The sequence below is a fragment of the Caballeronia sp. LZ029 genome (assembly GCF_031451275.1).
GTDB classification, from domain to species: domain Bacteria; phylum Pseudomonadota; class Gammaproteobacteria; order Burkholderiales; family Burkholderiaceae; genus Caballeronia; species Caballeronia jiangsuensis.
Genome location: NZ_JARUXO010000001.1, coordinates 2,450,860 through 2,505,636, shown reverse-complemented (window position 1 = coordinate 2,505,636; position 54,777 = coordinate 2,450,860). Strand labels below are relative to the sequence as shown.

Below are 54,777 nucleotides of genomic sequence, written 5' to 3'. Positions count from 1 at the left end.
CGACGCTATCGACGCCGCCGCGTCCCGCATCGAGTATCAGTTGCTCGGCAGCGGCGAGCGCGAAGTGCAGAGCGAGCGTCTCGGCGAACTCGTGATGAACGAGTTGCGACAGCTCGATACCATCGCCTACGTGCGTTTCGCCTCCGTCTACAAGCGTTTCGAAGACGTCTCCGAATTCGAAGACGTGCTCGATGAATTCCGGCGTGCCGCGCCGAAGAAATCGACTTCGCGCAAGCGCTGATCCTTTCCGCATCGTTTCCCTCCCAAGCCTGAGTTCCTGACCTTCGCTCGCGCAGTGTGCCGGGCATCGGATCGCGTGAACACTCGGCCATTCGGCTAATGGCGGCGCGCATTCCTTCTCGCTAGATTGCGTCTTTCGGCTCGATTCGATCGATGAGGAATGCAGATGTTCAACGCTTCAAATCAAGGTTTCACGCTCGTCGAACTGTGCGTGGTGCTCGCCGTGATGGCGATCCTCGCAATGTTCGCCGCGCCGTCGTTCATCGCCTGGCAGGTGCGCGATCAGGTCGATGCGCGGGCGCGCTCGCTCTTTTCCACGCTTTCGCTTGCGCGTGCCGAATCGGTCAGGCGCGGCGCGCGCATCACGCTATGCCGAATCGACGCGTCGCGTCATTGTCTCGCGGCGGGTCGAAGCTGCGAGGCCGGCTTCACGGACTGGTCGTGCGGATGGGGCGTGTTCGTCGATCGCGACGGTGTTTCGACGCTTCTGCGCATGCAGCCGGCGATGACGTCGGTTGCAATCGCCGCGACATCGACCGAACTGTCTTTCACGCCGCCCGCCGGGCAGGTGATCGGCGGATTTCGCAGCTTCGATTTCGCCCCGCGCGGCGCCGATTCCGCCGCGAATTCCGCGTCGCGCCGATGCATACGGCTCGCGTCAGGCGGCCGGGCGCGCATGACGCCGGGCGGTTGCGGGGCGTCAGCATGAGGCGCGCGCAATGCGGCGACTCGCTGATCGAAGTGATGATCGCGCTGGCGCTCACGGCCGTGACCGCGCTCGGGCTGGTCGCGGTGCAGAGCGCGCTGGCGCGCGGCGAGCGGGCGGCGCTGCTGCGGGAGCGCGCGGCGCTCATCGCGGATTCGGTCGCGGAGGGCGTGCGCAGCGATGCGGATCGCGCGGCGATCGTGCCGCAATGGCAGGCGAGGGCGTCGTCAATGCTGCCGGCCGGCGACGTCGCCGTGTTCGATCGCGCCGACGGCGTGCACATCGCGACGGTGAGCTGGCGCGCCGACGACCGGTCCGATCCGTGTCCCGAGCCGCTCGCCAGGCCGCTCACGTCGTGCATTTCGGTGGCGTTCGCGCGATGACTCCACGCCTCTTCGCATCGCGCGGCCATACGCTGCTGGAGATGACGATCGCGCTCGCGCTCGGCGTGTTGATCGTGAGCGCGTCGCTGGCGCTTTATCGGGCGCAGCGCGTCGCGTTCGAGCGCGCCACTGACGCCGCGCGCATCCACGACGCCGGATCGATCGCGCTCGACATGCTCGGCCAGCAGATCCAGATGGCGGGATTCGCATCGAACCTCGGCCCCAACATCGACGCACCGATCTTCGGTTGCGCGCAAGGCCGCGTCGTCGGCGCGGACGCGACTGCCTCGTGCGAAGCGCTCGCGAGCCATTCGGACGGCGTGCAGATCCGCTATTTCGCCGACGTCGTGTCCTCCTGGGCGTCGAGCGGCGGCGTGCCGACGGATTGCATCGGCCAGACCGTCTCCGATGCTTTCGTCACGAATCGCTTCTATGCGAAGCCCGGCAGTTCCTCCGGCGAACCCGAGCTTTACTGCGAGGGCGGCGGCAGGCAGGCGCAACCCGTCGTCGAAGGAATCGAACGGCTTCGGGTGACGTATTGGCTGACGGGCTCGCCATCGGCGCTGGACGCGTCGGCAGTCGCGCGCGAGCGCTGGCGCGATGCCTACGCCGCCGACATCTGCGTGCTCGTGCGCGGTTTCGCCACGCAGACGAAGCGCAGAACGAATTACGTCGACTGCACCGGCGCGCCCGCTTTCGCCGACGACGGCCGCGCGCGTCAGACGTTCTGGCGGCGCGTCGCGATTCGCAATGCGTCGGCGAGCGCTTTCGGAGACGCGCGATGAAGCGCCGTTCACGTTCAAGCGGCGCCACGCTGCCAATCGTCCTGATTCTCGCCGCGATGATGCTGGTCACCGCGAGCGCATGGCTTCAGGCGTCGCTCGTGGCGACACGCGCGGCCATTGCGACGCGCGAGCGCGTGCAGGCCTTCCATGCAGCGGACAGCGCGCTCATCCGATGCAGCCAGATGCTGGCGCTCGCGTTGCCTGCGACGAGCGCATCGCCGAACGACGAACCATCGCGATGGCGCCTGAAGGCATCGTTCGAAGGACCGTCCGCCGCCGCGATCGCGCCGTTCGCCTCGTGGCCGTACGCGCGTCGCGCGCCGCAGTGCCTGATCGAAGCATGGACGGCCACGTCCTATCTGATCACCGCGCGCGGTTTCGGCGCAATGCCGGATTCCGAAGCCTGGCTACAGCTTCGGATCGAGGTTGCCGACGGCACAAGTACAAGTCACTGGCGGCGCATCGTCGCCCGGCCGTTTTGAAGGATCGACATGAAAGAGAAAGGCTTCAGCCTGCTTGAATTGATGATTGCGCTGGCCGTCGCGGCGATCATCGCGAGTTTCGCCGTTCCCGCGTATCGGACGCATGTGGCGAAGGCGCATCGGGTCGATGCCGCGTCGGCGTTGACGCGGGCCGTTCAGTTCGTCGAAACGGCGCGGCTCGCGCAGACATCGGAGAGTGTGGATGCCATCACGTTGAGCGCAGGACTCGATCAGGCGCCTTTGCATGGCGCGCCGGTGTATCGCGTGGCCGTGCTGCCGGAATCGCCGACGAACGGCGGCTACGCGATCGAAGCCGTGCCCATCGCGGCGGGCCCGATGTACGACGACGGCTGCGGCGCGTTCGTCATCGACGCCACCGGACTACGCTGGAATCACGCGCCCGGCACGACCGATCCGCTCGATGCGGCACAGTCGACGGCGTGCTGGGCGGGAAAGGGCTGATGCCGATGTCAGAACACGGTCGGATCGGCGGTGTCGCTGGGCGTGTCGGGCGCGGCGGCCTTCATCTGCTGATAAATGCGCCAGCCTTCCCATCCGGCGAGCGCGAGGCCGCCCCATTTGAGCACGGGCTTGGCGCTGCGCAGCAGCTTCGTTCGCACCGGCTTGGTGAGCACGAGCGAGGCGACCGAGCCGACGATCGGATACTGCTTGAGCAGCACGCCGATATTGCCCGAGCCGAGCAGCGAACCGAGGATGCCGCCGATACCGCCCGGCGATGCGCGGCGCTTGCCCCACCGGCGCGCGCCGCCGCCCGGCATCAGAAAGCGCAGGAAACTGAAGTGCGTGACCGACGCGCGCAAATCATGCGTGGCCTGCCGCATTTCCATGCGCTCGACATCCGCACGGGCGATCAGCAGTTCCTTGCGCAGCGCCCGCATGTGCGGCGTGCGCAGCTTCTGCATTTTGTCGCGCTTGGGCGCTCTGAAGGTGTCGTCGTTTTGGCTCATGGCTTATGTCGGGCGCGGAGATCAGCGGAACGTGTCGCGGTCTTTGCGGAATTCGGTGAGCGTGTCGTCGAACATGTTCGGCGCATCGCGCAGATTGCTGCGAGCGCGCAGACCGCATGCGATTGCAATCAGCGCATACAGAAGTGTGATGCCGCCGAGCGCCTGCCAGCGATACGTATCCCAGAAGAAAATGGCGATCAGCACCGTCAGCGAGATGAGCGCCATCATCGCGAGCATCATGGCGGCGAGCCCGAGGAAAAGCACGCCGATGAGCCGCTCCTTTTCCTCCTGAAGCTCGATGCCGATGAGTTCAAGGCGCGTCTCGAAGATGGCGAAGGCGGAGCTCAGAATTCGTCGCAGCGGTCCGGGGGACGATTGCTGCGTGGGCCTATCGGTCGTCATGGCTTGAATGCGAGAAGCGCGTTGTTGCCGCTTTTTTTGTGGGTCCGGTCGGCGCGTGAAGCGGCCGGCCGGTGCGAGTGTCGAGCCGCGCGCCCGGGCAAGGCGCTCGCGGTTCGGTCCAGCGGGACCGCGACAAGAAGCGGGTTAGCAATCCGCGGGCCATTGACCCGGCAGGACGGCTTTATTTGCGGTTGATCAGAAGCCCGATCACCATGCCGAGACCCGCCGCAATGCCGATGGACGCCCACGGATGCTCGTGCACGTAATCGTCGGTGGCGCGCGCGGCTTTCTTGCCTCGCTCGATCACGACGACCTGCGCGTCCGCGGCTTTTTCCTTCGCTTGCTTCAGGCGGGTGAGGGCTGTCTCGCGCAATTCGGAAGCGCGTTCACCGGTGGCGGTAGCCGCTTGCTTCAAGAGATCTTCGGCGTCAGCGAGTACAGATTTGATATCCGACATGAATCGCTCCTTGTTGATTTCTGACATAAAAGGCTCCAATCGGTAAGGCTACGGGCATCGTAACCAAAGATGGGATCGCTGACGAGGAGGCGTGCAACCTGTCGCGCGGAATTACGCAGGTTCCGTTCCAGTCGCTCGCGCCTCGACGATGCATGGACATCGTCTGAAATGGATACGATCTGACCCGTAAAAGTTTCAGGCGCGTATCGAAAGTTACAAACGGCGCAAAGACAAAGGGCCGACGCAACCGCGCCGGCCCTTCCCGATTGTGAACTACGCTCGTTCAGAAGAACGCCTGAATGCCCGTCTGTGCGCGGCCGAGAATGAGCGCGTGGATATCGTGCGTGCCTTCGTACGTGTTGACCACTTCGAGATTAACGAGGTGACGCGCGACGCCGAATTCATCGGAGATGCCGTTGCCGCCGAGCATGTCGCGCGCGAGCCGGGCGATATCGAGCGCCTTGCCGCATGAATTACGCTTCATGATCGACGTGATCTCGACAGCCGCCGTGCCTTCGTCCTTCATGCGTCCGAGGCGCAGCACGCCTTGCAGGCCGAGCGTGATTTCCGTCTGCATGTCGGCGAGTTTCTTCTGGATCAACTGGTTCGCCGCGAGCGGCCGGCCGAACTGCTTGCGGTCCAGCGTGTATTGCCGCGCCGTGTGCCAGCACGCTTCGGCCGCGCCGAGCGCGCCCCACGAAATACCGTAACGCGCCGAGTTCAGGCAGGTGAACGGGCCCTTGAGCCCGCGCACGTCCGGGAAGATGTTCTCTTCGGGGACGAACACTTCGTCCATCACGATTTCGCCGGTGATCGACGCGCGCAAGCCGACCTTGCCGTGAATCGCCGGCGCCGACAAACCCTTCCAGCCTTTTTCGAGGATGAAACCGCGAATCTCGTCGCGGCCGTCTTCCTCCAGCTTCGCCCAGACGACGAACACGTCCGCGATCGGGGAGTTCGAAATCCACATCTTCGTGCCGGAGAGCGAAAAGCCGTTCTGCACTTTCTTCGCGCGCGTCGTCATGCTGGCCGGATCGGAACCCGCGTTCGGCTCGGTGAGGCCGAAGCAGCCGATCCATTCGCCGCGCGCGAGTTTCGGCAGATATTTTTCTTTCTGCGCCTCGCTGCCGAAGGTGTTGATCGGCACCATCACCAGCGACGATTGCACCGACATCATCGAGCGATAACCCGAATCCACGCGCTCGACTTCGCGTGCGATCAGGCCGTAGCACACGTAGTTGAGACCCGGACCGCCGTATTGCTCGGGGATCGTCGGTCCGAGCAGACCCAGTTCGCCCATTTCGCGGAAGATCGCCGGATCGGTCTTTTCCTCGCGAAACGCCTGCATCACGCGCGGCTGCAGCTTGTCCTGCGCGTAAGCGCGCGCGGCGTCGCGCACCATGCGTTCGTCTTCGGTCAGTTGCTGATCCAGCAAGAGCGGATCTTCCCAGTTGAATCGGGCGGCGTCGGCCATGTGCTATCTCCTGATTTCATCGAAAAGCGCCGGGAGCGTGTCGGGATCCATGCAGTCTGTCCGTTCCGCCGGCGCGCGAGGCGCTTGACATGAGTTCCGCTAAGCGAAACAATGTTTTGCAAATCCAGTTTGGAGTTTATCACCCGATGCCAGCCGATTCCAACCGAAATTCAGCGTCGATTTCATCGCGCCATCTATCGTCCGAGGAGATCGACGAGCGCAAGTTCGTCGTCGCACTCGCGCGCGGGCTCGATTTGCTGCGCGCGTTCCGTCCGGGCGAGTCGCTGTTGGGCAATCGCGATTTCGTCGATCGCACCGGTTTGCCGAAGGCGACCGTGAACCGTCTCGCCTACACGCTGACGACGCTCGGCTATCTGCGCTTCGATGAGCCCGCGGGCAAATACGCGCTTGACACGGGCGTGCTGTCGCTCGGTTTCACGTTGCTCGCGGGCGCCGACACGTTAGAACTCGCGCGCCCGCACATGCGCGCGCTCGCGAGGGAGATCGGCGCGGCGGTATCGCTCGGCTGCCGCGACGGGCTCGACATGATCTATCTCGAAACCATCCGCAGCGAGACCGCGCTGACGCTCGGGCTTGCGCCCGGCTCGCGCCTGTCGATGCTCACGAGTTCGATGGGCCGCGCGTATCTCGCCGTGCAGGAACCGGCGGCGCGCGAGGCGCTGTTCGACGAACTCGGGAAGAACGAAGGCGAGGAAAAGGTCGATGCCGCCCGCCGCGCAATCGAGGATTTCGCGCGTGACGGCTGCTGCTATTCGTTTCGCGACTGGCACGACGACGTCAACGCCATCGCCGCGCCGTTTCGCGATCTGCGCAACGGACGCTGGCTCGTGCTGTCGAGCAGCGGGCCGGCGTCGTCGATGGACGAGGCTTATTTTCGCGAGACGATCGGCCCGAGGCTGAAGGCGCTGGCCGCGCGTCTCGCCTGAAGCTTCAAAGCACCGTGCGGACGTGCCAAAGCTCCGGAAACAGCACGACATCGAGCATCTTGCGCAAATAAGACGCGCCCGCCGTCCCGCCCGTGCCGCCCTTGAAGCCGATGATGCGCTCCACCGTCGTCACATGCCGGAAGCGCCATTGCCGGAACGCGTCTTCCAGATCGACGAGCTCTTCGGCCATCTCGTACAAGTCCCAGTGATGCGACGGATCGCGATACACCGCGAGCCACGCCGCCTCGACGGACGGATCGTGCGTCGTCGGCTGCGACCAGTCGCGATTCAGGCGCGCCGGATCGATCTCGAAGCCGCGCCGGGCGAGCAGGCGGATCACTTCGTCGTAGAAAGAGGGCGCTTCGAGCGTCTCGCGCACCTGTTCGAGAATCTCCGGGCGATGCTCATGCGGCTTGAGCATCTGCGCATTCTTGTTGCCGAGCATGAACTCGATCTGCCGATACTGATGCGACTGAAACCCCGACGACTGCCCGAGATACGGGCGCATCGCGGTGTATTCGGAGGGCGTCATCGTCGCGAGGACGTTCCACGCCTGCACCAGTTGCTCGAAGATGCGCGACACGCGCGCGAGCATCTTGAACGCGGGCGGCAGTTCGTCGCGATGCACGGCCGCCAGCGCCGCGCGCAATTCGTAGAGCGCGAGCTTCATCCATAACTCGCTCGTCTGATGCTGCACGATGAACAGCATCTCGTTGTGATCCGGCGAGAGCGGATGCTGCGCGTTCAAGATCGAATCGAGCCCGAGATAGTCGCCATAGCTCATCGAATCGGAGAAATCGAGCTTGGCGTCGTGCCAGCCTTTTTCCTGCGTTGCGGCCGGTGCGCCGTGTCCGAAAGGGCAGCCTTGTGTATTGCTCATGTCGACGTTCCTCTCAGGTCACCGATGCGCGCTCGGCGAACTCGGGCGCGCGCCAGCTTTCGGTCGCGAGCACGTCGCGCAGGACTTCGACGGCGTCCCACACATCGACGAAACGCGTGTAGAGCGGCGTGAAGCCGAAGCGCAGAATGCGCGGCTCGCGATAATCGCCGATCACGCCGCGCGCGATCAGCGCCTGCATCACCTCATAGCCGTTCGGATGCTCGAAGCTCGCCTGCGAGCCGCGTTGCGCATGTTCGCGCGGCGTCGCGAGCGAGAGCGGGAATTCGCCGCAGCGTTCCTCGACTAGTCGGATGAACAGATCGCTCAACGCGAGCGATTTGCGGCGCAGCGTCTGCATGTCGGTTTGCAGGAACACGTCGAGCCCGCATTCGACGAGCGACATCGAGACGATCGGCTGCGTGCCGCAGAGAAAGCGGCCGATGCCGTCGTCCGGGCGATACACCGGGTTCATCTCGAACGGCTTCTTGTGCCCCCACCAGCCGGAGAGCGGCTGCGAGAACGCGTTCTGATGGCGTTTCGGCACCCACACGAACGCGGGGGAACCCGGCCCGCCGTTCAGATACTTGTACGTGCAACCCACCGCGTAATCTGCGCCGACGCCGTTCAGATCGACCGGCACCGCGCCCGCCGAATGCGCCAGATCCCAGACGGCGAGCGCGCCCGCGCGATGAATCGTCGCCGTGAGCGCGGCCATGTCGTGCATGTAGCCGGTGCGGTAGTTGACGTGCGTGATCATCGCGATCGCGGTGTTTTCGTCGATCGCGGCGGGCAGTTCCGCGGGATCATCGACGAGGCGCAGTTCGTAACCGCGATCGAGCTGCTCGATCAAACCCTGCGCGATGTACAGATCGGTCGGAAAGTTCGAACGTTCGGAGACGATCACGCGCCGCTTCGGATCGCGCTCGTTCGCGAGCTTGAGCGCGGCCGACAGAATCTTGAAGAGATTCGCGGAGATCGTGTCCGTCACGACGACTTCGTCGTCGCCCGCGCCGATCAGCGGTGCGAGTTTGTTGCCGAGGCGCTTGGGCAGCGCGAACCAGCCCGCCGTGTTCCAGCTTCGGATCAGGCCTTCGCCCCATTCGGCGGCAATCACGTCGGCGGCGCGTGCGGCGGACGCCCTGGGCGGCACGCCGAGCGAATTGCCGTCGAGATAGATCACGCCATCGACCAAGGCGAACTGGTCGCGCAGAGCGGCGAGCGGATCGTCGCGGTCGAGCGCCGCTGCTTCGTCACGATGTTTCATCGAAAAGTCCATATCTTTGAAGATCATCAGGAAAGCGGACGCAGGACGGCCCGAACCGGACTCGCATCGAGCGTCGAGAATTTGAGCGGCAGCGCGATCAGTTCGTAATCGCCGGGCGCGACGGCGTCGAGCACGAGGCCTTCGAGGATCGCCATGCCGTGGGCGCGGATGCGCTTGTGGGCATCCATCGTCTTCGAGTCTTGCGGATCGAGCGAAGGCGTGTCGATGCCGATGAGCTTCACGCCCTTTTCGGCCAGCAAGTCGATGGTCTCCGGCGCGACGGCGGCGAAGGCGCTGTCCCACGCGTCGAGCGGCGCGTTCGCATACGTGCGAAGCAGCACGCGCGGCGGGATGCCGTCGAGATGCGCGGCGACGTGATCGGGCGTGACGAGCGGCGACGCACCGATGCAGTGCAGAACGCGGCACCCGCCGATGTACGTATCCAGCGCGACGGCGCCGATCGGCTTGCCGTGCTCGTCGTAATGAAGCGGCGCGTCGGCGTGCGCGCCGGTGTGCGGCGAGAGCGTGAGTCGCGCGACGTTGACGGGCGAGCCCGCCTCCATGCGCCACACGCGCTCGATGCCAACCGGCGTGTCGCCCGGCCAGACGGGCGTGGCGGTGTCGATCGGCGGCGAGATGTCCAGAAGCGTCATGACGCGCCCTAGCAGAATTTGTGAAGATGCGTCAAATCATAGTCGCGTTATCCCGAAACGTGCTTGCGAAATAACCACCCAAAAGTGTCGCGCTTAGAACATAATTCGATGAAACGGGCTAGGGGACTCAAAAATGACCGGCTTCACGCTCGATGCAACAGATTGCCGAATTCTGGCGGTACTGCAGGAAGATGGACGGATCAGTAACCTGGACCTGGCGGAGCGCATTTCGCTCTCGCCGTCGGCGTGCTTGCGCCGAATGCGGCTGCTGGAAGAGGAAGGGGTGATCGCGAGCTATCGCGCGTGCCTCGACCGCGAGCGGCTCGGCATCGAACTGGAGGCGTTCGTCCACGTCTCGATGCGCAACGACCAGGAAAACTGGCACGAGAAGTTCGCGGCAGCCGTGCGCGAATGGCCGGAAGTGGTCGGCGCGTTCGTCGTCACCGGCGACACGCATTACGTGCTGCGCGTGCTCGCGCACAACCTCAAGCATTACTCCGACTTCATTCTGTCGAAGCTCTACAAGGCGCCCGGCGTGATCGACATCCGCTCGAACATCGTGCTTCAGACGATGAAAGACGACGCGGGCGTGCCGGTCGCGCTGATCGAGCAGCCGGGACGCCCGCACACGCCCTGAGCGTTTATTCCAGCGTTCCCAGCGTGTGGAAGCCGCCCGCGTGGAAGACGAGCGGCGCGGTTTGCGTCGCGTCTTCGCGCACGCCGCATCGCTCCACTTCGCCGACGAAGATCACGTGATCGCCTTCGTCGTAGCGGCTGCGGTTGTGGCATTCGAACCACGCGAGCGCGCCGTCGAGCACCGGCATGCCCGTGTCGCCGGCGGCGTGCGAGACGCCCGCGAAGCGGTCGCCCTTGACCGTGGCGAAACGCCGGCACAGGTCGAGTTGCGACGACGCGAGCACGTTCACCACGTAGTGGCTGTTCGCGCGGAACACCGGCATCGACGCCGATTTCGTCGCGAGGCTCCACAACACGAGCGGCGGATTGAGCGATACCGAGTTGAACGAACTCGCGGTAATGCCGATCAACTGGCCGGACTCGGTGCGCGTCGTGATGACCGTGACGCCGGTCGCAAACTGGCCGAGCGCGGCGCGAAACGCGGTCGGGTCGAAATTAGGGCTTTTGGCGCGTGTCATTTGGCAGATGAGCAGGCAAATGGGCGGTCGAGTGTGTCGTGTGCTGCCGAGCCGGCCGCGCGTCGCGCTTCAGTCGGAAGAACCTTTTCAGAAGTCATGTAAAAGCTGGAGATTTGTCTCGATTCTATCGGAATCGGCAGTCGCCGGCCGCCAAATGACCGTATTCCGGTAGCAAGTTTTCTGCGGCGAGAGGGCTTTCTGCGCCGTGTGGCCAAACCCAGTAAGCTCGACTCATCGTATCCGGAAGGTTGAAGAAACGGCCGGATGCATCCATATGCATGATCCGCGGCAAGGCCGCATGCACTTGATGAGGAGTTGCGCCTTATGACCCAAACTAGCCAACAAGCGAGAGTTGAAACCGCGACGCTCGGCGGCGGATGTTTCTGGTGCACCGAAGCCGTGTTTCTCGCGGTGCAGGGCGTGGAGTCGGTCGAATCGGGCTATGCGGGCGGCAAGGTGGTGAATCCGTCGTATGAGCAGGTCTGCGACGGCGAAACCGGTCACGCGGAAGTCGTGAAGGTCGTGTTCGATCCGTCCGTTATCAGCTACCGCGAAGTGCTCGAAATCTTCTTCGCGACGCACGATCCGACCCAGCTCAACCGGCAGGGCAACGATGTCGGCACGCAGTATCGGTCGGCTGTGTTCACGCATTCGGACGAGCAACGCAAGATCGCGCTCGAAGTCATCGACGAACTGCAGCGCGAGGATGTCTTCGGCGGCAAGATCGTCACGCAAGTCGTGCCGCTCGCCGACGACTACTATCCGGCCGAGGCGTATCACCAGAACTATTTCGCGCAGCATCCGAATCAGGGCTATTGCGCGGCGGTCGTCGGACCGAAAGTCGCGAAGTTTCGCAAGAAGTTCGCGCATCGGCTGAAAGCTTGATGCGCTAGTCGCTCCGCGCGCGCTCGCATTCATCCGCGATGCCGCGCGCGAGCTCGAAGCACGTGAGCGGCGCCGAGCCTTCGGCCTTGTTGTTCGCCGCGATCACCACAGGCTGGCCCGCGATCGCATAGCGGGCCGCCATTTCGGCGAGCGCGTCGCGCGTGTTGCGGTCTTCATCGACGATTCGGTCGAACGGCTCGTACTTCGCCTTCGCCTGTTCGTAGCGAAAGCCGCTGTGCAGACTCCAGCGCACGATGAGCGGTCCCATACTTTCTTCGTCCAGCAACGCGAGCGCCTTCGCCTGACGGCGCACGTCCGGCATGCGCGCATGCACGCCGATGCAATAGCGCACGTTCGCTTCGCGCAGCGCGCGGATGAAGCGCGGCGTGAGCATGACCGCGTCGCGGATTTCGACCGCGTAGCACGACTCGCCTTCGAGCGGCGGCAGCGCTTGCAAAAACGCCGACAGCCGTTCGATGAAGCTCGCCGGATCGACGATCATCGCATCGGGCAGCGGCGAGAACTGGAACACGAGCGCGCCCGCTTTCGCGCCGAGACCGCCGATGCACGGCGTCACGAATTCATCGATGGCGATCTGCGCGTTCAGAAACGCAGGGTTCTCCGCGTCGGGCGTGCCGCGTTCGCCGCGAATGAAGGCATCGGTGACGGAGGCGGGCGCCTTGACGATGAAGCGAAAATGCTCCGGCACCTGCGACGCGTAGCGCGCGTACTCGGCCAGCGACAGCGGCGCATAAAACGAGCGATCGATCGACACGCTTTTCAGGAGCGGATGCACGCCGTAGGCGGTGAGGCCGTCGCGGGAAAGCTTCGTGTTCGAATACTCGTCGCCATAGACGATGCCGCGCCAGCCCGGAAACGACCACGTGGATGTGCCGAGATGGATCGCGTCGGGCAGGCGCTTCGCGATCGATTCGAGTTCGGGCTGCATGGGCGCGGGCAGTACGCCGCGCGGCTTCGCTTGCTTCGGTGCCTTTACAGGCTCAACCGAAGCGACTGCGGGCGCGCCGAAAAGATCGAACTGATCTTCCGGCTCGTCCGTTTCGATGCGTATCGGCTCGTGGTTCAGAGCGCCTTCTCGTAGATATATCGCCGGGACCACGGCAGCGTCGTCGCGCTGCGCCCCGCCTTGCGGCAGATCACCTGATAGATCGACACGTCGTCGTTTTCGAACGCATACGCGCAACCCGCGAGATACACGCGCCAGATGCGGAAGTGCTCATCGTCGACGAGCGTCTTCGCTTTCTCCGCGTGCTCCTCGAACCTGTCGGCCCAGATGTCGAGCGTACGCGCGTAGTGCCGCCGCAGACTTTCGACGTCGAGCGCTTCCAGCCCGCCGCGCTGCATGCTTTCGAGCGCGAGGCTGATGTGCGGCAGCTCGCCGTCCGGGAACACGTATTTGTCGATGAACTCGCCACCGCCGAGCGACGTCTCGCCGCTGTCAGCATCCGACGACGTGATGCCGTGATTCATCGCGATACCGTCATCGACGAGCAGTTCGCGGATTCTCGCGAAGTAGCCCGGCAGGTTCTTGCGCCCGACGTGCTCGAACATGCCGACGCTCGTGATGCGATCGAATTGCCCCGGAATGTCGCGATAATCTTGCAGGCGAATCTCGATCCGGTCTTCGAGTCCCGCCGCCCTGACGCGCTCGGTCGCGAGCCTGAACTGGTTCTCGGAGAGCGTGACGCCCACGCATTTCGCGCCGAACTTCTGCGCCGCGCGGATCACGAGCGCGCCCCAGCCGCAGCCGATATCGAGCAGACGATGCCCCGGCTGAACCTGAATCTTCGTCAGGATGTGATCGATTTTCTTGATCTGCGCGGTGTCGATGTCTTCGTCGCCATTCTCGAAATACGCGCAGGAGTAGACCATGTTCTTGTCGAGCCAGAGCTGATAGAACTCGTTCGACACATCGTAGTGGTACTGAATGGCTTTCTTGTCCGACGTCTTCGAATGATTGAAGTAGCGCCGTACGCGGGCCAGCTTGCTTGCGCTCGTCACCGTGCTTTTCGCGAGCGAATAGCCGATGTTGATGATGTCGGACAGCTTTCCCTCGATGTCGATCTTGCCCTTGACGTAGGCTTCGCCGAGATTGTCGAGACTCGGTTCGAGCAGATAGGGCAGCGCAGTCGCGCTCTTAACATGCAGCGTCACCTGAGGCGCGGCGAACTGGCCGAAATCGTGCTGCTGGCCATCCCACAGCACGAGCCGCGCGGGCAGATTGGCCCGGTCGCGCACTTCCTCAACCCACTGCGTCAGCTTTTTCTCCCAGAACATGCTTGTTTCTCCGCGCTAAAGAAAATCAAGGGAAGGCTCGCGCCTTCATGTTCGTTGCCGTTGCGATCTCGGTTGCTTCCTGTGCCCGCGCTCTTTTACCTTACGGCGCGAGTCTCATGATTCGCCACGGTGCGCCCGCGTCATCACGCGTATAGACGATGCGGTCATGCAGCCGAGACGGACGTCCCTGCCAGAATTCGATGCTGTCGGGCACGAGCCGATAACCGCCCCAGTGCGGCGGGCGCGGCGGCGCGTCGCCATATCTGGCGATCATCTCGCGTTCGCGCGCTTCCAGCGCTTCGCGGCTTTCGAGCGGCTGACTCTGATCCGATGCCCACGCGCCGATGCGCGAGCCGAGCGGACGCGACGTGTAATACGCATCGCTTTCCTGATCGCTCGTCTTTTCGACGCGGCCCTCGATGCGCACCTGGCGTTCGAGCTCGATCCAGTGGAACAGCAGGCTCGCCGCGGGATTGGCGGCGAGTTCGCGGCCCTTGCGGCTATCGTAATTGGTAAAAAAAACGAAGCCACGTTCATCGACGCCCTTGATGAGCACGATGCGGGCAGACGGACGCCCTTGCGAATCGACGGTCGCAAGCGTCATGGCATTCGGTTCGGGCAGCTTCGCATCGAGTGCCTGGGCGAACCACGTCTGGAACTGGCTCACCGGATTCGGATCGACGTCGGTCGCATCGAGCGAGTCGCGCGAATAGTTTTTGCGAAGGTCTGCGAGAGTGGTCATTTTATGCAAGCGCTACAGTCGGGTCAGTATAGCCAAGGTGAAACGATCTTGCCCTGATTACCCATGGACCTGTTGCGTGCCGGCGGTGCGGCGCTTGCAGCTATCACGTCCATGGTTTCGATAAGGCAGAATACGCAATTCGCCCGCATTTTGCATGATCGACCACCCAACTTCGCAGACTCGACAGCCGCCTGTAAGCGTTGATTGACGCCGCACAACGGCGCTGCATTTTTCCGGCTTTTATTTTGCTTTCAACGTACCCGGTTTCATCCACGCACGCCATGAACGCTTCATCCGAAACTGCTGTAACGCCGTCCGCCGAAGACGCCGCCGACCGCGACCGACGCTTCGGCGGCATCGCGCGCCTCTACGGCGCACCCGCGCTCGCCGCGTTCGAAAGGGCGCATGTCGCGGTGATCGGCATCGGCGGCGTCGGCTCGTGGGTGGCCGAGGCGCTCGCGCGCAGTGCTGTCGGCAAGCTGACGCTGATCGATCTCGACAATGTCGCCGAAAGCAACACGAACCGGCAGATTCACGCGCTCGACGGCAATTACGGCAAAGCGAAAGTCACGGCGATGGCCGAGCGCATCAAAATGATCGATCCGGCCTGCGACGTGCGGCAGATCGAGGACTTCGTCGAGCCTGGCAATTTCGATGCGACGCTCGGCGGCGGCTTCGATTACGTGGTCGATGCGATCGACAGCGTGCGCACGAAAACCGCGCTCATCGCGTGGTGCGTGGCGCGCAAGCAGGCGCTCATCACCGTCGGCGGCGCGGGTGGCCAACTGGACCCGACGCGCATTCGCATCGACGATCTCGCGCTCACGATTCAGGACCCGTTGTTGTCGAAAGTGCGTGGCCAGTTGCGCAAGATGCATGGCTTTCCGCGCGGGCCGAAAGCGCGTTTCAAGGTGAGCGCGGTCTATTCCGACGAACCGCTGATCTATCCCGAAGCGCCCGCGTGCGATATCAGCGAAGGCGCCGAGCATCTCGAAACGGGCGCGGGCTACGCCGGGCCGGTCGGCCTCAATTGCGCGGGATTCGGATCGAGCGTGTGCGTGACGGCGAGCTTCGGCTTCGCGGCCGCCGCGTTCGTGCTGCGCGATCTGGCGAAGCGCGCGGCCTGAAACGAAAACGGCCAGCTTCAAAAGCTGGCCGTTTTCAGTTGAAGCACGCGATCAGTTGATCGCCGCGCTCAGCTTGCGCCGCCATTGCGACACGAGATCAGGCTGATTCGCGGCAAGCTCGAACACGGACAGCATCGTCTTGCGGCCGACATCGTCCATGAAGGCGCGATCGCACACGACGATCGCAAGCAGATGCTCCAGCGCGCCCCCGTAATCGCGGCCCGCGATCAGGCGGTTGGCAAGCGCGAAGCGTGCGTCGAGATCGTCGGGGTTCGCGTTGACCGCGTCGATGAGCGCGTCGGCGGGCGGCAGATCCGCTGCCGCATCGGCGGCGTCGAGCTCGGTCTTCAGCGCGTTATAGCGTGCATCGATGCCTTGCGTCGTCTTCGGCGACAGCAGCTTGTCCTCTTCCTTCGCCTCGTCGATGCGGCGCTCCGCGATCAGCCATTCGATCAGGTCGAGACGCGCATCGTCGTAACCGGGATCGAGCGCGAGCGCGGCCTTGATGGTATCGATCGCTTGCTTGCGATTGCCCGCGGCCCATGCGTTCTGCGCGGCGTGGCGCTCGGCGTCGGCGCCATCGGGCACGAGCCGGTCGAGAAACTCGCGCAACTGGCCTTCCGAAAGCACGCCGATGAACTGATCGACCGGGCGGCCGTCCGCGAATGCGACCACGTGCGGAATGCTGCGCACCTGAAAATGCGCGGCCAGCTCCTGGTTCTCATCGACGTTCACCTTGACGAGCTTCCACTTTCCCGCTGCTTCGGCTTCGAGCTTCTCCAGCATCGGTCCGAGCGTCTTGCACGGGCCGCACCAGGGCGCCCAGAAATCGACGAGCACGGGCGCGAGCATCGACGCGTTGATGACGTCGTGCTCGAAGGTGGCGAGGGTCGTATCCATGCGTTTTCTCCTAATGCTTGCGGTCTATCTCAAATATATGGGGACGATCCGCGTGACTCTCAAGCGCGCACGCACGCCTCATGCCTCGGGCGCGCGATTTTCGCGGCGCTGCGGCGGCAGCGGAATGTATTCGGTCTCGCCGGGCACGTGGCCCATGCGCTGCTCGCTCCATGCGATTTTTGCCGCGTCGATCTTCTCGCGCGAACTCGACACGAAATTCCATTCGATGAAGCGCGTGCCGTCGAGCGGCGCGCCGCCGAGCAGCATCGCGACCGCGCCGTTGGTGCTGTGCAGCTTCACGTCCGCGCCCGGCGCGAGCACGGCCATCTGCTGTTCTGGCAGCGCTTCGCCGTCGATCGACAAGTCGCCGCTCACGAGATAGACGCCGCGTTCCTCGTGCTCGGTGTCGAGCGTGATCGCACTGCCGGCCGCGAACTGCGCGGCGACGTAGAGCGTCGGCGAGAACGTGCGCGTGGGCGCCTTCGCGCCGAACGCCGTGCCCGCGATCACGCGCAGCGTGACGCCGTCGCGCTCAATCTGCGGCAGCGCGGAGGCCGCGTGATGCTCGAACGCAGGCTCGATGTCCTCGCTCGCCGCCGGCATCGCGACCCAGGTCTGAATGCCGTGCATCGTCTGGCCGGACGCGCGCTCTTCATCGGGCGTGCGTTCGGAATGCACGATGCCGCGCCCCGCGGTCATCCAGTTCACGTCGCCGGGCACGATCTTCTGCACCGAGCCGACGCTGTCGCGATGCATGATCGCGCCATCGAAGAGATACGTGACCGTCGCCAAACCGATATGCGGATGCGGGCGCACGTCGAGTCCCTTGCCGGGCACGAGCGTTGCGGAACCAATGTGGTCGAAAAAAATGAAGGGTCCGACGGTGCGCGCCGCGAGCGCGGGCAGCACGCGACGCACCATGAGGCCGCCGACGTCGTGTTCGTGAGGCTTGAGCAATGCGCGGAACGGCGATGGCATGGCGGATTCCGATGGAAAGATCGCGCGCCGGAATGGCGCGCGTGTCTTCGTCGATTTTACCGGCCGATTCCGGGCGGCGCAGGCGTGCCGCCGAGGCTCTCGTTTTTTACGTCGCCGCGCTCATCAGTCCGCGTGCGGCTTCACGCAACTTTCGCAACCTCGATAGGAGCTTCGCCATGAACAGGAACAAGCTGTTGATCGCCATTACCGCGGGTCTCGTCGCCGCCACCACGGCGACGGGCGCATTCGCGCAGACGTCGTCGGGCAATTCGTCGGGCGCGATGGGCAACGATGCCGCCGGCGCGGCCACCGATAACTCGGCGGCTCCCATGACGAAAAAGCACAAGATGCACAAGCAATCGGCGCACGCAGCAACCAAGAAGACGCCTGCCGCGGAAACCGGCAACAACTCCGCGACGGATAGCGGCCAGAGCAAGTAAGCGCCGCTTCGGCACGCCGAAGAAAGCGCTCGCGCCGATAGCCGGCGCGGGCGCTTTTTTGCGTCCTTTGTCATGTCGCGCGGCATTCGATGAACCTGCCGCCGCGCGCTCCGCTACACTTTACGACTCGCCAACATGCACATGACACGAGGGGAAGGGCGATGTCGCCAAAGGATTTGCTGATCGCATCGGTGGTCATTGTCGCGTGGGGCGTCAATTTCGTCGTCATCAAACTCGGGTTGCACGGTGTGCCGCCGATGCTGCTCGGCGCATTGCGCTTTGCGTTCGCCGCGGTGCCGGTGTTCTTCGTCAAGCGCCCGCAAATCCCGCTGCGCTGGCTGTTCGCTTACAGCCTCACCATTTCCCTCGGGCAATTCGCGCTGCTCTTCTACGGCATGTATGTGGGGATGCCGGCCGGGCTCGCGTCGCTCGTCTTGCAGGCGCAGGCGTTTTTCACGCTTATCTTCGCGTCGATGTTTCTCGGCGAGCGCATCCGCGCGGCGAATGTCGCCGGACTCGTGATCGCGGCGGCCGGTCTCGCGCTGATCGGCATGCGCGGCGGCCACGCGATGACCCTCGCCGGTTTTCTCTTCACGCTCGCCGCCGCCGCGATGTGGGCGCTCGGCAATGTCGTGACCAAGCGCATGGGCAAGGTCGATCTGCTCTCGCTCGTCGTGTGGGGCAGCCTGATTCCGCCGCTGCCGTTCCTCGCGCTCTCGCTGATTTTCGAAGGCCCGGCGCGCATCGAAGCGAGTCTCGCGTCGATCCCGCTCGTGTCCGTGTTCGCGATTCTCTACCTCGCATTCATCGCAACGATCGTCGGTTACAGCCTGTGGGGGAAGTTGCTCGCGCGCTATCCGGCGGGAAGCGTCGCGCCGTTTTCGCTGCTCGTCCCGGTGATCGGGCTCGCGTCGGCGGCGGTGTTTCTCGGCGAGGGGCTGAGCGCCGCGCAAGTGGTCGGCGCGGCGCTCGTGATGGCGGGACTCGTGGTGAACGTGTTCGGCGCGCGGCTCGTTCAGCGCATCCTGCCGGCGCGCTGAACGAAGCACGGCACGCGTCTTACGTCATGCGGCTCTTCGCGAGCGGCGGATTCGCCGCGAAGTAGCGCTTGATGCCCTTCATGATCGCGTTGGCCATCTTGTCGCGATAGGCGTCGTCGTTGAGGCGCGTTTCCTCGTCCGGATTGCTGATGAACGCGGTCTCGACCAGGATCGACGGAATGTCCGGCGCCTTCAGCACGGCGAAACCCGCCTGTTCGACCGAACCCTTGTGCAACTTGTTGATGCCGCCGATCTCGTTCAGCACGAAGCTGCCGTAGCGCATCGAATCGCGGATCTGCGCGGTCGTCGACATGTCGAAGAGCGCGCGGTTCACGCTCGCGTCCTGCGACTTCACGTTGATGCCGCCGACCTGATCCGACGAGTTCTCCTTGGCCGCCATCCAGCGCGCGGCCGCGCTCGACGCGCCGTGCTCAGACAACGCGAACACCGACGAGCCGCGTGCGTCGGGCGACGTGAACGCATCCGCGTGAATCGACACGAACAGGTCGGCGGACACGCGCTGCGCCTTTTGCACGCGCACGTTGAGCGGCACGAAGAAGTCGGCGTCGCGCGTCATCATCGCGCGCATGTTGGGCTGGGCGTCGATCTTCGCGCGCAGCTTCTTCGCGATGTCGAGCGCGATGTGCTTCTCGTACGTGCCCTGGCCGCCGATCGCGCCGGGGTCCTCGCCGCCGTGACCCGGATCGATCGCCACCGTCAGCAGACGCGTGGTGCCGGACTGCTTCGGCGCGGAGAAGGTGTACTGGTCGTCGTCGTCGTTCTTCTTCGCGATGACGGGCGGCGGCGTCGGCACGCGCTGCGGCTTCACCGAAGGCTTCGGCGCGGGCGCGGCTTCGGCCGGCGCATCGTTCTGCGCGTACTTCTGGAAGAACTCGTCGGTGGAATCGGGCGACGTCGGTTTCTGCGCGGTGGACGGACCGGAGAGCGTTGCGGGCGGCGGCGCCGACGGATTCGGATTCGCGCGGTCGAGCGCCTCCTGCTTGCGCTCGGTCTGGGCGAGCAGTTCCATCAGCGGATCGGGCGCGACGGCCGGATACAGGTCGAACACGAGCCGGTACTTGTAGCTGCCGATAGGCCCAAGATTGAACACCTGCGGCTTCACCGATCCCTTCAGATCGAACACCATGCGCACGACATGCGGCTGATATTGCCCGATGCGCACTGACTGAATCTGCGGATCGTTCGGCGTGATCTTCGAGACGAGGTCTCGCAACGCCTGATCGAGATCGATGCCGGAGAGATCGACGACGAGCCGGTCCGGTCCCTGCAACAACTGGTTCGCGTTCTGGAGCGGCTGGTCCGATTCGATCGTCACGCGGGTGTAATCGCGCGCGGGCCACACGCGCACGCCGAGCACGCTGCTCGCGTGCGCGAGCTTCGGTCCGACGAGCGCGAGCACGAGCGTCGAGGCGCCCGCGCGCAGCACCTGGCGGCGGCGCCAGTTGTGCGGCGCGACGGCGCCCGCTTCGATCGAATGAAATGGCTTGATCAACATCTTTCGAGACATGACTTTCCTGTTTCGCTGAACGCCCGCGCGGTCAGTACGCGGCCTTCTTCTTCGTTCGAATCGCCCGGTGAGCCATGCTCGTCCGGCAGCGATAGCTGGAACACGAGGTCCGGCACGCCGAGCAGGCCGCCCGCTTGTTGCGGCCACTCGACGAGGTACAGCGCGCCCGCATCGAAATATTCGCGGAAGCCGGCATCGGCCCATTCGGCCGGATCGGCGAAGCGATAGAGATCGAAGTGATAAACGTCGAGCGGACCGCTTTCGATGACGAGCGAGTACGGTTCGACGAGCGTGTAGGTCGGGCTCTTCACGCGGCCGGCGTGGCCGAGCGCGCGCAGCGTGGCGCGCACGAGCGTGGTCTTGCCCGCGCCCAGATCTCCGATCAACTGGACCTGGAGACCGTGAAATCGTTCAGAAGACGATTGCGATGCATGAAGGCGCGTGGCATCGATGGCGCGCGCGAAGCGTTCTCCGAAAGCGAGCGTCGCGGCTTCGTCGCGCAGGTCGAAGCGGCGTTCGAGAAGCGCGTGATGAAGGTCTTGCGTCGTTCGTGCGGGGCTTTCGGGCATTGCTCGTAAAATGTCGTGATGAACCGATTGCCGGAACATTCCGTTGAAGTCACGACCGCGTCCAGCGACGCAGCCGCTGAATCCGTATCAGAGTCTCGCGTTTTCGATATCGATGAAAACGCGCTGGCAGAACTCGCGCAACGCATCAGGAACTGGGGGCGCGAGTTGGGGTTCGGTGCGGTCGGTATCAGCGATATCGACCTGACGGATGCCGAGAAAGGCCTCACTGATTGGCTCGAAGCAGGCTATCACGGCGAAATGGATTATATGGCCAAACATGGGATGAAACGCGCAAGACCAGCCGAGCTTGTGGCCGGAACGCGACGTGTCATCACCGTGCGCATGGCCTATCTGCCGGCGCAAACGCTCGCGAAAACGGGCGATGAAAGTGTCGCGACAGCCGACGGTCAGAAGAACGACTGGCGCGCGATCGAATGGACGAGGCTCGCGAAGCCGTCGCAGGCGATGGTTTCCGTCTACGCGCGCGGCCGCGATTATCACAAGGTCATGCGCAATCGACTGCAGCAACTGGCCGAGCGCATCGAGAAGGAAATCGGGCCCTTCGGGCATCGCGCGTTCACGGATTCCGCGCCGGTGCTGGAAGTCGCGCTCGCGCAGAAGGCGGGCACCGGCTGGCGCGGCAAGCACACGCTGCTGCTCGATCGCGATGCCGGATCGCTGTTCTTTCTCGGCGAAATTTTCGTCGATGTGCCCTTGCCCGTCGATCCGCATCCCGAGCGCGAGGGCGCGCATTGCGGGCAGTGCACGCGTTGCATCGGCGCGTGTCCGACGGGCGCGATCGTCGCGCCGTATCGCGTGGATGCACGGCGCTGCATCTCGTATCTGACGATCGAACTGCACGGCAGCATCCCCGAAGACATGCGTCCGCTGATCGGCAATCGCGTCTATGGCTGCGACGATTGCCAGCTCGTCTGTCCGTGGAACAAGTTCGCGCAGGCCGCGCCCGTCGCGGACTTCGACGTGCGGCATGGGCTCGATCGCGCGACGCTCGTCGAACTGTTTGCATGGAGCGCCGGAGATTTCGACACGCGCATGCAGGGCAGCGCGATCCGGCGCATCGGGCATGAGCGCTGGCTGCGCAATATCGCGGTCGCGATGGGCAACGCGTTGCGCGCGTCCGGGCTGGATGCGGGCGAGCGTCAGGCTATCGTCGATGCGCTGCGCGGGCGTGAAGACGACTCGTCCGAACTCGTCCGCGAACACGTTCGCTGGGCGCTGGAGCAATCATGAAGGACATTCCATACGATGCCGTGATCGACGCGCCGTTCGGCAAAGTCGGCATTCGCGCCGATGCGCAGTCGGTGCGCGAGATCGTCTATCTGCCCGATGACGTCGAAAGTATCGAGCCGCAAACGCCGCTCGCCAGGGAAGCCGTCGCGCAGATTCGCCGTTACTTCGACACGCCGTCGATGCGCTTTGATCTGCCGCTCGCGATCCGCGGCACCGATTTTCAGCAGCGCGTGTGGCGAGGTATCAGCGGCATCGCGGCGGGGCATGTCTGGACCTACGGCCAGCTCGCACGCGAGATCGGCAGCGTGCCGCGCGCGGTCGGGCAGGCGTGCGGCTCCAATCCGCTGCCGATCGTGATACCGTGCCACCGGGTAGTGGCATCGGGCGGGATCGGCGGCTTCGCGCATCATCCCGGCGAAGGTTTTTATCGCAACGTGAAGCGCTGGCTTCTGACGCATGAAGGTGTACGGATCGCATGACGAGCGCAACGACTGAAGAACTACAAACGCCGCAATCGAGCGCGAGTCAGGACGCGATCGATCTCTTTTGCGATGCGCTCTGGCTCGAACACGGGCTCGCGAAAAACTCGCTGGAAGCGTACCGGCGCGACCTCAAACTGTTCGCCGAATGGCTCGGCAAGACGCGCGGCGCATCGATCGACGCCGCCGGCGAAGCCGACATGAACGGCTACATGGCGGCGCGTCGCGGCGACAAGGCGACGTCCGCGAACCGGCGTTTGTCGGTCTTTCGCCGTTATTACGCGTGGGCGTTGCGCGAGCACCGCGTATCCTCCGATCCGACGCTCAAGCTGCGCTCGGCCAAGCAGCCTCCGCGCTTTCCTTCGACGCTCAACGAGGCGCAAGTCGAAGCGCTGCTCGGCGCGCCGGACATCGAGACGCCGCTCGGCCTGCGCGATCGCACGATGCTCGAACTGATGTACGCGAGCGGCCTGCGCGTGACCGAGCTCGTGACGCTGAAAACGGTCGAGGTCGGCCTGAACGAAGGCGTCGTGCGCGTGATGGGCAAAGGCTCGAAGGAACGCCTGATCCCGTTCGGCGCGACGGCGCACGACTGGCTCGAACGCTATCTGCGCGAAGCGCGTCCGGTGCTGCTCGGCGCGCGTTCCGCCGACGCGCTCTTCGTCACCTCGCGCGGCGAAGGCATGACGCGTCAGCAGTTCTGGAACATCATCAAGCGTCATGCGCTGAAGGGCGGCGTGCATGCGCCGCTTTCGCCGCACACGCTGCGTCACGCGTTCGCCACGCATCTGCTCAATCACGGAGCGGACTTGCGCGTCGTGCAATTGCTGCTCGGCCACTCGGACATCTCGACGACGCAGATCTACACACACGTCGCGCGCGAACGTCTGCAAAAGCTGCATCGCGAACATCATCCGCGCGGTTGATGCGCTTCGTTCGCGAACGATCGTGCCACGGCGGCGCGTTGCTGCGCACTCGGCCGGATGGCCAATGGTGAGCGGCCCGGCGCGCCGCTACAATGCGTCCATGTCGAAAGCCAAACACGTGTCCGAAACGCCCGCGACGCAGTTCCTGCGCCGTCACAAGGTCGAGTTCGGCGAGCATCCCTACGAATACGTCGAGCGCGGCGGCACGGAGGAATCCGCGCGGCAACTTGGCGTGGACGAGCACGTCGTCGTCAAGACGCTCGTGATGGAGGACGAGCACGCGAAGCCGCTCATCGTCCTCATGCACGGCGACCGCACCGTGTCCACGAAGAATCTCGCGCGACAGACGGGCGCGAAGCGCATCGAGCCGTGCAAGCCCGACGTCGCGAACCGGCATTCCGGATTTCTCGTCGGTGGCACGTCGCCGTTCGGCACGAAGAAAGCGATGCCGGTGTATGTCGAATCGAGCATTCTGGAGCTCGACCGGATCTATCTGAACGGCGGTCGGCGCGGCTATCTCGTGAGCCTGAAGCCGTCCGTGCTGACCGAGTTGCTCGACGCGAAGCCCGTGCAGTGCGCGAGCGTCGATTAGAATGCGTTCCGCTCTCGCCATAACTGAAAAGACACCATGATTTTTCTGATCGTCGCCGTCGTGTCCTATTTGATCGGCTCGATTTCATTCGCCGTCGTCGTGAGTCACGCGATGGGACTGGCCGATCCCCGCTCGTACGGCTCGGGCAACCCCGGCGCGACCAACGTGCTGCGCACCGGCAACAAGAAGGCCGCGATCCTCACGCTGATCGGCGACGCGTTCAAGGGCTGGCTGCCCGTGTGGATCGTCGCGCACTTCGGCGCGAGCTTCGGCTGGGATAGCGCCGGCATCATCACGGCCACGGCGCTCGCGGCCATCGCGGTTTTTCTCGGGCATCTCTACCCGGTTTTCTTCAGGTTTCAGGGCGGCAAGGGCGTCGCGACGGCGGCGGGCGTGCTGCTCGCGATCCACCCGGCGCTCGGCATCGCGACGCTGCTCACCTGGTTGATCATCGCGTTTTTCTTCCGTTATTCGTCGCTGGCGGCGCTGGTCGCGGCGGTGTTCGCGCCGTTTTTTCAGGTGTTCCTGTTCGGGCCGAGCCGCATCTCGCTCGCTGTTCTCGCGATGAGCCTGCTTCTGATCTGGCGGCATCGCGCCAATATTTCGAAGTTGCTGGCGGGGCAGGAAAGCCGCATCGGCGAAAAGAAGAAAGCGGCGCAAGCGCCTGAATAAAGCAAAAAGCCGTTCCGGCGCAAACCGGAACGGCTTTTTTACTTCTTGCGGCAAAGAATCAGTCGCGGAAGTTGTTGAAGTCGAGCGGCGTGTCCGTGACTTCCTTCTTCAGCAGCGCGATGGCGCTTTGCAGGTCGTCGCGTTTCGTGCCTTGCACGCGCACCGCATCGCCCTGAATGCTCGCCTGAACCTTGATCTTGCTGTCCTTCACGATCTTGACGATTTTCTTCGCCAGATCGCCCGACACGCCTTTCTTCACCGTGACGACCTGCTTCAGCTTGTCGCCGCCGATCTTCTCCTGCTTGCCGTAGTCGAGAAAACGCACGTCGACGCTGCGCTTGGCCAGCTTGTTCAGCAGAACGTCCTTCACCTGGCCGAGCTTGAAATCGTCGTCGGCGTAGAGCGTGAGTTCGCGCTCTTTTTGCTCGACGCGTGAATCCGAACCCTTGAAGTCGAAGCGCGTCGAGATTTCCTTGTTCGACTGCTCGATCGCGTTCTTCACTTCGATCATGTTTGCTTCGCTGACGACGTCAAACGATGGCATCTGTCTTTCTCCTTCATTGAGGCGAGCGCGCTCAAGAAGCGCGGCTCGCGCAATCGCTATAATCACGGACCTGTCGTCATTCTACCGACGCGCCTCGCTCATGTCGCTCCAGCTTCTCTCCGATTTCTCTCTGCTCGCTCACAACACGTTCGGCTTCGACGCGCGCGCGCGTCATGCGATGCGCATCGATTCCGTCGATGCGGCCGTCGCGCTCGCCACCGATGCGCGCATCGCGAACATGCCGCAACTCGTGCTCGGCGGCGGCAGCAATATCGTGCTGACACGCGATTTCGACGGCGTCGCGCTGATCGTCGGCATCGCGGGCAAACGCGTGATCGGCGAAGACGACGGCGCGTGGCTCGTCGAAGCCGGCGCGGGCGAAAACTGGCACGATTTCGTTGCCTGGACGCTCGCACAAGGCATGCCGGGCCTCGAAAACCTCGCGCTGATTCCGGGCACGGTCGGCGCGGCGCCGATTCAGAACATCGGCGCATACGGGCTCGAAATGGGCGAGCGCTTCGAGCGGCTCAGCGCGGTCGAACTCGCGACCGGCGAACGCGTGGACTTCGATCGCGCCGCATGTGCGTTCGGTTATCGCGACAGCTTTTTCAAGCGGGCAGGGCGCGGGCGCTTCATGATCACGTCGGTGGTGTTCAGGCTGCCGAAAGCGTGGACGCCGCGCGCCGATTATGCCGATGTCGCGCGCGCGCTCGAAGGCGCCGCGAAACCGGATGCACAGGCCATTTTCGATGCGGTCGTCAGCGTGCGCCGCGCCAAGCTGCCCGACTGGACCGTGCTCGGCAACGCGGGCAGTTTCTTCAAGAATCCGGTCGTGAGCGCGGCGGCATTCGAGACGCTACGACAGCGCGAACCCGGCGTCGTCTCGTATCGCCAGGCGGACGGGCAGATGAAGCTCGCGGCGGGCTGGCTGATCGACCAATGCGGCTGGAAAGGGCGCGGCATCGGCGGTGCGGCGGTCCACGACCGTCAGGCGCTCGTCCTCGTGAATCGCGGCGGCGCGACGGGCGCGCAAGTGCTCGAACTCGCTGAAGCCATCAAACGCGACGTGCTCGCGCGTTTCGATGTCGAACTGGAGATGGAACCGGTCTGCCTCTGATTCCGACGCATAAAAAAACCCGCCGAACGAAAGTCCGGCGGGTTTTTTACGTCGAGAAACGCGCGAATTACGCGCCGCGCTTGCGGCGTGCGTTTTCCGCGATGCGCATACGCAGCGCGTTCAGCTTGATGAAACCGCCGGCGTCGGCCTGGTCGTAGGCGCCGCCGTCGTCGTCGAAGGTCGCGATGTTCTTGTCGAACAGCGTTTCCTTCGAATCGCGCGCGACGACCGACACGCTGCCCTTGTAGAGCTTCACACGCGTCCAGCCGTTGACCTTCTCCTGCGTGTGGTCGATCAGCACCTGCAGCGCGCGGCGCTCCGGGCTCCACCAGTAGCCGTTGTAGATCAGCGATGCGTAACGCGGCATCAGATCGTCCTTCAGATGCGCCACTTCGCGATCGAGCGTGATCGACTCGATGCCGCGGTGCGCCTTCAGCATGATCGTGCCGCCCGGCGTTTCGTAGCAGCCGCGCGACTTCATGCCGACATAGCGGTTCTCGACCAGATCCAGACGGCCGATGCCGTGCTTGCCGCCGAGACGATTCAGCTCGGTGAGCATCTCGGCCGGCGACAGGCGCTTGCCGTTCAGCGCGACCGGATCGCCCTTCTCGAATTCGATATCGACATATTCCGGCTGATCCGGCGCCTCTTCCGGCGACACGGTCCAGCGCCACATATCGGCTTCGGCCTCGGCCTTCGGGTCTTCCAGATGGCGGCCTTCGAACGAGATGTGCAGCAGGTTCGCGTCCATCGAGTAGGGCGCGCCGCCTTGCTTGTGCTTCATTTCGATCGGAATACCCGCCTTCTCGGCGTACGCGAGCAGCTTTTCGCGCGAGAGCAGGTCCCATTCGCGCCACGGCGCGATCACCTTGATGCCGGGTTCGAGCGAGTAGTAGCCGAGCTCGAAGCGGACCTGGTCGTTGCCCTTGCCGGTCGCGCCGTGCGAGACGGCTTGCGCGCCGGTCGCGCGGGCAATTTCGATCTGGCGCTTCGCGATCAGCGGACGCGCGATCGATGTGCCGAGCAGATACTCGCCTTCGTAGATGGTGTTCGCGCGGAACATCGGGAACACGAAATCGCGGACGAACTCTTCACGCAGGTCTTCGATGAAGATGTTGTCCTGCTTGATGCCGAGCTGGAGCGCCTTCTTGCGCGCGGGCTCCAGTTCCTCGCCCTGGCCGATGTCGGCCGTGAAGGTCACGACTTCGGCGTCGTAGTTGTCCTGCAACCATTTCAGGATGACGGAGGTGTCGAGACCGCCCGAATAGGCGAGCACGACTTTCTTGATATCGCTCATGGTGAACTCGTGTGCTGAAAAGCCAGGTGCGGCGGTTGTGCGCCGCTTCGCGTCCGTCAGGCGCGCGACGGGCATGAAGTGCGCGGAAAAAACGCTATTTTGACATCAAAAAGCCGCGCTTCCGCAAATTCGGGATGCGCGGCTCATCGGCAGCGCCGATTTGCCCGGGATTCGCTCAGTGATTGAGCTTGCCGAGCAGGAGATACTCCATCAGCGCCTTCTGGACGTGCAGACGGTTCTCCGCCTCGTCCCAGACCACGCTCTGCGGGCCGTCGATGACTTCCGCGCTCACTTCCTCGCCGCGATGCGCGGGCAGGCAGTGCATGAAGAGCGCGTCGGGATTGGCGCGCGCCATCATCTCCGCGTCGACGCAATAGTCGGCGAACGCCTTCATGCGCGCCTCGTTTTCGGCTTCGTAGCCCATGCTGGTCCAGACGTCCGTCGTGACGAGGTCGGCGCCCGCGCACGCTTCGTTCGGATCGTCGAACTCTTCGAAGAACGGCTTGCTTTCCTCGGAGACCAGCGCGGGGTCGAGCTTGTAGCCGAGCGGTGTCGAGAGGCGCAGCCTGAAGCCGAGGATGTGCGCGGCCTCGATCCACGTGTAGAGCATGTTGTTCGCGTCGCCGACCCACGCGACGGTCTTGCCGAGAATCGGACCGCGATGCTCGTAGAACGTGAAGATGTCCGCGAGCACCTGACACGGGTGATATTCGTTGGTCAGCCCGTTGATGACGGGCACCCGCGAGCTTTCGGCGAAGCGCTGGATGATGTCCTGGCCGAACGTGCGGATCATGATGATGTCCACCATGCGCGAGATGACCTGCGCCGAATCTTCGATCGGCTCGCCGCGGCCGAGCTGCGTGTCGCGCGTGTTCATGAAGACCGCGTGGCCGCCGAGCTGGAAGATGCCCGCTTCGAACGAGAGACGCGTGCGCGTGGAGCTCTTCTCGAAGATCATCGCGAGCGTGCGATCGTGCAGCGGATGATAGGTCTCGTAGTTCTTGAACTTGCGCTTCAGGATGCGCGCGCGTTCGAGCAGATACTCGTAGTCGTCGAGCGAAAAATCCTTGAACTGAAGATAGTGGCGAATTTTTTTGGCGGTCATGAAACGCAGGCGGCGGCTTCGAACCGGCCGCTTCGCCATGAGGCGTCAGGGCCGGACGGCGCCGCCGTCGTGAGTGGTATCGCATTTGAGCATAAAGGATTTTGCGATGTTTGACGAGGCTGGCCAAAAGGACGATGCCGAGCGCGCAGGCCCCGCCCACGGCCTCGTAATACCCCTGATGGACGCGCCCGATGTCTGTGTGCGCTGCGGAAAAGAGGTCGCTGCGGTATAATTGCGCTCGCTCGTTTTTCAACAGTTCTGCAACATTCAGCACCGTTTCACGCGCATTTGCGGCGAAGGGTTCGCAAGAATCCGGTCGGCGTGGCTTCGTGCGTTTCGATTTCGCGGTGGATTGCGCAGTGCTGTCGAGTCCGCCATTCCTGCCGCGGGCGCGGACGGTTCTCACAGAATCGATCTCCTGCGCCGGCCCATGCGGTTCCCTGCGTCAGGCATGTGCGTCCCGGTGCGCGTCACCGGCCGTCAAAAGGTATTTCTACATGGCTGAAACATCTCCGACCGAATACTTCATACAAGGCATCACCAGGAACGGGAGGAAGTTTCGGCCGAGCGATTGGTCCGAGCGCCTGTGCGGTGTGATGTCGGGCTTCGGCCCCAAGGCGAAAGGGCCCAACGCCCGTCTGCAATACTCCATCTACGTGCGTCCGACGATGATCGACGACATCAAGGTCGTGATCGTCGATTCACGCCTGCGCGACATCGAGCCGATGGCTTTCGACTTCGTGCTGAACTTCGCGAAGGACAACGATCTGCTCGTGACCGAAGCGTGCGAATTGCCGCCGCATCACGGCACGCAGACTCAGCAGCACCAGCCCTGATGCATCGACAGTAAGCGACAGCAAGCGACAGAATTTGCAGACGCAAAAAAGCCCGCCGAAGCGGGCTTTTTCGTTACTGCGCAGCGGAAACAGGAAGCTGCTTCGGCGAACGCCTGAGTCAACGAAAACTCACGATGACCGAAAAGCGCCCGCCAGAAGCGAGCCGGAATTACTGGGCAGCGGGGGCCTGCAGGCCCTTGATTGCTGCAGCCAGGCGGCTCTTGTGACGAGCAGCCTTGTTCTTGTGGACGATCTTCTTGTCCGCGATGATGTCCAGCGTCTTGGCCGACGACTGGAACACTTCGGCGGCCTTGGCCTGATCGCCGGCTTCGATAGCCTTGCGAACTGCCTTGATGGCCGTGCGGAACTTCGAGCGCAGCGCCGAGTTGTGCGAGTTTGCCTTGGCGGCCTGACGGGCGCGCTTGCGAGCTTGAGCGGAATTTGCCATGACGGTTTCCTTGTCCTGTTTCTGCTGTTACTTGTCCGGAGCGCGCGGCCGGCGAAGGCCTTGAAAAACCCTTACACGGGCACTCGATCGCGCTGCCTTTGATCTGAAATCCCGGGAACGATTGCCCGAGAACCTCTAAAACATCGCCGGCCGGAGCCGGAAAAGACGCGAAGCTGCATGATCCACCGACGATTCGATAGAATTTTGGAGCTTCGAAACCGGAAATTATAGCAAGGGAATATGAGACGTGACAAGCGTCGCGTGGATCGCGCCGCTGCCGGGCGATTTGATGCAATTGTTCCGCAGCAAACGGAGTATCGTGGGAGCGTAGCACGAGGCCCTTATAATAAGAGCCCCATGAATCTATTCCGAGCCCTCCTGACGGTCAGCGGCTTCACGCTGCTGTCGCGCGTGACCGGCCTGATCCGCGAAACGCTGATCGCCCGAGCCTTCGGCGCCAGTCTCTATACCGACGCGTTCTATGTCGCGTTCCGCATTCCCAATCTGCTGCGGCGTCTCTCCGCGGAAGGCGCGTTCGCGCAGGCGTTCGTCCCGATCCTCGCCGAGTTCAAGAACAGCAAGGGCCACGATCCGACCAAGGCGCTCGTCGACGCGATGTCGACCGTGCTCACGTGGTTCCTCGTCGTGCTGTCGATAGCCGGCATGGCGGGCGCGAGCTGGGTCGTCTACGCGGTGGCGTCGGGGCTCAAGCACGAAGGCATCGGATACACGCTTGCGGTCGAGATGACGCGCATCATGTTTCCGTACATCGTCCTCATTTCGATGACGACGCTCGCCTCCGGCGTGCTCAACACGTACAAGCAGTTTTCGCTGCCCGCGTTCGCCCCCGTGTTGCTGAACGTCGCGTTTATTTTCGCGGCGGTGTTCGTCGCGCCGCATCTGAAGGTGCCGGTCTATGCGCTCGCTTATGCGGTCATCGTCGGCGGCGTGCTGCAATTGCTCGTGCAGATCCCCGGCCTGAAGAAAATCGACATGACGCCGCGCGTCGGGCTGAACTTCCGGCGCGCGCTCGCGCATCCGGGGGTCAAGCGGGTGTTGCTGAAGATGGTCCCGGCCATGTTCGCGGTGTCGGTGGGGCAGTTGAGCCTCATCATCAACACGAATATCGCGTCGAACATCGGAGCGGGCGCCGTGTCGTGGATCAACTACGCCGACCGTCTGATGGAATTCCCCACCGCGCTGCTGGGCGCGGCGCTGGGCACGATCCTGCTGCCGAGCCTCTCCAAAGCGCACGTCGACGCCAATCACGACGAATACTCCGCGCTGCTCGACTGGGGCTTGCGTATCACGTTCCTGCTGGCCGCGCCCAGCGCGATCGCGCTCTTCTTCTTCGCCGAGCCGCTTACCGCGACGCTCTTTCACTACGGCAAGTTCGACAGCCATTCGGTCGTGATGGTCGGCCGCGCGCTGGCGGCGTACGGAATCGGGCTGATCGGGCTCATCCTCATCAAGATTCTCGCGCCGGGTTTCTACGCGAAGCAGGACATCAAGACGCCGGTGAAGATCGCGGTCTTCGTGCTGATCATGACGCAGGTCAGCAACTACATCTTCGTGCCGATTTTTTCCCATGCAGGTCTGACGCTTTCGATCGGCCTCGGCGCGCTCGCCAATGCGCTCCTGTTGTTCGCGGGTCTGCGCCGCCGCAAGATCTACCAGCCTTCGCCGGGCTGGCTGCGCTTTTTCGTGCAACTGATCGGTGCGTGCCTGATTCTTGCGGGCACGATGCATTGGGTGGCGATCAATTTCGACTGGATCGGCATGCGCGCGACGCCGTTCATGCGCATCGCGCTCCTCGGTGCGAGCCTCGTCGTGTTCGCCGCGCTATATTTCGGTATTCTGTCCGCAATGGGCTTCAAGTACGCCTATTTCAAGAGACGCACGCTTTGATGACGACAACGCGTATCCTCGACTACTTCTCTTCGCTGATGGCGGACGACGAGAGCCTTCCGCTCACGGAAGCGGCTTTGTCGCTCGCGCAGGATGCGTACCCCGATCTCGACATGCAGGCCACGCTCGCGGAGATCGACGAACTCGTCGTGCGCGCCCGTCGCCGTATGCCCGACGACGCGAGCGTGGAGCACAAGGTCGATGCGCTCAATCGATACTTCTTCCGCGAGCTGGGTTTCTCCAGCAACCTCAACGATTACTACGATCCCGACAACAGCCATCTGAACGTGGTGCTGCGCCGGCGTCGCGGCATTCCGATTTCGCTCGCGGTGATCTATCTGGAAATGGCCGAGCAACTCGGCTTGCCGGTGCGCGGCGTGTCGTTTCCGGGGCATTTCCTGCTGCGCGTCGCCACACCGGGTCAGGATCTCATGCTCGATCCGACTACCGGTCAAACGCTTTCCGAAGCGCAGATGGTCGAGATGCTGGAGCCGTATGTGCAGCGCGTGGGCGAATCGATCGGCAGCGCGCTGCGCGTGCTGTTGCAGCCCGCGACGCGCCGCGAGATCGTCGCGCGCATGCTGCGGAATTTGAAGGGCACTTACTTGCAGACGGAACGCTGGCAGCGGCTGCTCGCGGTTCAGCAGCGGCTCGTAATCGCGCTGCCGAACAGCATCGAGGAAGTGCGCGATCGCGGTTTCGCTTACGCGCGTCTGGATTATCTGCGACCGGCGCTCGAAGATTTGCAGCGTTACATCGAGATACGCCCGGATGCCGAGGACGCGACGGTCGTCGAGACCGAATTGCACGAACTGCGACAGCGCACGCAGCACAACGGCGACTGAACGAAAACGGCGGACTTCGGGAGAAGCCCGCCGTTTTCACATCCAAAGCGTCATTTCGGCTGCATGCGGATCGCGCCGTCGAGACGGATCACTTCGCCGTTGAGCATCGGGTTATCGAAGATCTGCTTGACGAGCATCGCGTATTCGTCCGGCTTGCCGAGGCGCGACGGGAACGGCACCATCGCGCCGAGCGCGTCCTGCACTTCCTTCGGCATGCCGAGCAGCATCGGCGTTTCGAACAGGCCCGGTGCGATCGTCATCACGCGGATACCGCTCTTGCTCAGATCGCGCGCGATCGGCAGCGTCATGCCCGCGACGCCGCTCTTCGACGCCGCATAGGCCGCCTGGCCGATCTGCCCGTCATACGCCGCCACCGATGCCGTATTCACGATCACGCCGCGCTCGCCCGCATCGTTGGCTTCGTTCTTCGACATCACGCTGGCCGCGAGCCGGATCATGTTGAAGGTGCCGATGAGGTTCACCGAAATCACTTTCGAGAACAGATCGAGCGCGTGCGGACCGTCGCGACCGACCGTCTTCGCCGCCGGCGCGATGCCCGCGCAGTTCACGAGGCCGCGCAACGTGCCGAGACTCGTCGCGGTTTCGACGGCGCGCTGACCGTCGCTTTCCTGGCTCACGTCGCATTTGACGAAGGCGCCGGACAGCTCGTTCGCGAGCGCCTCGCCTGCCGCTTCGTTCATGTCGGCGAGCACGACCTTGCCGCCTTGCGCCGTAATGAGCCGCGCCGTCGCCGCGCCGAGTCCCGACGCGCCACCGGTAATCAGAAAGACATTGCCTTGCATCTCCATGCTGCTTCTCCGTTATGTGATTCGTGCGTGCGTGCGAGGGCAGGGGTATGTGCCGCTCGCGCCGATGTAGTCCTTTTGGGAAACGCGTCGATTGTAGCGAAGCCCGTGATCGCAAAATCGCACATCGATCATGCGGATTTGAAGGCGTAAAAAAACCCGCTCGTCGAGAGCGGGTTTTCTTCGGGCGCGATGCGTGGCGCGCTTTACTTCAGCGCGTCGAACACGCGCGTGCGGATTTCATCGACGGTGCCGGTGCCCGCGATCTTGCGATACGCCGGCGCTTTCAAACCGTTCGGCGCGTCGCCGCTCTTCGCCCAGTCGTTGTAATACGCGATCAGCGGCTTGGTCTGCGCGACATACACGTCGAGACGCTTCTTCACGGTCTCTTCCTTGTCGTCGTCGCGCTGGATCAGCGGCTCGCCGGTGACATCGTCGGTCATGTCGACCTTCGGCGGATTGAACTTGACGTGATACGTGCGGCCCGATGCGGCATGCACGCGGCGGCCGCTCATGCGAGTGATGATTTCGTCGAAGGGAACATCGATCTCGAGCACGTAGTCGATCGCGACGCCCGCGTCTTTCATGGCTTCGGCTTGCGGCAGCGTGCGCGGGAAGCCGTCGAAGAGATAGCCGTTCTGGCAGTCGTCCGCCTGCAGACGTTCCTTCACGAGATTGATGATGAGCGAATCCGGCACCAGCTCGCCCGCGTCCATGTAGCGCTTCGCCTCGACGCCGAGCGGCGAGCCTGCCTTGACGGCTGCGCGCAGCATGTCGCCGGTCGAAATCTGCGGAATGCCGAATTTCTCCTTGATGAAGTTTGCCTGGGTGCCCTTGCCCGCACCGGGTGCGCCCAACAGGATCAAACGCATGGTGATCTCTCCGAATCGTCTATAAACCGCTTCAAGCCGCGAGGCTGATTTGACATCCGGTGGCTTGGCTCGTGCGGCGTCGACGACAGGGCGCGCGGCCGAAAGGAGACGGCGGGCACCTGCGGACAGCGGCGCAACGTTGAGCGTGGCGCTGACCGGAAGGCTCGCGCAATCGCTTGATTATGCCACGGCTCCTTACGATCGCGACCGTAATAACGCGGATAGAAACCGCCAAAAACCCCCGCCAATCGGGCGTCGGCGGGGTTTACACGGGTTGTGCGGCAGCGCTCAGTCGGCTGTGGGGAAAAGCGCCTGAACGCGCTCGAGATCGGCGGGCGTATCGACACCCGGCGGCGGCGAGTCCTGCGTCACGCGCACCGCGATGCGCTCGCCGTGCCACAGCGCGCGCAGTTGCTCCAGTGCTTCGGCTGCTTCGATCGGCGCTTGCGCGAGCGTCGGAAAGTCGCGGAGAAACTTCGCGCGATAGGCATAGAGCCCGATGTGGCGCAGCACGTTCTCCGGCACGGAAGGCAGTTTTCCGAGCGCGGCGACGTCCGGCCAGTGCGGCTGCCAGAGATCGCGCGTCCACGGAATCGGCGCGCGCGAGAAGTAGAGCGCGACGCTCTTCGCATCGAGCACGACCTTCACGACGTTCGGATTGAAGACGTCGGCGGGATCGTGAATCGGATGCGCGGCCGTGGCGATCGCGCATTCGGGACGCGCGGCGAGGTGCGCGGCGACATCGCGCACGAGTTGCGGATCGATGAGCGGCTCGTCGCCCTGCACGTTGACGACGATCGCGTCGTCGTCCCAGTTCAGGCGCGTCGCCACTTCGGCGAGACGGTCCGTGCCGGTGGGATGATCCGAGCGCGTCATCATCACTTCGATGCCGTGATCGCGCACGGCCTCGACCACGCGGTCGGAATCGGTCGCGACGAGCACCTGGCTCGCGCCGGATTCGCGCGCGCGCTCGGCGACGCGCACGACCATCGGCTTGCCGCCGATATCGGCGAGCGGCTTGTTCGGCAGGCGCGTGGACGCGAGACGCGCCGGAATGACCGCGATGAACGGAACGGACATGTCAGCGCGCTCAGGCGTCGCCGTTCGGCTTGATCGGCTCGACGGGCGTGCCTTCGACCGTCTGCCGCGCTTCGTCGACGAGCATCACGGGAATGCCGTCGCGGATCGGATAGGCGAGCTTGTCGGCGCTGCAGACGAGTTCCTGCGCCGCGCGATCGTAACTGAGCGGGCCTTTGCAGATCGGGCAAACGAGGATTTCAAGCAGACGTGCGTCCACGGAGTTTCTCCACAACAAGAGCGATGAGGCGCGGTCTGAGCACGGCTTGCACCGGAACGACCCAGATGCGTGCGTCGCGCCAGGCCCCAAATTTTACTGCATCCTTTTCGGTGATCAGGATCGCATCGGCTTCGACGCCCGCGAACGGATTCTCGCGATACGAATAGTGATCGGGGAACGCGCGCGTCGCAGGCGTGATGCCCGCCGCGCGCAGCGTCGCGAAGAAGCGCTCCGGCGAGCCGATGCCCGCCGCCGCGACCACTTTCTCGCCCGCGAACTGATCGAGCGGACGGCGCTGATGCGGATCGTCGAGCAGCCACGCGTCGCCGGATTCGAGTTCGAGCGCGAACGTGTCCGGCCACGGCGGCAGCGTGCGCTCGTACGGACTGTTGATGAGCGTCGCGTCCCGGCGGCGCGACATCGGCTCGCGCAACGGGCCCGCGGGCAGCAGAAAGCCGTTGCCGCCGAGGCGGGCATCGAACACGACGAGTTCGAACGCGCGCGCGAGGCGGTAGTGCTGCAGGCCGTCGTCGGAGACGAGGACATCGACGTTCGGATGCGCTTCGATCAGCGCCTTCGCGGCGGCGACGCGATCCGGGCAGACGAACACCGGCGCGTGCGTGCGGCGTGCGATCAGCAGCGGCTCGTCGCCGACCTGCGCGGCGGCGGACGTCGGCGTGACGCTCGTCGGCTTCGCGACCTTCGCGCCGTAGCCGCGCGAGACCACGCCCGGCTGGAACCCGGCGGCGCGCAACGCCTCGACGAGCGCGATGACCGTCGGCGTCTTGCCCGTCCCGCCGACGGTCACGTTGCCCACGACGACCACCGGCACGCCGACATCGACGCGCTTGATCCAGCCGAGTTCGTAGAAGGCGCGCCGCGTGGCTGCGATCGCGCCGAAAATGCAGGCGAAGGGCGTCAGCGCCCAGGCGACGGGACCGCGACGGCGCCATTCGCGGGCGAGAAAGTTCTCGATCGGCGGTTTGAAATCAGACATGGACCGCCTTCGCGCTGAACGCTGACGGGCGGCAGATCGGGTACGGCATGGCGTGCAACGGCAGCTCCTCGGAGTACGGTTGGCGGGTGCTGGAACCCGGCACTCTAGCGCGCGTGAGCCGTGGGCGCCAGTCGCGAGCATGGGCGAGGATTCGGCCCGGCGCAATGCGAGCGCCTGTGGATAAGTCTGTGAAGAACTTGCGGCGCGTCGGGCGCATTGCCGCGTCAGGAAAGAGTTGCTCCGGGGATTACAGTGTTCACGAAAAATTATCGTCTAAAAATCAATGGTTTGGGACGAAGTCACGGCCCTCCGACGATGCTGCGGCGGGCATTGCGGTAAGTCTTTCTGTGTGGACACTTGCTACACTTGCGTACCTCGTTCAGCGGCATTTGTCCATCGGACACGGCGGCCGCGTCGCAAATATTTTTCCCATCAGACATGACTCCCGATTCCCTGCCGTCGCAAAGCGGCGATGCCGTCATCCCCGTTTCGGCGCTCAATCGCGCGATCAGCTCGATGCTCGAACGATCGTTCCCGCTCGTCTGGGTGTCGGGCGAAGTGTCGAACTTCACGCGTGCGGCGAGCGGCCATTGGTACTTTTCGATCAAGGACGCGAACGCGCAGATGCGCTGCGTGATGTTTCGCGGCCGTGCGCAATACGCCGAGTTCATGCCGCGCGAAGGCGACAAGATCGAGGTGCGCGCGCTCGTCACGATGTACGAACCGCGCGGCGAGTTGCAGCTCAACGTGGAAGCGGTGCGGCGCACTGGGCAGGGCCGGCTCTACGAAGCGTTCCTGCGGCTGAAGGCGCAACTCGAAAGCGAAGGACTTTTCGCGGCCGAGCGCAAACGCGCGCTGCCGACGCATCCGCGCGGCATCGGCATCGTGACGTCGTTGCAGGCTGCCGCTTTGCGCGACGTGCTGACGACGCTCGCGCGTCGTGCGCCGCATGTGCCGGTCGTCGTGTATCCGGCGCCGGTGCAGGGCGCGGGCGTCGGCGCGAAGCTCGCGGCGATGGTCGAAGCCGCCAATGCGCGTCGCGAAGTCGATGTGCTGATCGTGTGCCGTGGCGGCGGATCGATCGAGGATCTGTGGGCGTTCAATGAGGAAGTGCTGGCACGCGCGATCGCGGCGAGCGAGTTGCCGGTGGTGAGCGGCGTCGGACACGAAACGGATTTCACCATCGCCGATTTCGCCGCCGACGTACGCGCGCCGACGCCGACCGCCGCCGCCGAACTCGTCAGCCCGCAGCGCGTGCTGCTGTTGCGCGAGCTGGATCATCGGCATGCGGCGCTCGCTCGCGGCTTCGGCCGGATGATGGAGCGGCGCGCGCAGCAACTCGACTGGCTCGCGCGCAGGCTCGTGAGTCCCGCGGAACGGCTCGCGCGGCAGCGTGCGCATCTGCGGCAACTGGCGAGCCGTCTCAGTACCGCGGGCGCGCGGCCCGTGCGCGATGCGCGCGCGCATTTCGCGCTGGTGCAGTATCGCTGGCAGCGAAAGCGTCCGAACGTGGCTGCCGAACGCGAGCATCTGCTGCGGCTCGCGCAGCGCATCGGCGGCGCGCATGAGCGACGCGCGGAGCGCGAAAAAGCGTACGTCTCGGAACTGGCGGCGCGCTTGCAGGTGCTCAGTCCGCAGCGCACGCTGGAACGCGGCTATGCCGCATTGATCGACGCTCAGACCGGCCGCGCCGTGCGTGCGCCGAACGCGTTGAAACCGAGGCGGCCGCTCACCGTTCATCTCGCGGAAGGCTCCGCGGACGTGCTGCTCGCCGATGTCCAGCCGCGTCTGTCAGACGAATTCTGAAGCCGGCGCGACACGGGAAATCGGCGTACATTTGACGTGCCCGAAGAGGCTCGTCAGAGCACTTTTTACGCCTTGTGAGGCCTATGGAAAGCAATCTTGCTCATAAAGGGCACACGGTTTGCTGGGTTATCCCAACTCGCCTACAATCCATTGCTCCACGCTTCAATCCTCACAATCCCACAATCCACATAGAAAGGAAGCTCGCATCATGGAACATACGCTCCCGCCGCTGCCGTTCGACAAGAACGCGCTCGCTCCGCACATGTCGGAAGAAACGCTCGAGTATCACTATGGCAAGCACCACCAGACCTATGTGACGAACCTGAACAAGCTGATCCCCGGCACCGAATTCGAGAACCTGCCCCTCGAAGAGATCGTGAAGAAGTCGTCGGGCGGCGTGTTCAACAACTCCGCGCAAGTCTGGAATCACACGTTCTTCTGGAACAGCCTGTCGCCGAACGGCGGCGGCGCACCGACCGGCGCGCTGGCTGACGCGATCAACGCAAAGTACGGTTCCTACGACAAGTTCAAGGAAGAATTCGCCAAGGTCGCGACCGGCACGTTCGGTTCGGGCTGGACCTGGCTCGTGAAGAAGACCGACGGCACGGTGGATATCGTGTCGACGAGCAATGCCGCCACGCCGCTCACGACCGACGCGAAGGCGCTCGTGACCATCGACGTGTGGGAACATGCTTATTACATCGACTATCGCAACGCGCGTCCGAAGTTCATCGAGGCTTACTGGAACATCGTGAACTGGGATTTCGCAGCGAAGAATTTCGGTGCCTGATTGCGCGTGAAAAACGGTTGTGGCGTTCTTTGATTTTCAGAATGCCGCAAACGGAAAGAAAGCCCTCGAAAGAGGGCTTTTTTATTGATGCGCCCGGCAGTTTGCATATGCCTGCTCTTTTTGGGGAACGTCGAAGACTCACTCAGTCTAACGGGATCGAGGTCGCCGAACTGGCTTCCGATTCTGCATGTTGGCCCGGCCAACCAAGACGCGAGCTGAACAATGACGACACGCTATCACCAACTCGATTCATTGCGCGGCATTGCCGCTTTGACGGTCGTATTCAGTCACTATTCACAAATATCACTGACACGATGGATTCAGCATGTCCCGTGGCGCGCATTCGCGGAGGGGCATTCCGCCGTGATTCTGTTCTTCGCGCTGAGCGGCTTTGCGCTGACTTTGCAGGTCACCGGAGAAAGCAAGCCAGGTTTCGCCGAGTTCGTCGTCAAGCGCGTCTGCCGGATTTATATACCTTACTTGTTTGCAGTGCTCGCCGCATATTCAGCGTATTGCGTTCTTTACCGGTCGAATCTGTCGTGGACCGGCGAGTGGGTAAACGAGGCATGGCATGCAGGCATCGATCGGCATGATCTGCTGAACCATCTCTACTTCCTGATTCCATTCAGCAATAGCACGCTCGATCCGGTGCTCTGGTCGCTGGTCTACGAGATGCGTATCTCGCTGCTCTTTCCGATTCTCGTCGTCGTGGTATTTGCCACGCCGCTCTGGTTTTCCGTAGCGCTAAGTGTCGGCTTGTCTCTCGCGGCGTTCGGTTATTACTTCCCGCTGCATCGGACGCTCATGGACGCGAGTCTTCGCGGCGAGTGGATTCCGACCATTCACTACATGTCGATGTTCGTGCTGGGCGCCCTGATTGCGCGATATCGCGAGGCAATCGTGTCGAAAATTGCGCGGCATTCGCCTCGCTGGCTTTTCGGCGCATTGATGATTTCGCTCGCGCTATATGGCCTCGTCGGCTCAGTGAATCGCCATCTGATATCCAACGATGTGCTGCGCAGTTTTGCCGACGATTGGCTCGTCCTTCCGGCCGTGACCGGCATTTTGATTCTCGCGATTTCGCTCAGGCCATTTGCCAATTTTCTGGCTGCGCGGCCATTGGTATTTCTCGGCAAGATTTCCTTCAGCCTGTACCTGCTGCACTGCATCGTGCTGCTGGGCGTGCTGCATTATTTCGGCGAGACGTATCACGGCATGTCGATGTTGATCGCCGCCGTGCTGATTCTTCCGGTCAGCATCGCCGGATACTATGCGATCGAAAAGCCGTCGATTCGACTGGGCCGGTATCTGACCCGGAGCAAGCAACGCGGCAGGGCGACGCTCGGCGCCTGAGCGCAGGCCGTCGCTGCACGGGCCGGGACGCGAGCCTAAAATGTCGGCTCGTCGTCATGTTCCGAATCGCATCGTCATGAAACGCTTCGCAGGCCTGTGCCTCGCGGCCTGGTCGGCGGCCGCGCTGCTGTATTTCGGCCGCCATTCCGCCGCGCTCATCGTGCTCTCCGGCGTGCTGGTACTCGCCGGCTTCGATCTGCTTCGTCCCGATTCCGGCAATGGCGCGTAGACCTAGCGCTGCTTCGCGCCTTCCCAGTTGATATCCACGCACAGCACCTGTAAGCCATAAGGCGTCTGCGCGGCGATCGACGCCGTCACGCAAAGGTGCGCATCGTTGATCGAGAGATACGGCGCCGTCAGATGCACGCGCCCCGGCGCGCGCAGCGCCTCGATGAAATACGGCCGGCGTTCCCAGCTCGCGCCCTCCGAATGCAGCAGCGGGCTGAAACGCTTCGCGCGCTGAGACGTGCGCACGATCGGCACGACGTTGTCGCCGATCTGCCGTCCGGCCTGATCGAGCAGGAAGCATCGGGCGGTGTCGGCGAGTTGCAGCAACTCGCTCGTCGCGATGACGAGCGATTCGCCTTCCATCAGCTTGACCGATGCGCGCTCCAGCCCGCTCACGTACGGTCCGAGACGCGCGACCTGCGCCCGCTCGCGCGCCGCGACGCGTTCGCGCGATGCCGCCGACAGCGCGTCCATCACGCCCGCCGCGACTTCGCTGTGTACCGCATCGACGCTCGGCTGCGCGAAATACGCGCCTTGCACGAAATCGACGTTGCATTCGAGTGCGATCAACGCGTCGCGCTCGGTCGCGAGGCCGCCCATCAGAACGAGCTGGCCGGATTCATGGAGCAGCGACACGAGACGCGGCAGCACGCGCTCGATATGCGAATGCTCGGTCGCCTGCTGCAGGATGCAACGATCGAGCGTCACGATATCGGGCCGCAGATGCCACACGCGATCGATGTTCGAATGCTTCACGCCGAAGCCGTCCAGCGCGATCAGAAAGCCCGACTTGCGCAGCGAATCGACGATTTCGGCGAATCGCGTCGTCTCGCCGCCCGCCTGCTCGGGGACTTCGAGCACGACGCGCTGCGGCGGCAGGCCGATATCCTTGAGCGATGCGAGCAGGGCATCGCCGTAACTCGTATCCATCAGCGCGGCGGGATGCAGGCTGAGGAAAAGCCATTCGTCGTGGCTGTCGAACGCGTTGAAGTTGCCCAGATGCAGCGATTCCGCGAGCCGGCCGAGTTCGAGCAGATCGCCGCGTCGCGCGGCTTGCGTGAAGACCTCGTGAGACGGAATGTGGCGATGCGCGTCGTCGCGGGCGCGCAAGGACGCGTGATAGCCGATCGCGCGCCGGTGCGACACGGAAAACACCGGCTGGAACACGCTGAAAACGGTGTACTCGCCGTACAGCACGGTGCGACGCGATCCATCGTCGCCGGCGACGGGCCGGGGCGGCTGGAAGCGTGGAGGGTCGAGATCAACCATGCTCATGGTGTCGGGGCGCAAGGCAGTGATTTTATCGAGATAGTTTACCGGATCGGCATCCGGCAGTTCGAGCAAAAAGCGTGCAAATTCAATATCCAGGCGGGCCGCAGCGGTTATCGGGTGCGTCGGGCGAGCTTATTCGTGTGCGGATTGGACGGTCGTGCCGCAGACGCGGGAACGCGCGCCGCGCAATCGTGCGCATGGGGCACCGCCGTGGTGCGCGATCGCCTGCCGAACCGATCGGATTCAGTTCGATTCGGACGGATCGGGCTTCCTGCGCGTCGCGCGCACTTCCGGCGCGAGTTGCCCGAAGATCCACGCCGTCGCAGCCGTGATGATGCCCACGCACAGGAACGTCGCGTGGAACGCGGGCAGCGAGTTCGATTCGGTCACTTGCGGCAAGAGTCCCGTGAACGTCGACAGTATCGCGCCCGCGACGGTCACGCCGAGACTCATCGAAAGCATCTGCACGAGCGAGAACAGGCTGTTGCCGCTGCTCGCGCCGCCGGTGCCGAGATCCTTCAGCGTGAGCGTGTTCATCGCGGTGAACTGCATCGAATTGACCGAGCCGAAGACCGCCAGTTGCGCGAGCCGCAGCCAGAGTGGCTGATGCGCGCTCGCGAGTCCGAAGCTCGCCATCATCAACCCGACCAGCACCGTGTTCACGACCAGCACGCGCCGGTAGCCGTGCTTTTCGATGAGACGCGTGACCGCGCGCTTCGACGCCATGCCGGCGGCGGCGACGGGCAGCATCATCATGCCGGCCTGGAACGCCGTGTAGCCGAGGCTCACCTGCAGCAGCAGCGGAATCAGATACGGCATCGCGCCGCTGCCGATACGCGCGAACAGATTGCCGAGCAGCCCGACGCTGAAGGTGTGAATCTTGAAGAGATCGAGCGAGAAGATCGGCTGGGCGGCGCGCGTCGCGTGCAGGCCGTAGGCGACGAAGCAGCCGAAGGAAAGCACGAGCAGCACGATGACGATCGCATGCTGCAGGCCGAGATCGGCGAGACCGTCGAGCGAGATCGTCAGCGCGACCATGCCGACGGCGAGCAGCAGATAGCCGGCGAGATCGAAGGGCGCGGTCGCCGGATTGCGGCTGTCCGGCATGTACAGATTCGTCGCGATGCAGCCGATCACGCCGACCGGCACGTTGATGAGAAAGATCCAGTGCCACGACGCGATCTGCACGAGCCAGCCGCCGAGCGTCGGGCCGATGAGCGGACCGATCAGCCCCGGAATCGCGACGAACGCGAGCGCCGACAGATACCTTTCCGCCGGAAACACGCGCAGCACGGCGAGACGGCCGACCGGCAGCAGCATCGCGCCGCCCACACCCTGCACCACGCGATACGCGATGAGCGCCTGCAACGACTGCGCTTTCGCGCACAACAGCGAGCCGATCGTGAACACGAGAATCGCGCTGAAGAACACGCGCTTCGTGCCGAGCTTGTCGGCGAGCCAGCCGGAGACGGGGATCATCATCGCCATCGTGAGCGAGTAGGCGATCACGACGCCCTGCATGCGCAAAGGCGCTTCGCCCAGGCTTCGGGCCATCGCGGGGAGCGCGGTATTGACGATCGTCGAATCGAGCGTCTGCATGAAGAAGCCCGTGGCGACGAGCCACAGCATGATGGAAAGCGATCGGTCGGACGGCTGGGCTGTGGCGGTGTCGGTCATTGGGTGGAGATCACTTGCGCAGCTCGGCGACGAAATCGTAATAGTCGTTGCGGCAGTAGGTATCGGTGAGCTCGATCGCGCGCTGATCGGCCGTGTAGCCGACGCGCGTGATGAGCAGAAGCGCGTCGTGCGGCGCGATGCCCATTTGCTGCGCGATCTCCGGGCTCGCGTTCACCGCGCGGAAATGCTGCAGCGCGCGCACGATGGAGAGGCCGCGCGCATCGAGATAGCTGTAGAGCGAATCGCCGATGGTCTGCGGATCGGGGATGCACGACGCGGGAAAGGTGGAGTTCTCAACGGCCATCACGATGTCGTCGGCGAGGCGCAGCCGCTTCAGGCGCGTGACCGTGGCCGCGGGCGAGAGACCAAGCTGGATGACTTCATCGCGATTGGCGGGCTCGATGGTGCGCGACAGCCATTTCGAGCTGGGCTTGAAGCCGCGCCGCCGCAGCATCTCGGAGAAGCTCGACAGACGCGAGAGCGGATCTTCGTAGCGCGGCGTGATGAAGCTGCCCGCGCCTTGCTCGCGGCGAATCAGCCCTTGCTCGACGAGCAGCGCGATCGCTTTTCTGGACGTGATCCGCGAGACGCCGAGCGCTTCCGACAGCACGCGCTCGGAAGGCAGCGCTTCGCCGGCGTTCCAGCGATTGTCGTGGATGGCGTTGGCGAGCTTGCGAGCGAGTTGAAGATAGAGCGGAGTGTCGCTGTCCGGGTCCGGGCGCAAGTCGCACCAGCGGTCTTCCGAGGTCGGGTTCATAAAGCGGACGCTAATGGGCCAAGCCGGGATTTTAAGACATGCAGCCCGATCCGCGTAACGGCGCGGCGTTTCGTGCCTCGCAATGATACGTGCGACCGTGGCGCCACCGGCGATATACGTACACCCGTCTTTTTGAGACACTGGCCGTACCGCTCACTCCGGGGAAGGGGCTTGTTCGATCGTGCGAGACATCGTGGCGGCGATGCGCGGGGCGCACGCGTGCAGTGGCGCGCGTGCATGGGTGTTGTCGTCGTCGTTCTGACCTGGGCGCTGTGGGCGACGGCGGCGGGGGCGAAGGAGCGCATCGTCGTCGGTGCGGCGCCGGGTGTCGCGCCGCCGCTCGACATGGCGTATCCGCATGACGCCGCGCCGCGCGGGATTTCGGCCGATTACGTGGATGCCGTGGCTCGCGCGCTCGACGTCGATACGCAATGGCGTATTTATCCGAACCGCGCCGCGCTGATGGCGGCGCTCGCGCGCGGCGACATAGACATGGCGACGGGCGCGACCGGCGTGGACAGCGGCGCCGCGCTCGCATACAGCCGCCAGTACCTGCCGATCAAGCAGATCTACGTCGAGCCGCTCGCGAAACGTCCGTCGAGGCATCGACTCGCTTACGTCGACGCGCAGACTTCGCCGGCGCGCCTGCAGTCCGCGTATCCGTCGATGCGGCCGGTCGCGTATCCCGATCTGATCGGCGCGCTGCTCGCCGTTTCGCTGGGCGATGCCGACGCGTTCGTGGGGGACATGATCGCCTCCGGCTACGCGATCACCCATTACTACCTGCCGAATCTGACCATTACCGACCTTGCCGCCTTCGATGGAGACGGCTATCGCTTCGCCTTCGCGGCGGATCGTCAAAGCGGGCTCGCGCTGCGACAGCGGGTCGACGGCGCACTCGCGGGCTTGCCGCCCGAGTTCATTCTTCTCGCCCGTGCACGCTGGAATCCGGGTGCTTTCGCGGTCACGCGGGAGAGGCCGATCGAGCTCACGGCGCAAGAGCTTGCGTGGGTGCGCGCGCATCCGGTGGTGCACTATTCGATGCTCGTGCAGGGCGCGCCGTGGACCTTTCGCGATGCGCGCGGGGAGCCGGCGGGCGTCGCGGCCGATATCCTCGATGCGATCTCGCGCGTGACCGGCCTGCGCTTCGAGCCCCGCATGCGCGATACGCCCGAACAACTGGCGGCCGACCTGCGTAGCGGCGCCTCCGCGATCCTGCCCTACGGCGTGGGCGAGACCTCGGCGCTGCCCGGCGCCGTGCTCAGCAAGCCGACCGGCGACGGCGTCTTCATGATCGTGACGTCGGCGAGCCAGCCGCCGCTGCGCGACGCCGCCGCGCTCAAGGGCAAACGCGTCGCGCTGCCGGCCTCGTCGCTGCTGGAGCCGCTTTTGCGGCAGAGCGCGCCCGATGTGCGGATCGTCCACACGCAACCGTTCGAGGGCCAGTTTCGCGCCGTGGCGAATGGCGATGCTGACGCGACCATCGCCGATCTGGCCATCGCCAACTATGCAGTCGATAACCCGTTTCGCGATTCGCTCGTGCTGAGCGGCGCGCTGTCGACGCAGCCGGTCCCGCACGGCCTGATCGTCGCGGCGAGCGAACCGGTGCTGCTCGGCATCGTCAATCGCGCGATCGAGAGTCTGCCGCCGCCCGAACTGGAGACGATCCGCGCGCGCTGGAAGCTCTCCGAGCATCCCGAGATGCTTTGGGAGCGGCATCGTCCGCAAGTCGAGCTCGGCGCGCTGCTCGGCGTGGCGCTCGTGCTCGTGCTCGCGGGCTGGGCGCTGACGATGCGCGTGCAGGTCGCGCGCCGGATCGCCGCCGAAGGGGCGATGCGCGCCGCGAAGGAAGAAGCGGAAACGGCGAATCGCGCGAAATCCACTTTTCTCGCGACGATGAGCCATGAAATCCGCACGCCGATGAATGCCGTGCTCGGTCTGCTGGAGATGGAACTGCGCGCGCCGGGCGAGCGCGCCGCGACCGAGCGCGCGCTGTCGATCGCGCATCGCGCCGCGCGCGATCTGCTCGGCATGATCGACGATCTGCTGGATGTCGCCAAGACCGAGGCCGAGCGCCTCGTGCTCGTGCCCGCGCCGCTCGAAATCGACGCGTGGGTCGCGGGCGTCGCGGCGATCTACGAGCCGGCAGCGCGCGCGAAGGGGCTCGCGCTCGTCGTCAGACGCCGCTCCGACGCGGGCGCGGTCTGGCTTCTCGCCGACGGCCAGCGTCTGCGGCAGATCGTCGGCAATCTGCTCTCGAACGCGATCAAATTCACCGATGTCGGCGCGGTCACCCTCGAATACCAGGTCGCGCCGTCGGAGGACGGCAAACGCGCGGTGACGCTCACGGTGAGCGACACGGGCATCGGCATCGAGCCGGAGAAGTTGGCGATGCTTTTCACGCCATACGTGCAGGCCTACGATGGCCGCGCGCGCAACCTCGGCGGCACCGGGCTCGGCCTCACCATCAGCAAGCGGCTCACCACGATGATGGGCGGCACGATCGAGCTGTCGAGCGAGCCGGGGCGCGGCACGCGCTTTACCGTGCGCATCGATTTTCCGGAGACGGAGGCGATGGCGTCGGCGGGCGATGCGCCGTCCACGCCGGCGGGCGCGCTTGCCGGATCGCTCGCGGGGCTGCGCGCGCTGGTCGTCGACGATCATCCCGCCAATCGGATCGTGCTCGAAGGGCAGATCAGGCTGCTCGGCGGCAGCGCGCAAATGGCCGTCGACGGCAAGAGCGCACTCGCACGCTGGCGTGCCGCGCGGCGCGCATTCGACGTGATTCTCACCGACTGTTCGATGCCCGAAATGAGCGGAGAGGAACTGGCGCGCACGATCCGGGAGGACGAGGCGAGAGAGGGATCGGGGCTACGCGCCGTGCCGATCGTCGGACTGACGGCGAACGCGCAACCCGATGCGGCGATCCGCGCGGTCGCATCGGGCATGACGGCGTGTCTCGTGAAGCCGCTCGGTCTCGACGGTCTGCGCGCCGCCTTGCTCGACGCGACGCGCGACGGCCGCGTGCCGGGCGCTTCGACGGCGGCGGCGCAGGCGTCCGCAGTTGAGCCGGATGCGGACGCACCGGTGTTCGACCGCGCATTGCTGGCCGGTTTCGGCGATCAGGCCGGCACGCTCGTCGATACGTTGAAGGCTGCCAATGCGCAGGATCTGGCCGACGCGCGCGCCGCCTTCGACGCGTGCGACCACGCGCACCTGCGCGATATCGCGCATCGCATGAAGGGCGCGGCGGCGGTGATCGGCGCGACGCCGTTCATGCGCACGTGCGTCGCGTTGCAGCACGACTGCGATCTTGCCGTCGATGAAGACCGCAACGGCGAGGACGATGCGCGCATCGCGGCTTCGTTTGCCGTATTCATCGCGCAAGCCGAAGCGCTCGACGGCGCGCTCGCGGGCCCGCTCGCGTGTGTTTCGCCCGCATCGGATGCATCGCGATGATGCGCCGGCGGGCAAAGCGCATCAGGCCGTAGCCGGCCCGCCCACTCCGCGTCCCGCGCGCATATAAAGCGCAACCGACAGCGCCACCGCCGCGGCCGCCGCCAGCGCGGCGAACAGAAACACCGACCCATATCCGAACTCACCCGCGACATAGCCCGCAAGCGGCCCGGTCAGGCCGAGCGACAAATCGAGAAACACGGAATACGCGGAAAGCGCCGCGCCACGGCTCGCCGGCGGCACGAGTCCTACCGCCTCGACGCCCAGCGCGGGAAACACCAGCGCGAAGCCGAAGCCGGTCAACGCGGCACCCGCAAGCGCAAAGGTCGGTTCAGCCGCAAGCCACAACATCAGCAGTCCGCCGCATTCGAAAGCAAACGAGACGATCGCCACGCGAAACCCGCCATACGCCTTGATCGTATTGGCGAACAGCAGCCGCGCCCCGATGAACATCGTGCCGAACACCGTGAGCGACAGCGCCGCGTTCGGCCAGTTGTGCGCGGCATAGTAGAGCGTGATGAACGTCGCGATGGAGCCGAAGCCCGCGGAACCGAGCGCGAGCCCCAGCCCGTGCGGCAGCACGCGGAAGAACACGCTGCGATAGGACATGCGCTCGCCATGCACGATCGGCACGCTCGCCATGCGCGTCGCGAGCCAGTAGCCCAAGCCGCCGAGCGCGATCACGATCACGCCGAGCGAGGCGAACCCGAGCGAATGATCGATCGCGACGCCGAGCGGCGCGCCGATCGCCAGTGCGCCGTAAGTCGCGATGCCGTTCCACGAAATCACCTTCGCGTTACTGGCCACCCCGACGCGCCCGATGCCCCACGTGATCGATCCCGTGCCGACCCAGCTTTCGCCGAAGCCCAGCACGAGCCGCGCGATCACCAGCAGCACGAGGCTTACCGCGTGCCATTGCGCCGCGAGCGCCGAGGCGAGCAGCAGCACGCCGCTCACCGCGCAGGCCGCGAGACCGTACAGCACGGTTTTCTTGGGACCGAGCGTATCGGCGGTGCGGCCCGCGAGCGGCCGCGACATCAGCGTCGCGAAGTACTGGACGCTGATCGCCGCGCCCGCCATGACCGAGCCGTAGCCCAGATCCGTATGCACGTAACCCGGCAGCACCGCGAGCGGAATGCCGATCGTCAGGTAGCAAAGGAACGTGTACAGCACGACAGGCAGAATTCGCAGCGTGACTGCGAAATCGCCCTGCGGCTTGGTGCGAGGCTCGGAGGACATAGGGAAATTGCGGGGTTGTATTCGGCGCGAAGGCGTGATTGTCCCATATGTCGCGACGCAACGTCGCACGCGTTTTGTAACCAGGTGGAACAAATCGCCTGCCCGAACGATCGGACGGTAGCCTTCGGAGGCTTGCTGCACAAGGCTCAGCGCACATATCGGACGAAGAATATGTCGTTCATGCAATGCCGGCTATGGGTTGTGGTTTTTGGTGGTGATAGCTTTCGAATCATCGAAGCGACAGGACCAGTCCGAAAAGTCCCCGAAGTCGCGAATGCCACCGGCTGCGTATCCCGCGCAACCAGCAAAAAAGCATCGAAGAGCCCCGAGACATCCCATGACCCAGCCGATCCGCTTCTATCACCGCAATGCGATCCAGGAAGTGAGCGGCGCGTCGACGACGCGCACCGTCCTGCAATACCTGCGCGAAGACGCGCGCTGCACCGGCACCAAGGAAGGTTGCGCGGAAGGCGACTGCGGCGCGTGCACGGTCGTCATCGGCGAGCCGGACGGCGCGGGCGGCGTCGCGTTCAAGGCCGTGAACGCGTGCGTGCAGTTCCTGCCGACGCTCGATGGCCGCGCGCTCTTCACCGTCGAAGACCTGCGCCAGCCGGACGGCACGCTGCATCCGGTGCAACAGGCGCTCGTCGATTGTCACGGCTCGCAGTGCGGCTTCTGCACGCCGGGTTTCGCGATGTCGATGTTCGCGCTCTACGAAAAGCACGGCCATGCGACGACCGGCTGCGCGGGCAAGTGCGAGAAGACGAAACCGTCGCGCCAGGAAATCAGCGATGCGCTGACGGGCAATCTGTGCCGCTGCACGGGTTATCGGCCGATCATCGAGGCGGCGGAGCAGATGTTCGATCACGCGCCGCTCGCGCCCGTCAACGTGCCGGCGCTCGCCCGCACGCTCGAAAGCATCCGGCGCGACGATACGTTCCACTACGAGCACGCCGGCCGCCAGTTCGAAGCGCCGCGCACTGCCGAGGCGCTCGCCGCGATCAAGGACAAGAATCCGAACGTGCGCATTCTCGCGGGCAGCACCGACGTCGGCTTGTGGGTGACGAAGCAACTGCGCGATCTGGGCGACATCGTCTATGTCGGGCAGATCGAATCGTTCAAGCACGTCGAGACGACGGACGAGTGGATCGAGATCGGCGCGGGCGTGTCGGTGGATCGCGCGTATGACGAACTCGTGAAGATCTATCCCGAACTCGAAGAAACGCGCCTGCGCTTCGCGTCGCTGCCGATCCGCAATGCGGGCACGCTCGGCGGCAACGTCGCGAACGGCTCGCCGATCGGCGATTCGATGCCCGGCCTCATCGCGCTGAACGCACGCGTCGTGCTGCAAAGTGTGGACGGCACGCGCGAGATGCCGCTCGAAGATCTGTACATCGCGTATCAGAAGAAGGACATGCATCCGAACGAATTCGTCGCCGCCATTCGTGTGCCGACGCGCCACGGCAAGCGCGCGAATCTCCAGTTCCGCGCGTACAAGCTGTCGAAGCGTTTCGACTCCGATATTTCCGCCGTGTACGCCGCGTACAGCTTCATCGCCGATGGCGACATGATCCGCGAGCCGCGCCTCGTCTACGGCGGCATGGCCGCGACGCCGAAGCGCGCATCGCATGCCGAAGCCGTGCTCACCGATGCCCACTGGCACGAAGCCACCGCCCAGGCCGCGATGATCGCGCTCTCGAAGGATTACCAGCCGCTCACCGACATGCGCGCGAGCAGCGACTATCGGCTCGACACCGCGAAGAGCCTGTTGTATCGCTTCTGGCTGGAGACGCGTCCGCACAATCCGCTCGATAAATCGAAGCTGGATGTGCGTGCAATCGAACTGGTCGAAGCGAAGTAAGCGAAAGGGAGAACAAGACAATGAATCAGCAAGCCGAAGCCTTTCTCGCCGAAGCCCAGTCGCTCGCGAACGAAATCGACGCTTTCAAGCAGGTCCACGTGTCGCGTCCGCATGAGTCGGCGCATCTGCATGTCAGCGGCCGCGCGAGCTACACCGACGACATTCCGCCCATCGCGGGCACGCTGCACGCCGCGCTCGGCACGAGCCCGAAGGCGCACGCGAAGATCGTGTCGATGAACTTCGACGCCGTGCGCGCGACGCCGGGCGTCGTCGCCGTCTTTACCGCCGAGGACATTCCCGGCGTGAACGATTGCGGCCCGATCATCCACGACGATCCGGTGCTCGCGCAGGGCATCGTGCAGTTCGTCGGCCAGCCGATGTTCATCGTCGTCGCGACGTCGCACGATACGGCGCGTCTCGCCGCGCGCCGCGCGACGATCGAGTTCGAAGACCTCGTGCCGGTCCTGACGCCGGAGGACGCGCGCAAGGCCGAATCGTACGTGCTGAATCCGCTGAAGCTGTCGCGCGGCGATGCCGAAGGGCGCATGGCGAAGGCCTCGCATCACGAGCGCGGCGCGATGAAGCTCGGCGGCCAGGAACAGTTCTATCTCGAAGGGCAGATCGCCTACGCCGTGCCGAAGGACGACGACGGCATGCACGTCTACTGCTCGACGCAGCACCCGACGGAAATGCAGCATCTCGTCGCGCACGTGCTCAACGTGCATTCGCACAACGTGCTGGTGGAATGCCGTCGCATGGGCGGCGGGTTCGGCGGCAAGGAATCGCAGTCGGGCATTTTCGCGTGCTGCGCGGCGCTCGCCGCGTGGAAGCTGCTGTGCCCGGTGAAGCTGCGTCCGGACCGCGACGACGACATGATGATCACCGGCAAGCGCCACGACTTCGTGTATGACTTCGAAGTCGGCTACGACGACGACGGCAGGATCGATGGCGTCGCTGTCGACATGACCTCGCGCTGCGGCTTCTCCGCCGACTTGTCCGGCCCGGTGATGACGCGCGCCGTCTGCCACTTCGACAACGCGTACTGGCTGTCGGACGTGAAGATCGAAGGCTATTGCGGCAAGACGAACACGCAGTCGAACACCGCGTTCCGCGGCTTCGGCGGGCCGCAGGGCGCGTTCGCGATCGAATACATCATGGATAACGTCGCGCGTTCGGTCGGAAAGGACTCGCTCGACGTGCGCCGCGCGAATCTCTACGGCAAGACGGAGAACAACAAGACGCCGTATGGTCAGACGGTCGAAGACAACGTGATCCACGAGCTGATCGCCGAGCTGGAAGAGACGAGCGATTATCGTCGCCGGCGCGCGGCCATCAACGAATTCAACGCGAACAATGAAATCCTGAAGAAGGGTCTCGCGCTCACGCCGGTGAAGTTCGGCATCGCGTTCAACGTGACGCACTTCAATCAGGCGGGCGCGCTGGTTCACATCTACACCGATGGCTCGATGCTCGTGAATCACGGCGGCACCGAGATGGGCCAGGGCCTGAACACGAAGGTCGCGCAGGTCGTCGCGCATGAGCTCGGCGTGAACTTCGAGCGCGTGCGCGTGACGGCCACCGACACGAGCAAGGTCGCGAATACGTCGGCGACGGCGGCATCGACGGGAACGGACCTGAACGGCAAGGCCGCGCAGGACGCCGCGCGCCAGTTGCGCGAACGGCTCGCGAAGTTCGCGGCGGAGAAGTTCGGCGGCGGCACCGTGACGCCCGCGCAGGTGCGCTTCGCGAACGATCGCGTGATCGTCGGCGACGATGCGATTCCGTTCGGCGAAGTCGTGCAGAAGGCGTATCTGGCGCGCGTGCACTTGTGGTCCGACGGCTTCTACGCGACGCCCAAGCTCTACTGGGATCAGGCGACGATGCAGGGCCGCCCGTTCTTCTACTACTCGTATGGCGCGGCGGTGTCGGAAGTGGTGATCGATACGCTGACCGGCGAAATGCGCGTGTTGCGCGCGGATGCGCTGCATGACGTGGGCGCATCGCTGAACCCGGCGCTGGACAAAGGCCAGGTCGAAGGCGCGTTCGTGCAGGGCATGGGGTGGCTGACGACGGAAGAACTCTGGTGGAACGACAAGGGCAAGCTGATGACGCACGCGCCGTCCACCTACAAGATTCCGACGACGAACGACATGCCCGCCGATTTCCGCGTCGATCTGTTCAAGAACCGCAACGTGGAGGACAGCATCCATCGCTCGAAGGCCGTGGGCGAGCCGCCGCTTCTGCTGCCGTTCTCGGTGTTCTTCGCGATCCGCGACGCCGTTTCCGCGGTCGGCGATCACAAGGTGAACCCGCCGCTGAACGCACCCGCGACGGCGGAAGAGATCCTGAAAGCGGTCAACGCGGTGAGGGGCGCACGGTCATGATGCACGTCGTTCTGTTCGGCGCGGGTCACGTCGGCCACGCGCTCGTGAAGGTGCTCGGCACGCTGCCATGCGTCGTGCAATGGGTCGATGCGCGCGACGAACTCTTCCCGGACGAAGTTCCGGCGAATGTGCAGATCGAAGCGACCGATTTGCCCGATGCGATCGTCGACGAGGCGCCGGCGGGGGCGTATTTCATCGTGATGACGCACGATCACTCGCTCGACTTTTCGCTCACGCAACGCATCATGCGGCGTGATGACTTCGCGTACTTTGGGCTGATCGGCTCGAAGACCAAGCGCGTGAAGTTCGAGCGGCGGCTGATGGAGCGCGGTGTGGCGGCGGATCGGCTGGCGGAGATCACGTGTCCGATCGGCGTTGAGGGGATCGTCGATAAGGCGCCGTGGTCGATCGGGCTGGCGGTCGCGGCGCAGTTGCTTAGGGTGAGGGAGATGACGGCGCGGTTGGGGATGTCGGCGGTCAGGGCGGCGCGTGTGGTGGTTTGAGGTTTTTTGTTCGCTTGGGCTTGCGTGGATTGCCTGTTGTCGTGGTGGTTTATTAGCGCTGCCCCTCCCCGGGGCGGGGGTCACTTTCTTTGCTGCTGCAAAGAAAGTAACCAAAGAAAGCAGCTTCTCACCGCCCGCGGTCACACGCACGTTGGCC

57 protein-coding genes (1 of these 57 only partly in view) are annotated in these 54,777 nt (G+C 64.2%); 29 read left to right on the top strand and 28 right to left on the bottom strand.

All coding sequences use genetic code 11. The features are described from left to right. The 6 genes from nrdR to QCE73_RS11825 all read left to right on the top strand — a co-directional run. A protein-coding gene (gene nrdR / locus QCE73_RS11850; RefSeq protein WP_035500727.1) for a transcriptional regulator NrdR crosses the window boundary here: on the top strand, positions 1-241 show its final stretch. Its footprint begins 242 nt before the window's first position; 241 of the gene's 483 nt are visible here — the last part of the coding sequence; its start codon lies off the left edge, out of view; the stop codon is at positions 239-241. Between the two features lie 159 nt (positions 242-400). Continuing rightward, positions 401-949 carry a GspH/FimT family pseudopilin gene (locus tag QCE73_RS11845; RefSeq protein ID WP_309881337.1) on the top strand — a complete coding sequence of 183 codons (549 nt, stop codon included), beginning with the start codon at positions 401-403 and terminating at the stop codon, positions 947-949. Beyond that, positions 946-1,329 (top strand): prepilin-type N-terminal cleavage/methylation domain-containing protein, encoded by a 384-nt coding sequence (locus tag QCE73_RS11840; RefSeq protein WP_309881335.1) that lies wholly within the window; start codon positions 946-948, stop codon positions 1,327-1,329. Before QCE73_RS11845 ends, QCE73_RS11840 begins: the two co-directional genes overlap by 4 nt. Next, entirely contained in the window at positions 1,326-2,114 is a 789-nt protein-coding gene (locus QCE73_RS11835; RefSeq protein ID WP_309881333.1) for a PilW family protein, read from the top strand. The genes QCE73_RS11840 and QCE73_RS11835 overlap by 4 nt, the downstream gene beginning before the upstream one ends. Beyond that, complete coding sequence (locus tag QCE73_RS11830; RefSeq protein WP_309881332.1) at positions 2,111-2,596, top strand: pilus assembly PilX N-terminal domain-containing protein; 486 nt, start codon at positions 2,111-2,113, stop codon at positions 2,594-2,596. Before QCE73_RS11835 ends, QCE73_RS11830 begins: the two co-directional genes overlap by 4 nt. Before the next feature lie 9 nt (positions 2,597-2,605). After that, positions 2,606-3,058, top strand: coding sequence for a type IV pilin protein (locus tag QCE73_RS11825; protein ID WP_309881331.1), 453 nt, complete (start codon positions 2,606-2,608; stop codon positions 3,056-3,058). 8 nt (positions 3,059-3,066) lie between these two features. On the opposite strand, the gene QCE73_RS11820 is transcribed toward QCE73_RS11825, so the two are convergent. The 4 genes from QCE73_RS11820 to QCE73_RS11805 all read right to left on the bottom strand — a co-directional run bounded on the left by QCE73_RS11820 (position 3,067) and on the right by QCE73_RS11805 (position 5,897). After that, positions 3,067-3,564: a DUF3318 domain-containing protein gene (locus QCE73_RS11820; protein WP_309881330.1), complete on the bottom strand. Its 498-nt coding sequence runs from the start codon at positions 3,562-3,564 to the stop codon at positions 3,067-3,069. Between the two features lie 21 nt (positions 3,565-3,585). After that, positions 3,586-3,966 carry a phage holin family protein gene (locus tag QCE73_RS11815; protein ID WP_035500742.1) on the bottom strand — a complete coding sequence of 127 codons (381 nt, stop codon included), beginning with the start codon at positions 3,964-3,966 and terminating at the stop codon, positions 3,586-3,588. A 181-nt stretch (positions 3,967-4,147) separates the two neighbouring features. After that, positions 4,148-4,450 carry a YqjD family protein gene (locus QCE73_RS11810; protein ID WP_035500744.1) on the bottom strand — a complete coding sequence of 101 codons (303 nt, stop codon included), beginning with the start codon at positions 4,448-4,450 and terminating at the stop codon, positions 4,148-4,150. A 256-nt stretch (positions 4,451-4,706) separates the two neighbouring features. Further along, a complete protein-coding gene (locus QCE73_RS11805; protein ID WP_309881329.1) occupies positions 4,707-5,897 on the bottom strand; it encodes an acyl-CoA dehydrogenase in 1,191 nt (396 codons plus the stop codon). A 146-nt stretch (positions 5,898-6,043) separates the two neighbouring features. On the opposite strand from QCE73_RS11805, the gene QCE73_RS11800 reads away from it, so the two are divergent. Continuing rightward, positions 6,044-6,844 carry an IclR family transcriptional regulator gene (locus tag QCE73_RS11800; RefSeq protein WP_238212736.1) on the top strand — a complete coding sequence of 267 codons (801 nt, stop codon included), beginning with the start codon at positions 6,044-6,046 and terminating at the stop codon, positions 6,842-6,844. Positions 6,845-6,848: 4 nt separating this feature from the next. On the opposite strand, the gene kynA is transcribed toward QCE73_RS11800, so the two are convergent. The 3 genes from kynA to kynB are packed head-to-tail and all read right to left on the bottom strand — an operon-like array spanning position 6,849 to position 9,641. Beyond that, entirely contained in the window at positions 6,849-7,724 is an 876-nt protein-coding gene (gene kynA / locus QCE73_RS11795; protein WP_187606003.1) for a tryptophan 2,3-dioxygenase, read from the bottom strand. A 13-nt stretch (positions 7,725-7,737) separates the two neighbouring features. Then, positions 7,738-8,988: a kynureninase gene (gene kynU / locus QCE73_RS11790; RefSeq protein ID WP_309881328.1), complete on the bottom strand. Its 1,251-nt coding sequence runs from the start codon at positions 8,986-8,988 to the stop codon at positions 7,738-7,740. Positions 8,989-9,014: 26 nt separating this feature from the next. Beyond that, positions 9,015-9,641 carry an arylformamidase gene (gene kynB / locus QCE73_RS11785; RefSeq protein ID WP_309881327.1) on the bottom strand — a complete coding sequence of 209 codons (627 nt, stop codon included), beginning with the start codon at positions 9,639-9,641 and terminating at the stop codon, positions 9,015-9,017. 133 nt (positions 9,642-9,774) lie between these two features. Between kynB and QCE73_RS11780 the strand changes: the two genes are divergently transcribed. Continuing rightward, entirely contained in the window at positions 9,775-10,278 is a 504-nt protein-coding gene (locus QCE73_RS11780; protein ID WP_035500753.1) for an Lrp/AsnC family transcriptional regulator, read from the top strand. 4 nt (positions 10,279-10,282) lie between these two features. On the opposite strand, the gene QCE73_RS11775 is transcribed toward QCE73_RS11780, so the two are convergent. Then, on the bottom strand, positions 10,283-10,795 hold the full coding sequence (locus QCE73_RS11775; protein ID WP_187606000.1) for a flavin reductase family protein: 513 nt from the start codon (positions 10,793-10,795) through the stop codon (positions 10,283-10,285). Between the two features lie 324 nt (positions 10,796-11,119). On the opposite strand from QCE73_RS11775, the gene msrA reads away from it, so the two are divergent. Continuing rightward, positions 11,120-11,680 carry a peptide-methionine (S)-S-oxide reductase MsrA gene (msrA, locus tag QCE73_RS11770; protein WP_309881323.1) on the top strand — a complete coding sequence of 187 codons (561 nt, stop codon included), beginning with the start codon at positions 11,120-11,122 and terminating at the stop codon, positions 11,678-11,680. A 4-nt stretch (positions 11,681-11,684) separates the two neighbouring features. Here msrA and QCE73_RS11765 read toward each other — a convergent pair whose 3' ends face one another. The 3 genes from QCE73_RS11765 to pdxH all read right to left on the bottom strand — a co-directional run bounded on the left by QCE73_RS11765 (position 11,685) and on the right by pdxH (position 14,720). Continuing rightward, complete coding sequence (locus QCE73_RS11765; RefSeq protein ID WP_309881992.1) at positions 11,685-12,752, bottom strand: DUF72 domain-containing protein; 1,068 nt, start codon at positions 12,750-12,752, stop codon at positions 11,685-11,687. Positions 12,753-12,763: 11 nt separating this feature from the next. Continuing rightward, positions 12,764-13,978, bottom strand: coding sequence for a cyclopropane-fatty-acyl-phospholipid synthase family protein (locus QCE73_RS11760; RefSeq protein ID WP_035500758.1), 1,215 nt, complete (start codon positions 13,976-13,978; stop codon positions 12,764-12,766). Between the two features lie 100 nt (positions 13,979-14,078). After that, a complete protein-coding gene (gene pdxH, locus QCE73_RS11755) occupies positions 14,079-14,720 on the bottom strand; it encodes a pyridoxamine 5'-phosphate oxidase (RefSeq protein ID WP_035500943.1) in 642 nt (213 codons plus the stop codon). Between the two features lie 281 nt (positions 14,721-15,001). On the opposite strand from pdxH, the gene QCE73_RS11750 reads away from it, so the two are divergent. Continuing rightward, positions 15,002-15,847 carry a ThiF family adenylyltransferase gene (locus tag QCE73_RS11750; RefSeq protein ID WP_250484091.1) on the top strand — a complete coding sequence of 282 codons (846 nt, stop codon included), beginning with the start codon at positions 15,002-15,004 and terminating at the stop codon, positions 15,845-15,847. A 51-nt stretch (positions 15,848-15,898) separates the two neighbouring features. Here QCE73_RS11750 and trxA read toward each other — a convergent pair whose 3' ends face one another. Beyond that, the gene (gene trxA / locus QCE73_RS11745; protein WP_309881322.1) at positions 15,899-16,747 is read right to left on the bottom strand and encodes a thioredoxin; all 849 of its coding nucleotides are present in this window, start codon (positions 16,745-16,747) and stop codon (positions 15,899-15,901) included. 78 nt (positions 16,748-16,825) lie between these two features. Further along, positions 16,826-17,725 (bottom strand): pirin family protein, encoded by a 900-nt coding sequence (locus QCE73_RS11740; protein WP_309881321.1) that lies wholly within the window; start codon positions 17,723-17,725, stop codon positions 16,826-16,828. A gap of 176 nt (positions 17,726-17,901) precedes the next feature. Between QCE73_RS11740 and QCE73_RS11735 the strand changes: the two genes are divergently transcribed. Together QCE73_RS11735 and QCE73_RS11730 are read left to right on the top strand one after the other, a co-directional pair. Beyond that, positions 17,902-18,165: a hypothetical protein gene (locus QCE73_RS11735; protein WP_035500944.1), complete on the top strand. Its 264-nt coding sequence runs from the start codon at positions 17,902-17,904 to the stop codon at positions 18,163-18,165. Positions 18,166-18,326: 161 nt separating this feature from the next. Then, positions 18,327-19,205 (top strand): EamA family transporter, encoded by an 879-nt coding sequence (locus QCE73_RS11730; RefSeq protein ID WP_309881320.1) that lies wholly within the window; start codon positions 18,327-18,329, stop codon positions 19,203-19,205. Between the two features lie 19 nt (positions 19,206-19,224). Here the strand turns inward: QCE73_RS11730 and QCE73_RS11725 are convergent, their stop codons facing one another. After that, complete coding sequence (locus QCE73_RS11725) at positions 19,225-20,733, bottom strand: N-acetylmuramoyl-L-alanine amidase (RefSeq protein WP_309881318.1); 1,509 nt, start codon at positions 20,731-20,733, stop codon at positions 19,225-19,227. Continuing rightward, on the bottom strand, positions 20,715-21,302 hold the full coding sequence (gene tsaE, locus QCE73_RS11720; RefSeq protein ID WP_309881316.1) for a tRNA (adenosine(37)-N6)-threonylcarbamoyltransferase complex ATPase subunit type 1 TsaE: 588 nt from the start codon (positions 21,300-21,302) through the stop codon (positions 20,715-20,717). Before tsaE ends, QCE73_RS11725 begins: the two co-directional genes overlap by 19 nt. Before the next feature lie 18 nt (positions 21,303-21,320). On the opposite strand from tsaE, the gene queG reads away from it, so the two are divergent. The 5 genes from queG to plsY all read left to right on the top strand — a co-directional run bounded on the left by queG (position 21,321) and on the right by plsY (position 25,222). Then, complete coding sequence (gene queG, locus QCE73_RS11715) at positions 21,321-22,553, top strand: tRNA epoxyqueuosine(34) reductase QueG (protein WP_309881314.1); 1,233 nt, start codon at positions 21,321-21,323, stop codon at positions 22,551-22,553. Continuing rightward, on the top strand, positions 22,550-23,032 hold the full coding sequence (locus tag QCE73_RS11710; RefSeq protein ID WP_309881312.1) for a methylated-DNA--[protein]-cysteine S-methyltransferase: 483 nt from the start codon (positions 22,550-22,552) through the stop codon (positions 23,030-23,032). Before queG ends, QCE73_RS11710 begins: the two co-directional genes overlap by 4 nt. Further along, positions 23,029-23,958, top strand: a complete 930-nt coding sequence (gene xerD / locus QCE73_RS11705) for a site-specific tyrosine recombinase XerD (RefSeq protein WP_309881311.1) — start codon at positions 23,029-23,031, stop codon at positions 23,956-23,958. Before QCE73_RS11710 ends, xerD begins: the two co-directional genes overlap by 4 nt. Before the next feature lie 100 nt (positions 23,959-24,058). Beyond that, positions 24,059-24,550 carry a Cys-tRNA(Pro) deacylase gene (gene ybaK, locus QCE73_RS11700; protein WP_238212719.1) on the top strand — a complete coding sequence of 164 codons (492 nt, stop codon included), beginning with the start codon at positions 24,059-24,061 and terminating at the stop codon, positions 24,548-24,550. A 36-nt stretch (positions 24,551-24,586) separates the two neighbouring features. After that, positions 24,587-25,222, top strand: a complete 636-nt coding sequence (plsY, locus tag QCE73_RS11695; RefSeq protein WP_238212718.1) for a glycerol-3-phosphate 1-O-acyltransferase PlsY — start codon at positions 24,587-24,589, stop codon at positions 25,220-25,222. 58 nt (positions 25,223-25,280) lie between these two features. Here the strand turns inward: plsY and QCE73_RS11690 are convergent, their stop codons facing one another. Next, complete coding sequence (locus tag QCE73_RS11690; RefSeq protein ID WP_014192189.1) at positions 25,281-25,766, bottom strand: YajQ family cyclic di-GMP-binding protein; 486 nt, start codon at positions 25,764-25,766, stop codon at positions 25,281-25,283. Between the two features lie 100 nt (positions 25,767-25,866). Here QCE73_RS11690 and murB point away from each other — a divergent pair, with 100 nt between their 5' ends. Next, entirely contained in the window at positions 25,867-26,883 is a 1,017-nt protein-coding gene (gene murB, locus QCE73_RS11685) for a UDP-N-acetylmuramate dehydrogenase (RefSeq protein WP_309881309.1), read from the top strand. Positions 26,884-26,950: 67 nt separating this feature from the next. Here murB and QCE73_RS11680 read toward each other — a convergent pair whose 3' ends face one another. Continuing rightward, a complete protein-coding gene (locus tag QCE73_RS11680; protein WP_035500946.1) occupies positions 26,951-28,180 on the bottom strand; it encodes an argininosuccinate synthase in 1,230 nt (409 codons plus the stop codon). Between the two features lie 175 nt (positions 28,181-28,355). Further along, positions 28,356-29,285: an ornithine carbamoyltransferase gene (argF, locus tag QCE73_RS11675; protein ID WP_309881308.1), complete on the bottom strand. Its 930-nt coding sequence runs from the start codon at positions 29,283-29,285 to the stop codon at positions 28,356-28,358. Between the two features lie 497 nt (positions 29,286-29,782). On the opposite strand from argF, the gene QCE73_RS11670 reads away from it, so the two are divergent. Continuing rightward, positions 29,783-30,121 carry a DUF3579 domain-containing protein gene (locus tag QCE73_RS11670; protein WP_035500784.1) on the top strand — a complete coding sequence of 113 codons (339 nt, stop codon included), beginning with the start codon at positions 29,783-29,785 and terminating at the stop codon, positions 30,119-30,121. A gap of 169 nt (positions 30,122-30,290) precedes the next feature. Here the strand turns inward: QCE73_RS11670 and rpsT are convergent, their stop codons facing one another. After that, on the bottom strand, positions 30,291-30,569 hold the full coding sequence (rpsT, locus tag QCE73_RS11665) for a 30S ribosomal protein S20 (protein ID WP_309881307.1): 279 nt from the start codon (positions 30,567-30,569) through the stop codon (positions 30,291-30,293). Positions 30,570-30,926: 357 nt separating this feature from the next. Here rpsT and murJ point away from each other — a divergent pair, with 357 nt between their 5' ends. After that, positions 30,927-32,477, top strand: a complete 1,551-nt coding sequence (gene murJ / locus QCE73_RS11660; RefSeq protein ID WP_309881306.1) for a murein biosynthesis integral membrane protein MurJ — start codon at positions 30,927-30,929, stop codon at positions 32,475-32,477. Beyond that, positions 32,477-33,322, top strand: a complete 846-nt coding sequence (locus tag QCE73_RS11655) for a SirB1 family protein (RefSeq protein ID WP_035500792.1) — start codon at positions 32,477-32,479, stop codon at positions 33,320-33,322. The genes murJ and QCE73_RS11655 overlap by 1 nt, the downstream gene beginning before the upstream one ends. A gap of 50 nt (positions 33,323-33,372) precedes the next feature. Here the strand turns inward: QCE73_RS11655 and QCE73_RS11650 are convergent, their stop codons facing one another. The 5 genes from QCE73_RS11650 to lpxK all read right to left on the bottom strand — a co-directional run bounded on the left by QCE73_RS11650 (position 33,373) and on the right by lpxK (position 37,294). Further along, positions 33,373-34,131 (bottom strand): 3-hydroxyacyl-CoA dehydrogenase, encoded by a 759-nt coding sequence (locus QCE73_RS11650; RefSeq protein WP_309881304.1) that lies wholly within the window; start codon positions 34,129-34,131, stop codon positions 33,373-33,375. Between the two features lie 203 nt (positions 34,132-34,334). Further along, positions 34,335-35,000 carry an adenylate kinase gene (gene adk, locus QCE73_RS11645; protein ID WP_309881303.1) on the bottom strand — a complete coding sequence of 222 codons (666 nt, stop codon included), beginning with the start codon at positions 34,998-35,000 and terminating at the stop codon, positions 34,335-34,337. Between the two features lie 288 nt (positions 35,001-35,288). Next, positions 35,289-36,080 carry a 3-deoxy-manno-octulosonate cytidylyltransferase gene (kdsB, locus tag QCE73_RS11640; protein ID WP_309881302.1) on the bottom strand — a complete coding sequence of 264 codons (792 nt, stop codon included), beginning with the start codon at positions 36,078-36,080 and terminating at the stop codon, positions 35,289-35,291. A gap of 10 nt (positions 36,081-36,090) precedes the next feature. Then, positions 36,091-36,297, bottom strand: a complete 207-nt coding sequence (locus tag QCE73_RS11635) for a Trm112 family protein (RefSeq protein ID WP_061119386.1) — start codon at positions 36,295-36,297, stop codon at positions 36,091-36,093. After that, positions 36,278-37,294: a tetraacyldisaccharide 4'-kinase gene (gene lpxK / locus QCE73_RS11630; RefSeq protein WP_238212704.1), complete on the bottom strand. Its 1,017-nt coding sequence runs from the start codon at positions 37,292-37,294 to the stop codon at positions 36,278-36,280. The genes QCE73_RS11635 and lpxK overlap by 20 nt, the downstream gene beginning before the upstream one ends. 438 nt (positions 37,295-37,732) lie before the next feature. Between lpxK and xseA the strand changes: the two genes are divergently transcribed. The 4 genes from xseA (at position 37,733) to QCE73_RS11610 (ending at position 41,472) form a co-directional block, all read left to right on the top strand. Continuing rightward, complete coding sequence (gene xseA, locus QCE73_RS11625; RefSeq protein ID WP_309881300.1) at positions 37,733-39,100, top strand: exodeoxyribonuclease VII large subunit; 1,368 nt, start codon at positions 37,733-37,735, stop codon at positions 39,098-39,100. Between the two features lie 208 nt (positions 39,101-39,308). Then, positions 39,309-39,890 carry a superoxide dismutase [Fe] gene (sodB, locus tag QCE73_RS11620; RefSeq protein ID WP_035500805.1) on the top strand — a complete coding sequence of 194 codons (582 nt, stop codon included), beginning with the start codon at positions 39,309-39,311 and terminating at the stop codon, positions 39,888-39,890. A gap of 222 nt (positions 39,891-40,112) precedes the next feature. Then, entirely contained in the window at positions 40,113-41,243 is a 1,131-nt protein-coding gene (locus QCE73_RS11615; RefSeq protein WP_309881298.1) for an acyltransferase, read from the top strand. Positions 41,244-41,319: 76 nt separating this feature from the next. Next, a complete protein-coding gene (locus QCE73_RS11610) occupies positions 41,320-41,472 on the top strand; it encodes a hypothetical protein (RefSeq protein WP_035500807.1) in 153 nt (50 codons plus the stop codon). A 2-nt stretch (positions 41,473-41,474) separates the two neighbouring features. Here the strand turns inward: QCE73_RS11610 and QCE73_RS11605 are convergent, their stop codons facing one another. The 3 genes from QCE73_RS11605 to QCE73_RS11595 form a co-directional block, all read right to left on the bottom strand. Then, complete coding sequence (locus QCE73_RS11605; protein WP_035500948.1) at positions 41,475-42,746, bottom strand: EAL domain-containing protein; 1,272 nt, start codon at positions 42,744-42,746, stop codon at positions 41,475-41,477. Positions 42,747-42,986: 240 nt separating this feature from the next. Further along, positions 42,987-44,420 (bottom strand): multidrug transporter subunit MdtD, encoded by a 1,434-nt coding sequence (gene mdtD / locus QCE73_RS11600; protein ID WP_309881296.1) that lies wholly within the window; start codon positions 44,418-44,420, stop codon positions 42,987-42,989. A gap of 10 nt (positions 44,421-44,430) precedes the next feature. Then, positions 44,431-45,177, bottom strand: coding sequence for a GntR family transcriptional regulator (locus QCE73_RS11595; RefSeq protein WP_035500811.1), 747 nt, complete (start codon positions 45,175-45,177; stop codon positions 44,431-44,433). A gap of 171 nt (positions 45,178-45,348) precedes the next feature. Here QCE73_RS11595 and QCE73_RS11590 point away from each other — a divergent pair, with 171 nt between their 5' ends. Next, entirely contained in the window at positions 45,349-48,636 is a 3,288-nt protein-coding gene (locus tag QCE73_RS11590; RefSeq protein WP_309881294.1) for an ATP-binding protein, read from the top strand. Between the two features lie 21 nt (positions 48,637-48,657). On the opposite strand, the gene QCE73_RS11585 is transcribed toward QCE73_RS11590, so the two are convergent. After that, a complete protein-coding gene (locus tag QCE73_RS11585; protein ID WP_309881293.1) occupies positions 48,658-49,872 on the bottom strand; it encodes an MFS transporter in 1,215 nt (404 codons plus the stop codon). Positions 49,873-50,209: 337 nt separating this feature from the next. Here QCE73_RS11585 and xdhA point away from each other — a divergent pair, with 337 nt between their 5' ends. Genes xdhA through xdhC form a run of 3 tightly spaced genes read left to right on the top strand, consistent with a single transcriptional unit; the run spans position 50,210 to position 54,620 of the window. Next, complete coding sequence (gene xdhA, locus QCE73_RS11580) at positions 50,210-51,733, top strand: xanthine dehydrogenase small subunit (protein ID WP_309881292.1); 1,524 nt, start codon at positions 50,210-50,212, stop codon at positions 51,731-51,733. A 20-nt stretch (positions 51,734-51,753) separates the two neighbouring features. Then, positions 51,754-54,117 (top strand): xanthine dehydrogenase molybdopterin binding subunit, encoded by a 2,364-nt coding sequence (xdhB, locus tag QCE73_RS11575; RefSeq protein WP_309881289.1) that lies wholly within the window; start codon positions 51,754-51,756, stop codon positions 54,115-54,117. Continuing rightward, on the top strand, positions 54,114-54,620 hold the full coding sequence (xdhC, locus tag QCE73_RS11570) for a xanthine dehydrogenase accessory protein XdhC (RefSeq protein ID WP_309881288.1): 507 nt from the start codon (positions 54,114-54,116) through the stop codon (positions 54,618-54,620). The genes xdhB and xdhC overlap by 4 nt, the downstream gene beginning before the upstream one ends. Positions 54,621-54,777 lie beyond the last annotated feature (157 nt).

Excerpts from the sequence above, each read along its gene's own strand:
- QCE73_RS11845 (WP_309881337.1), top strand. The coding sequence starts at position 401 with ATGCAGATGTTCAACGCTTCAAATCAAGGTTTCACGCTCGTCGAACTG.
- QCE73_RS11840 (WP_309881335.1), top strand. The coding sequence starts at position 946 with ATGAGGCGCGCGCAATGCGGCGACTCGCTGATCGAAGTGATGATCGCG.
- QCE73_RS11835 (WP_309881333.1), top strand. The coding sequence starts at position 1,326 with ATGACTCCACGCCTCTTCGCATCGCGCGGCCATACGCTGCTGGAGATG.
- QCE73_RS11830 (WP_309881332.1), top strand. The coding sequence starts at position 2,111 with ATGAAGCGCCGTTCACGTTCAAGCGGCGCCACGCTGCCAATCGTCCTG.
- QCE73_RS11825 (WP_309881331.1), top strand. The coding sequence starts at position 2,606 with ATGAAAGAGAAAGGCTTCAGCCTGCTTGAATTGATGATTGCGCTGGCC.
- QCE73_RS11820 (WP_309881330.1), bottom strand. The coding sequence starts at position 3,564 with ATGAGCCAAAACGACGACACCTTCAGAGCGCCCAAGCGCGACAAAATG.
- QCE73_RS11815 (WP_035500742.1), bottom strand. The coding sequence starts at position 3,966 with ATGACGACCGATAGGCCCACGCAGCAATCGTCCCCCGGACCGCTGCGA.
- QCE73_RS11810 (WP_035500744.1), bottom strand. The coding sequence starts at position 4,450 with ATGTCAGAAATCAACAAGGAGCGATTCATGTCGGATATCAAATCTGTA.
- QCE73_RS11805 (WP_309881329.1), bottom strand. The coding sequence starts at position 5,897 with ATGGCCGACGCCGCCCGATTCAACTGGGAAGATCCGCTCTTGCTGGAT.
- QCE73_RS11800 (WP_238212736.1), top strand. The coding sequence starts at position 6,044 with ATGCCAGCCGATTCCAACCGAAATTCAGCGTCGATTTCATCGCGCCAT.
- kynA (WP_187606003.1), bottom strand. The coding sequence starts at position 7,724 with ATGAGCAATACACAAGGCTGCCCTTTCGGACACGGCGCACCGGCCGCA.
- kynU (WP_309881328.1), bottom strand. The coding sequence starts at position 8,988 with ATGAAACATCGTGACGAAGCAGCGGCGCTCGACCGCGACGATCCGCTC.
- kynB (WP_309881327.1), bottom strand. The coding sequence starts at position 9,641 with ATGACGCTTCTGGACATCTCGCCGCCGATCGACACCGCCACGCCCGTC.
- QCE73_RS11780 (WP_035500753.1), top strand. The coding sequence starts at position 9,775 with ATGACCGGCTTCACGCTCGATGCAACAGATTGCCGAATTCTGGCGGTA.
- QCE73_RS11775 (WP_187606000.1), bottom strand. The coding sequence starts at position 10,795 with ATGACACGCGCCAAAAGCCCTAATTTCGACCCGACCGCGTTTCGCGCC.
- msrA (WP_309881323.1), top strand. The coding sequence starts at position 11,120 with ATGACCCAAACTAGCCAACAAGCGAGAGTTGAAACCGCGACGCTCGGC.
- QCE73_RS11760 (WP_035500758.1), bottom strand. The coding sequence starts at position 13,978 with ATGTTCTGGGAGAAAAAGCTGACGCAGTGGGTTGAGGAAGTGCGCGAC.
- pdxH (WP_035500943.1), bottom strand. The coding sequence starts at position 14,720 with ATGACCACTCTCGCAGACCTTCGCAAAAACTATTCGCGCGACTCGCTC.
- QCE73_RS11750 (WP_250484091.1), top strand. The coding sequence starts at position 15,002 with ATGAACGCTTCATCCGAAACTGCTGTAACGCCGTCCGCCGAAGACGCC.
- trxA (WP_309881322.1), bottom strand. The coding sequence starts at position 16,747 with ATGGATACGACCCTCGCCACCTTCGAGCACGACGTCATCAACGCGTCG.
- QCE73_RS11740 (WP_309881321.1), bottom strand. The coding sequence starts at position 17,725 with ATGCCATCGCCGTTCCGCGCATTGCTCAAGCCTCACGAACACGACGTC.
- QCE73_RS11735 (WP_035500944.1), top strand. The coding sequence starts at position 17,902 with ATGAACAGGAACAAGCTGTTGATCGCCATTACCGCGGGTCTCGTCGCC.
- QCE73_RS11730 (WP_309881320.1), top strand. The coding sequence starts at position 18,327 with ATGTCGCCAAAGGATTTGCTGATCGCATCGGTGGTCATTGTCGCGTGG.
- QCE73_RS11725 (WP_309881318.1), bottom strand. The coding sequence starts at position 20,733 with ATGTCTCGAAAGATGTTGATCAAGCCATTTCATTCGATCGAAGCGGGC.
- tsaE (WP_309881316.1), bottom strand. The coding sequence starts at position 21,302 with ATGCCCGAAAGCCCCGCACGAACGACGCAAGACCTTCATCACGCGCTT.
- queG (WP_309881314.1), top strand. The coding sequence starts at position 21,321 with ATGAACCGATTGCCGGAACATTCCGTTGAAGTCACGACCGCGTCCAGC.
- QCE73_RS11710 (WP_309881312.1), top strand. The coding sequence starts at position 22,550 with ATGAAGGACATTCCATACGATGCCGTGATCGACGCGCCGTTCGGCAAA.
- xerD (WP_309881311.1), top strand. The coding sequence starts at position 23,029 with ATGACGAGCGCAACGACTGAAGAACTACAAACGCCGCAATCGAGCGCG.
- ybaK (WP_238212719.1), top strand. The coding sequence starts at position 24,059 with ATGTCGAAAGCCAAACACGTGTCCGAAACGCCCGCGACGCAGTTCCTG.
- plsY (WP_238212718.1), top strand. The coding sequence starts at position 24,587 with ATGATTTTTCTGATCGTCGCCGTCGTGTCCTATTTGATCGGCTCGATT.
- QCE73_RS11690 (WP_014192189.1), bottom strand. The coding sequence starts at position 25,766 with ATGCCATCGTTTGACGTCGTCAGCGAAGCAAACATGATCGAAGTGAAG.
- murB (WP_309881309.1), top strand. The coding sequence starts at position 25,867 with ATGTCGCTCCAGCTTCTCTCCGATTTCTCTCTGCTCGCTCACAACACG.
- QCE73_RS11680 (WP_035500946.1), bottom strand. The coding sequence starts at position 28,180 with ATGAGCGATATCAAGAAAGTCGTGCTCGCCTATTCGGGCGGTCTCGAC.
- argF (WP_309881308.1), bottom strand. The coding sequence starts at position 29,285 with ATGACCGCCAAAAAAATTCGCCACTATCTTCAGTTCAAGGATTTTTCG.
- QCE73_RS11670 (WP_035500784.1), top strand. The coding sequence starts at position 29,783 with ATGGCTGAAACATCTCCGACCGAATACTTCATACAAGGCATCACCAGG.
- rpsT (WP_309881307.1), bottom strand. The coding sequence starts at position 30,569 with ATGGCAAATTCCGCTCAAGCTCGCAAGCGCGCCCGTCAGGCCGCCAAG.
- murJ (WP_309881306.1), top strand. The coding sequence starts at position 30,927 with ATGAATCTATTCCGAGCCCTCCTGACGGTCAGCGGCTTCACGCTGCTG.
- QCE73_RS11655 (WP_035500792.1), top strand. The coding sequence starts at position 32,477 with ATGACGACAACGCGTATCCTCGACTACTTCTCTTCGCTGATGGCGGAC.
- QCE73_RS11650 (WP_309881304.1), bottom strand. The coding sequence starts at position 34,131 with ATGGAGATGCAAGGCAATGTCTTTCTGATTACCGGTGGCGCGTCGGGA.
- adk (WP_309881303.1), bottom strand. The coding sequence starts at position 35,000 with ATGCGTTTGATCCTGTTGGGCGCACCCGGTGCGGGCAAGGGCACCCAG.
- kdsB (WP_309881302.1), bottom strand. The coding sequence starts at position 36,080 with ATGTCCGTTCCGTTCATCGCGGTCATTCCGGCGCGTCTCGCGTCCACG.
- lpxK (WP_238212704.1), bottom strand. The coding sequence starts at position 37,294 with ATGTCTGATTTCAAACCGCCGATCGAGAACTTTCTCGCCCGCGAATGG.
- xseA (WP_309881300.1), top strand. The coding sequence starts at position 37,733 with ATGACTCCCGATTCCCTGCCGTCGCAAAGCGGCGATGCCGTCATCCCC.
- sodB (WP_035500805.1), top strand. The coding sequence starts at position 39,309 with ATGGAACATACGCTCCCGCCGCTGCCGTTCGACAAGAACGCGCTCGCT.
- QCE73_RS11615 (WP_309881298.1), top strand. The coding sequence starts at position 40,113 with ATGACGACACGCTATCACCAACTCGATTCATTGCGCGGCATTGCCGCT.
- QCE73_RS11610 (WP_035500807.1), top strand. The coding sequence starts at position 41,320 with ATGAAACGCTTCGCAGGCCTGTGCCTCGCGGCCTGGTCGGCGGCCGCG.
- QCE73_RS11605 (WP_035500948.1), bottom strand. The coding sequence starts at position 42,746 with ATGAGCATGGTTGATCTCGACCCTCCACGCTTCCAGCCGCCCCGGCCC.
- mdtD (WP_309881296.1), bottom strand. The coding sequence starts at position 44,420 with ATGACCGACACCGCCACAGCCCAGCCGTCCGACCGATCGCTTTCCATC.
- QCE73_RS11595 (WP_035500811.1), bottom strand. The coding sequence starts at position 45,177 with ATGAACCCGACCTCGGAAGACCGCTGGTGCGACTTGCGCCCGGACCCG.
- QCE73_RS11585 (WP_309881293.1), bottom strand. The coding sequence starts at position 49,872 with ATGTCCTCCGAGCCTCGCACCAAGCCGCAGGGCGATTTCGCAGTCACG.
- xdhA (WP_309881292.1), top strand. The coding sequence starts at position 50,210 with ATGACCCAGCCGATCCGCTTCTATCACCGCAATGCGATCCAGGAAGTG.
- xdhB (WP_309881289.1), top strand. The coding sequence starts at position 51,754 with ATGAATCAGCAAGCCGAAGCCTTTCTCGCCGAAGCCCAGTCGCTCGCG.
- xdhC (WP_309881288.1), top strand. The coding sequence starts at position 54,114 with ATGATGCACGTCGTTCTGTTCGGCGCGGGTCACGTCGGCCACGCGCTC.